Source organism: Salinispira sp., assembly GCF_059431795.1.
On the sequence record NZ_JBXWXS010000023.1, the window covers coordinates 1 to 41,044 of the forward strand.

Sequence of the window (41,044 nt, forward strand, 5' to 3'; positions counted from 1 at the left end):
CAGCCGTAGAAATTGTGGTTTCGGTCAGAGATGACCGGAATGGTGGAGTAATTCAGGTTTGTGCTTTATCACTCAACCTGGAAAACAAGGAAAGTCACTTCCGAATACCGAGTTTTTGCCTCATTTAGAGTCTGTAATTTTTCCCGTGTAAATGCCTAATCTATTCATCTGAAAAGCGGTCTCCATATTCAAGCTGAAACCTATTCATTGCCGGTTTCCAAGCACGTAATGGCATAGTCCACTTTTTTGAAGCCTGCTGTATTGCTAAATATACGATCTTAAAAGCAGACTTGTCATTCGGAAATATCCTCCTATTCTTGATTGCCTTGCGGATTACACTGTTGAGAGATTCAATGGCATTGGTAGTGTAAATTATTTTTCGTATCTCATCCGGGTAGTCAAATATGGTTATGAGATGCTCCCAATGACGGTGCCACATTTTACTAATCGAGCCATAGTTTCCATCCCATTTTTCAGCAAAGTTAGCCAGTTCCCGCTCTGCCTCTTCCAGATTGATTGAAGAGTAGATGGCTTTCAAATCTGCTGCAGCTTCTTTGCGGTGCTTGTAGGACACATATTTGAGTGAGTTTCGAACCATGTGGACGATACAGAGCTGAACTTTTGTTCTGGGATATACGGTATTTATTGCATCCGGGAACCCGGTCAGACCATCAACACAGGCGATGAAAATGTCCTGAACTCCACGATTCTGAAGTTCTGTCAGCACCGATAGCCAGAACTTCGCACCTTCATTTTCAGAGATCCACAGCCCCAAAAGCTCTTTATTGCCCTCTGAGGTGATTCCTAAGGCCAAATAGATTGCTTTTTTGACTACTCGCTTATCCTGATGAACTTTAACGACAATACAATCCAGGTAAATAATGGGATACAGGCTTTCTAACGGGCGGTTCTGCCACTGCTCAACTTCCTCGATAACAGAATCTGTTACCTGGGAAATGAGTGAATGAGAAACATCAACTCCGTACATTTCTTTGAGCGTATCAGCAATATCTCTGGTGGTTTGGCCTTTGGCGTACAGCGTCAGAATCTTCTGATCAAAGCCCAGGAGTCTGCGCTGCCCTTTCTTAACGATGGAGGGTTCAAATTCTGAATCCCGGTCTCGTGGTGTTTCAATTTCCAGTTCTCCGGAATCTGTTTTAACAGTTTTTGAATTGTAGCCATTCCGGCTATTTTTCTTGTTATGCCCTTTACGTGAATGCTTTTCATACCCAAGATGGTCATCCATCTCGGCGTTCAGGGCCTTTTCAATTGTGAGCTTCATTAACCGGCCAAGGGGATCAGCCAAGTCAGCCTCGGATTTCATCCCTTTTGCCAGTTCGGCAGCTAATTCTTCTAAACGATCTTCATCAATCATGATACTGTTCATCCTAACTCCTATGCCCTCATTGGGCTATTAAGAATTAGGCAGTTACACAGTTTTATTTACAGACTCCTCATTTAACGAAAATACGAGGGTTTTGAGAGGTGCCCTTTCAATTATCAATAATAATTTAGCTTTCAACACGTCATCTTTTAAAGCCTTGATGTTGCCAGAACCAGAACCGGGACTACCTTCGTAAGGGCGACATTGAGAATCATATGTTATTTGATACTTGTCGTTGAAAGCAACATCTCTTTCATCTGATCCAGCTGTCATCGATATTACATAAAATTTGTTACCATCTTCATCAAAAAAACACACAAAGTAATTTCTTTGTTTGACATAAAAACTCCTTAATCTATTTCGGAAAGTTCTTTTAGGTATTCATCTTCTAAGAAATTTTTTATCTCCACATATTGCTACTCGAACCCGTGCGTTAGTTTTTTACATCTCTACATACTTGATCTAAAATAATGATGGTGCAATCCGGACAGAATTTTCATTTTCCGTATTACACCTGAATTGTCTTCAATTTCAGCACCCGGGATTTGATGTATTCCCTGGTGCATTCTTTGGAAGTTGTAGTAATCAATAAAATCAGAAATGATTTTTTTGATCTGCTGCCTCACATACTCCCGACTCGGATTTTCTGTTATCCCCCATTTAACTATTTTCCGGGATTTCAGCTTGAGAATGATCAGCAGGTAAAACCTCCTGCCAAACATAGTATCGATAGTCATGAAATCCATCGCTAATAATGAATCCCAATGCATCTTTAGAAACTTTTTCCAGGAACCGCTAGGACTGAATCATTCCTTGCTTCCGGAATGCGCTGATACTTTAATTCACTGTTGTGTGATGAATCTCGACATTAATCTTCTTCAGTTCATTGGTAATATTCTTACATCAATGGCTACATACCCGAGCAGCAATCCAGAGGATTGCGGCCAGGGATGGAAAGGAGACTATATCAGATTAAAATTTGAAATACTAAATCTCCTGTTGTTTCCAAAAGGCACACATGGTGATATATTTTGCATATGGATAAATCATTTCAGTGGAATGATAATAAGAATCAAAAGCTCATAGCTGATAGGGGCATATCATTCGAGGAAGCAGTATTTTCCATAATGAATGGCGGGGTAATCGATATAGTGAAGCACCCCAATAATGAAAAATATCCTAATCAGCAGATATTCGTCATAACACTGAACGACTATGTTTATCTTGTACCATTTGTGGAGTCTGAGGATGAAATCTTTCTGAAAACTATCATCCCCAGTCGAAAAGCGAAAAAACAATATTCAGGGGGTAAAGATGAGTCTTGATGATTATGAAATTGATATTCTCGAACAGTACGAATCCGGAAAACTGGAGTCGCTCGCCCCTTCTCCAGATACACTACAGAAATATGCTGAAATTGCCGGAACAACACTCAAGAAAAACAAGCGCGTAAACATCCGTCTTTCTGAGCATGATCTGATTGCTATCCAGAGAAAGGCTATTCAGGAGGGACTACCCTATCAAACACTGATAGCCAGTCTGATTCATAAATATACCACCGGGTTGCTCGTTGAGAAACAAAAAGCCGGCTGATTTTCTACTGGAGGACCGGCCCATTTAATTCTTGTGCAACATTGCTTTAAAGCGCCGACCCTTAATCCTGTGCTGTTCCAGCAACTCTATTCCTGCCCCGCTGTATGCGCGCTTAACCGCAACAAAGGTAATGTAATCCAGGCGGTCAATTTTACCGATTGCATTGCCGGGAATTTTGCCCCCCGCAGTGAGTGCGCCTAGGAGGTCACCGGCTGAAATTTTGTTTTTACGACCACCGTTAATTGAAAGGGTTACCATTTCGGGCATTGTTGCAGCAGCGCAATTAGAACTGTCCCATTCCCGGGCTTCTTCAAACGTAAAACTGCTGCCGAAGTATTCATTTAAACCGTCAATTCTGTGCCGCTGGCCCGGCTTGCCCAGGGTATATACAGAGCCTTCTTTTCCCGCACGACCGGTCCGCCCTGCCCGGTGGACGTAGGTTTCTACATCCAAGGGCATGTCGTAATTGATTACGGTTTCAAGATCGCTGATATCCAAGCCCCGGGCTGCGACGTCGGTTGCAATTAGCACCCTGCAGCTGCGGTTGGAGAAGCGGATAAGTACTTCGGTTCGATCCTTCTGCTCCAGATCGCCATGGAGGGCAAGACATTGCACACCAAGACGTCCTAATTCCGTACTGAGCCGGCGCACACCGTCTTTCATGTTGCAGAAAATAACGGTGGACTCGGGACTGTGCTCCCCGAGAATACCGGCGATGACCATTGCTTTGTCTGTCGGCTGTACGGGGTAGAAATACTGTGCGATAACACCCTCATCGTGATGGGTATCTATCTTAATTTCCTTTGGGCTGACAAGCATATCACTACAGAGTTCACGGATTTCATCGGAAAAAGTCGCAGAAAAACAGAGGCTCTGATGTATCGCCGGCAGATCCCGCATAATGCCCTCGATTTGATCGATGAATCCCATATCAAGCATTCGGTCCGCCTCGTCCAGAACAAATGTAGTAACGCTGTCCAGCTTGAGGCTTCCCTTTTCCAGATGTTTCAAAACCCGTCCAGGCGTTCCCACAATAATATGTGCCCGGTGTTTCAAGGACAGCTCCTGTTTGGACATGGGCAGCCCGCCTGTAATGCTCAGTACTTTTATATTATGTTTGAACTTTGCCAGCCGCCGCAGCTCATCAGCAACCTGATCAGATAATTCCCGTGTGGGACAGAGAATGAGAGATTGGACAATAAAATTTTCAGACTTGAGGTTTTCCAATAATCCAATGCCAAAAGCAGCCGTCTTACCGCTGCCCGTCTTCGCCTGGGCGAGAATATCGTGCTTTTTCAACACAAGCGGAATACACGTTTCCTGGATTGGCGTCATTGTTGAATATTTGAGTTTATCAAGGTTGGCGATCATCTCAGAAGAAAGGCTTATTGCCGAAAATGGTTTCATACGCGGAATATATAGTATCAGGAGCATTAATACTACTTTTCAGCAAAAGCCGCAGGCTAAACACTCCTGTGTTGTACCCCGTTTCCTTTGCCTTTTACAGGAATCCACTTCTTGTTTTTTATCTGACTCAGTAATCCGGGCAATATGATCTATCGGAATATCATGAGGAATCATTTTCAGTAGAAATCAGACCGGACCCGGTTTATTCCCAGGAAATAAAATTGCTTAGGTTCCTGCATCCTGATACCATACACAATGCCTTCGAACATCCAGCTCGTTCAGCTCCATGAATCTCACCTTCCAATTCTTTATAAATGGAAGTGCTCAGAAAAGACACCTGAATATTACACATGCAGACCGGTACAGAACATCATCCCCTCCTTTGAAGAATATAGCGAAAAAATCTTAGCCAGGATTTCCTCAGCCGATACCGTTGATATGGCTGTGATTGATGGCGATTCCATGGAGCTGTTAGGGCATATCTTCGGATTCGATATTAACCCCAGAAACAAGAGCATCGAAATTGGCTACTATTTTCCGGAGCAGTCACGAAGAAAAGGTTATGGAAGAGCCGCTCTTGCTCAATTATGCAATAACCTTTTCACCAATCATGACATCAATAAAATCTATGCAACAACCGGTGAGTTCAACAAACCTTCCATTGCGGTACTGGAGCACTGTAATTTTCACATGGATGGAAGAAACCGGGAACATTACTGGATAGACGATCAACGGTATGATCAGCTGATCTTTTCTCTTCTACGGGAAGAATGGGTACAAAAACGCGGAACGCTCCTTTCCGGCGGCAACATGAATTCACCAATGCTGAAACAAAACAGAATCTACAAATCAGCCACAGAATCTTCTTCTACAATCCATCGCTTACTACGGCATCTGGAACGGAAGGGAATAACATGGGTACCCCAATCATATGGTATTGAAGACGGCAGTCATATTCTCTCATATATAGAAGGAACAACTGCAGATGAGGAGCAGTGGTTGTGGAACGAGGAGCTGCTTCGTGAAATAGCTCAGCGGATGCGGGAGTATCACGACGCAACGGTTGATTTTAAAATTGTGCCTAAAGACATCTTCTTTCAGGTATTACAGGAGCCTCATGAGGTAATCTGCCATAACGACTTTGCCCCATACAACTGTATATTCAAGGACCAGCAGTTTATTGGGTTGATCGATTTCGATGTCTGTTCCCCCGGCTCACGGATCTGGGATTTGGCGTATACTGCATATCGCTTTATTCCTCTTTATCCAACAGAGATTGTTCACAACAATCCTGCATCTCCTTTTACACTGGAGGAGATGATCTGCCGCTTGTCCATTTTTATCAAAGCCTATGCTGGCATGAAGACAGAATTGTGTTATCCGCTGAAAGCCATTGTTAAAAAGACCGTTGAACGGCTGTCATCTTTGGCCACATGGACTGACAGCTTTGCGGAAGAATCCGGCAAAACGGAACTTCACGGGCATGCCGCAATGTACCGGGATCGCGCAGAATGGCTTCAAAAATATTTTATTGCCGGGATGGTCGAATGAACCAAAGACCACGCCACATCCACATAACCGGCGCATCAGGGTCAGGAACAACTACCCTCGGTAATGCCCTGGCACAAGTTCTACCGGCTAAACACGAGAAGTGGCTTGAGCTCATTACTTGCCCCATTCTGAGAATCGATGGAGACACCACTATTGAAGACCGCATGGAACGGGTCATCAATTCCATAAAACTGGGATGTATCAATGTTTAAGGGAAAAGATAATATCAGAGTAAAAACCATTTGCATCTTTGAGCATGAAAACAAACTGTTTCTCTCAAGAGCATGGGACCATGTCAAAGAAAACTATTATTACAGGCCCATAGGCGGAACAGTGGAGTTCGGAGAACGAACCGAAGAAACAATCCATCGTGAAATCTCCGAAGAGCTCAATACACAGATAAGGAACCTCAATCTGTATACGGTTGTTGAGAATATTTTCCGATGCGATGGAATAGACGGGCATGAAATCATGTTCATATATCGGGCTGAATTCGTGGATGATCTCGATTATGAGAACAAGACCTTCTCCATCACAGAATCAGATGGACAAATATTTGAAGCAAGCTGGGAGCCAATTCAAAATATTATTGAAGGGAAGATCCGACTGGTTCCAGAAGGCTTGATGGAAATAATAAAAACTAATGGGAAGTTATAACTGGAAATACAAACAGCTCGATGGTGTGACATATCACATCCTCCGGCAAACTGAGATCGCCCAGTACCTCGATGAATTCATACTCAAGGAATGGCAAGCAGATCATGACGAGCAATTGGACCCACCCCGGCTGGTCGATGCAGAAGCATATTTCCAGTTATCTTAGTGCATGGATATATCTAACCCCATACATTACAATTTATACATGACCATAGGTTAAGACCCTTCATGAAATACCTATGTTCAAGTAGAGGATGGATGAAAAGTGGTCGAACATGGTGAGGCTATCATTGAGGATCGGGAATATTACATCAGAATTGAATTGAATGGATCTTTTAATCTCGAAGGTGCCCGGCGTTATCTTACCCAATATCGGGAGCATGTGCAAAGGCGCGCAGAAAAACCCTTCGGTATCCTGGTAAACAGCAATCATTACACCGGACTTTCGCCGGATGCTGCCCATCTCTCAGACGAATTCAATGATTGGCTGAACTGTATAAATGGATTTGTCGGCAAAGCAATCGTTTCAAATAGTCAGGCAATCCTAAATGTGAGCTATTTCATGCAACCAGCCACCAGTGTGCAGAGAAAGCAGATATTCTCCGATGAGGCCGAAGCCGAGCGCTGGCTCATAGCCCTGGTGAAGGACGAGGAGGGCTGAAAGCAAGAGTTTCAGAAAAACTGTAGTTCTCTTGAAGCCAGTTCATAAATACTGTTCCAGCATCTAGCTAAATTGAATCATAGGCTGTGAATATATGGAATCCCGATTCTTCCGAGTCCTTTTTTCTGCAGAGCAAATTCACAACGATGTTCCCCACCCCCCCAACCTGGCTCTTCCCGGAATATGGAACATTTCCGCTTTCCCAGCTCCCGAAAAGCATAATTAAGGGAGCAGGTATTGAGGGCTTTCCAACTGACGTAAATATTTCGGTTTTAGGATGTGCTCTTCACCAGGAGATAAACAAAAAGATTATCTCCCGTTATGTCCCTGTAATGGGATTATGGAAATATATACCCTATTCTCCTTGCATACCTACAACCATAAGGAGAACATGTATGAAATATGCAGGACCCTTAGCTTTGTTTGCTTTAATCTGCTCCCTTCCAATAAATGCTCAGCAGGCACCGGAGGGCTGGAGCCAGTGGAAGGCCGAAATTCTTGCCAGCACCGAAACACTGGAATTGAGGGAAGTACTGGTTACCGATTACGACGAGAATCTGCAGGAGATCCGCAAACGCAGGGTATCACCGAAGATGGCATCACGTAACTTTGCGGGTGCAGGAAGTTCTCTCTCCGAAGAGATGAGCATAGAAACCCTTCCGGGTATGTATTTTACTATTCCCTGGGACTACACGAAAAGCCGTTCAATCGAACAGCCCGGGAGATCCGGTGCCGTCGGCATAGAAATGTTTGCTGATGGCCAGCGTCAGGTTCGGGGGGAGATCTGGTATGGTCGGCGTAGCGGCGAGCTCATTGAAAGCAGCCTGAGCTTCGACGGCAATGATCTTCCCCGTATCCAGGTGAACTATGCTGACAATCAGATAGATTCGATAATCATCCGCACAGTCCCGGCGCCGGGCCTGTTTTCAGCGGATTTCCGGGATGTGTTGTTTATATATTGAGCACCGTAGCAGGAAATGGTTCCTGATCGGATGCTGTGGGTATTTGAATAGTAAAACGTACACCACCAAGGGGTGAGTCCTGGAGACTGAGTTTCCCCCGATGGGAATGGATAATGGACTGGGCGGAGTTTAAGCCCAGTCCGGTGCCTGGAGCACTGCGGGAACTTTCGCCCCGGTAAAAATGTTCGAACACCCGTTCCTTTTCGGCATCGGGGATTCCGGGCCCCGAATCATCAAAGTCGATAATAACATAACCGGCTTCCTCCCGGGCGGATACGCTGACCCGGCTGCCCCGGGGGCAATAGCGAATTGAGTTCTCAAACAGGTTCTCAAATGCCCGATGGAGCATTCTGCGGTCGCCATGAATATGTGTATTCGCCGGAATTTCAACCTGGAAATCAAACTCCACCCCCCGAACCGGGCTCTCCTCGGCGAAGGTTTCCGCCACGGCCCGCAGAAAATCCTCTGCATCGATACGCTCAAAATTCCTTTGCCAGTCCAAGGTCTCTATTTTGGCAAAGTCGATCAGCTCCTGAATGCGCTGCTCCAGAAGAAACGATTTATCCCTGATGACATCCAGGTATCGTTGCTGTTCTTCCACAGAATCGTAGACCTGGTCCCTGATCACCTCGACATAACCGAGAATTGAAGTCAGAGGACTTTTCAGATCATGGGAAATCGCAAGGAGGAAGCGGTGGCGGTACTCTTCGGAATCATTGAGCATGCTTCGCATGCGCTCATAGGCTTCGAAAACCGGAGCGATTGCCGGATCCCGGGGCACCTCGAGTATCAGATCGAGGCTGCCCCCGGCGATGGCGCTGGCCGCCACTTCCAGTCCACTCAACTGGCGCTTGAGCCCCCTCAGAAATATCCAGCTGCCCACCGCGGGGATCAGGAGGAAAAATAAGAGCGATACGAACAAAAGTCGGATACCCGTTCCAGTCTGAAATCCAAATATACGGGAAGGGATAATGGTGTAATAGGCGACGCCCTCGCTGCCCTGGAAGCGAAACCGGACGATATTGATATTCCCTCCATCCGGGGAAGTGACCAATCCATCCTCAGAATCGGCATCATCCAGAGCAATCGTTCCCTCGTACAACTCATCCCGCTGGTAGACCTGCCTTCCGTCGTCGAGGATCACCGTATAGATCCGCCCATTCGGCGACGGATCGGTCTCCTCGGCAAGAATACTCTCAAGTTCCAGGCGAACCAGATGGGGCAGCGGTTCGAGGTTATCAAGCTCTCCGAAACGCAGTGGGAGGATAAACAGGTACGCGCTGAGGATGAAGGCGAAGGGAAAAAGTATGGTGATTATTTGTATGGCCAGAAGACGGTTATACAGATTCACGCCAGCCCCCCGCGGGTGAACATGTACCCGAACCCATAGACGGTGGTCAAATATATGGGATTGGCAGGATCCTCCTCAACTTTCTGACGGAGCCGCTGAATATGGACGCTGACGGTGGTCAAGTCGCCGTATTTATTGCCCCACACCGCTTCGTAGAGCTCATTCTGACTGATGGGTTTTCCCTCGCTCTCACACAGTACGGCAAGGATGCTCACTTCCTTGGGACTGAGGCCGACCCTCTCCCCATCTTTCTTGAGAATTTGGTCATCCGGAGCGAAGCGGTACGGTCCGAATTCGATAATCCTGCCTCCACTCTCATTCTGCCGCCGCTCCCGCCGTAGATGCGCCCTCACACGGGCAGCGAGTACCTTAGGCGAAAAAGGCTTCTCAACGAAATCATCGGCGCCGTACCCGAAGCCGAGGATCATATCGGCATCATCGATCCGGGCTGATACGATGATCACCGGAATATCCCATTTTCTCCGGAACGCCTGCAGGAATTCATAACCGTCCATTCCGGGCAAATTCAGGTCCAGCAGAAGCAGCTGGAAATCCTCATGTGAATCCAGAAGAACGGAAGCTTCCTCTGCGCTGGAGACGTGGTGAATATCGATGCCTTCCCGCTTTAAATACAGCTGAATCAGTTCCGCGATTTCCACATCATCTTCGATGATCAGCACTTTCGCCTGCATTGCCTTCCTCCGGAGTCAATCCGCCCCCCTCGCCTTTCTGCCGACCGAATCATGGCCGGCATTAGATTCACCTACCAGGCGATGGCGGATTCCAGGGAAAATGCCGCCACGCCGCTGCGGGGGAAGCGCCGACGAATTTCATTAAGAGCTTTCCGCACTTCGACAGCACCGTCCTGGTCAGTATAAATCACAAAGAGGGCATTTTCCTCAGGCCAGACGGCATCCCCCTGCCGCTGGCCCTTGATTCCCCGTCCCTGAACCGGCGACGTAGAAGTATAATACACCGTATCGCCTGCCTCGTGCAGCCGCTTTCTCAGTTCAGCCTCTATGGTAGCGTCGCAAATAATCTCAATTCGGTTCATCACCAGTCTCCTCTTGTTCAACGATTTGCCCTGCACCGGGGTGCTCATCTTCCAATCCGGGTTCATTTCCTGCCGGTATCGTAGCTGACTTCACGACAACATCGCGGATCGCTGTGGCTTTCTCTTCCCGGGAGAAAATCAGATGGTACAAAACCGGTACCATGATCAGGGTGGTGACCGTATTAACCGTCAGGCCGCCGACCACCGTAACTCCCAGGGGCTGCATCAAGGCCGCTCCGTCACCGGTGAAAAAGGCCAGTGGAACCATGGCCAGGACCGTAGTCAGGGTGGTCATAAGGATTGGTCTCAAACGGGAGGTACCGCCCTCGAGGCAGGCTTCGGTGAGAGCGCTCCCCCGCTTCCGCATCAAGTTGATGTAATCCACCAGGACGATGCCGTTGTTGACGACGATGCCCACCAACATGATTACCCCGATGAGGGAGATCATGCTGAACTCGATGCCCATATACAAGTATATGCCGATGACTCCCAGAGACAGCATGGGCATGGCAAGGATAACAATGAACGGCGCTCGCAGGGACTCGAACTGAGCCACCATGACACCGAAAACCAAGAGGGCCGCCAGGCCGAGTATCATCAGAAGGCCGGCTCCGGTCTCAGCGATTTCATCAATAGCGCCACCGATCTCGATCCTTATGTCCGGGGATAGCACCGCTTCAGCGGCAATCAGCTCACGCACTTCCCGGTCGACGAAATTCGCACTGGCCCCTTCGGTAAAACTCCCGCCGATAGTCACACTGCGCCGGGTATCACGGTGGTTGATTGCAACAGGGCTGTCGTTCTCGATCAGGGTTGCGAAACTGGAGATAGGAATTCGCTGGCCCTGGGCGTTGGGAACAATGATTTTCTCAAAGTCTTCCAGGGTCAGGGTGTCTTCCGGCCGGAGACGCACCAGGACATCGTAGTCATCTCCTTCCTCATTATACGTCGTGGCGGTGACACCAGAAAGTTGGGCCCGCAACTCGTTGGCAATACTGCTGCTGTTCAGACCGAGATCAAAGGCTTTCTGGCGATCGATGGCAATCTCAAGCTGAGGAAGGCCTCGAACCAAATCAATACCGATATCCCGCAATTCAGAGGTCTCTTCCTCAAGCAGGGCCTGGACTTCCAGAGCCGATTCGAAAAGTTCTTCCAGATCTCCGTCGCTGGATAAGATGATTGTCAGGTCGCTCCCTCCGGCCATGGCGGCGGCGCCTCCCACACCCTGGGTCTCCTGAACCGAAAACTCGATACCGGGAATCCGGCTGGCGATTTCTTCAAGCTGCCTCAGCATTACCCCGGCATCGACGGTGCGATCAGCGAGATCCGGCAGACTGAGAACCATCAAGCCATCTCGCGCACTGGGGGAACCAGCGGTCTGGATGATATTCTCATAGCCATCCATTTCCTGTTCAACGAAGTACTCAATTTGCTCAAGGGATTCTTTGGTTTTTGCCAGGGTGGTGCCAACTGGCAACTCAATATCCACCTGGATGCTTTCGCTTGCCTGGCTCGGCAGCAGATTGATTCCCAGCTTGGACACCTGGGCGAAGCTGAAAACCAGGAGAAGCAGGGAAATACCTATGGTCAGCCAGCGGTATTTCAGGGCGGCTTTCAGTACCCCATGGTATCCCCGGGCAATGGCCTCCAGGCCGTTCTCTATGCTGCGGTCTATCCATCGAAACAACGGATTCCTGATATCCTCGTTGCGATGCACTTCCACGTGCAGATAATGCCCCGAAAGTACCGGCACCAGGAAAATTGCCACAAGCAGTGAGGATATCAGCGACAGGATTACCGTAAACGCCAGATCGTTGAGGATGGCGCCGAAGCTGCCGATCTCGTCTCCGAAAATCAGGATGGGAAGGAATACGGCGATGGTGGTGAGAATCGAAGCGGTGATGGGCGCAACCATCTCCTGGGTCCCGAAACGGGCTGCAGCCTCAAGAGGCGCACCATTCTGCCGATGGCGGAAGATATTTTCCAGGATAACGATGGACGCATCGACAATCATGCCGACCCCAAGGGTCAAGCCGGTGAGCGCAATAATATTGAAGGTTTTACCCGCCAGACTCATTCCCAGGATGGTGATGATGATTGAGACTGGAATGGAGACAGCTACGATAAGCGTGCTTTTTATCTGTCGAAGGAAGATTAGCAGAATAAGTACGCTGCACAGCACCCCGATCACCGCGGCGTTTAACACCTGGCTGAGGGACTGCACGATAATCCCTGAGGAATCCGAGAGGATGGATATTTCAATTCCCTCGGGCAGCTGGAGTCGAAGCTCTTCAACGGCCTGGGTGAGATTCCGGGCGACTTCCACGGTATTGGAACCGCTTTGCTTGTAGGCCAGCAGGTTGATTCCCGTTTCGCCGTTCACCAGCACCCGGGAGGTTTCATCCTCCAGGGCATATCGCACATCGGCGATATCCCGCAGGAATACCGATCGGGTTTCCTGACCCACCGGGATCACGGTAATCTGGGTGTTCCGGATATCATCGAGGCTGTCATAAGAACCGCTAGTGGTAATCAGCAGGTCCCGTTCACCTGAGGTGAAGGAGCCGGCCCCGAGACTTCGATTTTGGGATCCCAGCACCGAAGCGACGACCCCGGCGCTGAGGCCGTAAGCCGATAGCCGCTCCTGATATAAAGCAACTTCGATGATGGTCGCCCGGTTGCCGGTGATGTCAACCTGGGCAACCGAGGGGACCTGCTCGAGCCTGGGCTTTAGCAGGTCCTCCGCAAGGTCGGTTAGCTCATCCAGATTCCGCTCGCCCTGAATCACCACCTGCATTACCGGGCTCGAATTCGGGTCAAACTGCTGGACCACGGGCTTTCGTGCATCCCCCGGCAGTGCGTTGGCGATCTCATCGAGCTTCCGGCGCACTTCGTCGGCATGGGCATCGGCATCCGTTCCCCAGCTGAACTCCATGACAATCTGACTGAATCCCTCCGAGGATGTGGAGGTCAGCAGCTTCAGTCCGGAAATATTCAGCAGGGAGTCCTCCAGTACATTGGTCACCGCCGACTCAACCTCCTCGGGACCCGCCGCAGGATAGACGGTGGTCACCGCCACAAACGGTGGCGAAAGGTCCGGCAGCAGGTCGATGGGGATGTCCCCAATGGTGAAAAGCCCCACCAGCACCAGCAGGACGAACACTGTCACAACGGTCATCGGACGGGAGAGAATAGTCTTGATCATGAATCTCCCCTTTCGATGAGATCGGCAAGGTTGCCGGCAACAGCAGGTCCTTGTTCCCGGGAGACGATGCGTGCCCTGCTGCCATCGCTGAGCAAAGTCTGGCCTGCGCTAACCACCAGATCTCCGGCCTCCAACCCGCTGATGATTTCAACCAGGCCGTCAACCTGCAACCCCGGCTCCACGGGTACCAGTTTCGTAATCTCACCCTCTATCAAGTACACGGCATATCCGCCTCCTCGCTGAAGAAGGGCTTGAGAGGGAATCCGGATTGCATTTTCAAGGGTATCGGTGACAATGGTGAGATTGGTCAGCATACCGGATTTTAATACCCCGGCGCTTTCATTCAAGGTGATGGTGATTTCCATGGTCCGGGATCGAACGTCGATTACCGGGGAGAGCTCGGCTACCCGGCCGGTGACTACCCGGTCCGGGGCAGATGCGACTTCAACGTAGACCCGCTGGCCGGCTGCCACCTTCCACACATCCCGCTCGGCAACCTGGGCCACGATTTCCAGGCTGCTGAGCTGAGATATTTGGAACACCGGCACCGACTGGGTTACCATAGACCCGATCTCGCTGACGATGCGGGTTACCGTTCCGGATATCGGTGCACGGATCGGGCTTGCAACGAAGGTCGATCCGGGCCGGGATGAGTCAACGCTGCCCAGGATCTGATCCCTCCGAACGAACTGACCCACCCGGACATCAAGGGAAACCAGTTCGCCGGCGGTATCCGGTAGAACATCTACTGTTGACGAGGCCCGAACATCGCCGTTCAATCGCAGGTACTCCTGCAGATTCCCTACTGTCGCGCTGACCACTTCCACCGGATTGGCAGCTTGATCAATACCGGGAGAATCCGCCGGGCCAGCGTCATTCGCACCGAAGCGGGGAGCCAGGAAGAAAAACGCCGCGCCGAGGCCGGCGATAATGATAACCGTTACAATGGCCTTTGAATGCTTCATAATCCACCTCTATTCTGCGACGTCGAAGTCGCGATTCAGTAAGTATTCGAGATCAAACAAGTAACTGAGATACCGGTACTTCTCGTTCAGAAGATTGAGCTGGGCCTGGCGCAACTCGTCCTCGGCCACATCGACGTCCAGCTGGCTCCGTGAGCCGGCGTTGTACGCATCTTCAACCAGGGACCGGTTTCGTTCATTGGTTCGCAGGGTCAGCTCCAGAGTGCCAATGCTTCGAAGTGAAGCGGATAAGGATTCAAGCAGATTAGCTATTTCAACTTCGCCTGTATCCCGGATCGCATCCTCCTGGAGCTGGAGAGAGCGGATAGCGTTTTCTTGCGCCGCCTGATTTACCCTGGCGGCAGATCCGGGCAGATAATTACCCAGGGGAACGCTGATGGTCAGCGAAAGGCTGCCGCCATCAACCCATCGGTCGGCCCATTCCTCGCTGAACAGATTCGACCAGTTGTCGCCGTTGTAGGGATCCACCAAAGAAGGGGATAACGAGCCGGACAGCACCAGGCTGGGCAGGAAATCGCCATGGCGTGCAGCATCCTTCTGAATTCGAGCAAGTTCGATGGCGCTTCGCTGCAATCGGACATCGAAGCGTTCATCCACGAAGATCATTTCTTCATTCACGCCCATTTCCGGGACGGTAATGTCGCCAAGAAGCTCCAAATCTATCGACTGATCGATGCCGAGACTCTGTTTAAATAGGGATAATGCATAATCGTAGGCCCGTTGGGCTTCACTGATATTGGGGCCCATGTTCTCATAGGCTACCTGTGCATTGAGCACAGCGATCTCCGGTACGAAGCCGTTCTCAAAGTCAGCCAGGGTCTGAAGATACCTGGCCTCCATGGTGTCCCGGGATTCGCTGAGGATCTGGATCTGCGCTTCCTGGAGGATCAGGGCGTAGAAATTTTTTTTCAAATCCCGTTCCAGGCGTTTGGCAGCCTCTTCATAGGAAATCAGGCTGGCGGCATAATCAGCCCTCAAAGCTTCGATTCCGTCGAACATGGCTAATGAAATCGGAAGTGATCCCGAAAGGCTGAGATTCAGTATATTCGGATCGACAGAATATTCCTGACTAATCACCCGATCGTACACCCCCGCACCCGGTGCAAGCTCAGATGTGGGATCGGGGAACAACAGCGTTCCTTCCTCAGTGCGATTATTGCGAATCAGCGTTGCATCGAGGCGGATATCGGGGTAAAACACATTAAACGCGCTGTCCAGCGCGGACTTTTTCGTCTGCACGTCCAGTTCCGCAATCTGTATGCTTAAGTTCTCTTCAAGACCCCGTCCAATTACTTCTTCGAGGGTCAGTCGCATTTCCTGCCCGCTGACGCCGCTGAGGGGCATCAGGGCGAATATCAGCAACGAAACGATCTTCCATCTCATGCATTCCTCCTGGTAACGCCCGTAATATACCGTCGGCTCCGGGTGTTACGAATAACGGAGGAATAACACCGGCATTAACAACTTGTTTATATTTAACCGCATTCAATGGCTCAGACTCCTCATTCAGGAGATTTTCCTTTTCAGTGAGCTAGCGCTAAGTTCACGGATTGCTAATCACGTCCATTGAGCGAGTCAAAGTCGCCCTCATCAACGATTATCAAATTCAAATCACGAGGTTCCGGTACAGCTTATAGGATCTGCATTTGTATTGGTCGCACATACATCCTGTAAAATTATGACGCGTTGAAGATATCAACGAAAAAAATCAGCCTGATCGGGCACGCAGCCAGGGAAGTTTGGTCAATTTGGGTTGATGATTCTTACAGGCAGAAAGGAATCGGGTCACTACTGCTGAATCAGGCCGAGAAGGAGGCTATTCGAAAAAGTGCATTATATTCACATGTCTATACTCATGATTTCCAAGCACCAGAATTTTACCTACGTCATGGATATGCGCGTCATAGTGCAATTCAGGATCTACCTCCCGGAGCTCAGAAAATTTTATTGATTAAATCTTTACAAGCCATCATTCATGAGTAAATATAGCCTATGAAACACAACGTCAGCTTCCGGTCATATCACCAACGAGATAATGAGTTCCTCTTCAATTTGCTGAAACTCAGTATGGCAGAACAAATTATCGAAAATTATGGCGAATGGGATGATGGTATTGAATTGACTTACCTGGAAGAGTCTATTACAAATTACCCATACGAAATTATTTTATTGGACAGTAAAGAAGTTGGATGTCTATCAATTCAGGAATCGACACACCAATATTTTATCAACGAAATCCAATTGCTACCCGAGTATCAATCACAAGGCATAGGAACCGAAATAGTAAAACGCCTTATTCGAAAAGCAGAGGTATACAACAAATCTATTCGTCTCGAAGTGTTCCATACAAATACCGCGGCAATAAAATTATACGAGCGACTTGGATTTATCAAAATCGACGAAAACGAAAAGCACACTGTAATGAAACATTCATAAGACTGAACAGCAGCATTCCCAACAATAATCTCCCTCTCGTCCCCTCCCTAAAAGCACAATTGGTAGCATAAATCTGATACCTAATAAGCTGGTCGGTCACGTAGCAATCTGCCCGCCTATGCATCCGGAGTAGCCGAGTATGGGCAGGCACAAACTTCCTTGTAAATTAAAGAAACCGGACAGCCATCATAAATGCTGGCGAGCTATGGTATCACCTGATAAATGCCGCGCAGAAATATCCATCAGAGAAAATTCAACCTTGTAAAAAATGAATTATACTTGAGTAAGGGGTGGCGATATTATGTCAAATGAGTACAAAAAGACATTGCTGCTCGTTGAAGATGACCCAATCGTCGCAATCTCAGAAAAAAAATCCCTGAGTAAATATGGATACCATATCATCACAGCGGGTACCGGGGAGAAAGCAGTCAAGCTGGTAGATTCAAATCCGGAAATATCCTTGATTCTGATGGATATCGATCTGGGAGCAGGCATTGACGGTACCGAGTCGGCCGCCAGTATCCTCAAACGCCATCAAATCCCGATCGTTTTCTTATCAAGTCATAGTGAACGTGAAATCGTTGAGAAAACGGAACGGATTACCTCCTATGGTTATGTGGTGAAGAACTCTTCCATAACGGTACTGGATGCTTCAATTAAGATGGCCTTTAAGTTATTTAATGCATCTATGAAGGAGCAGGAGAAGGAAGCTGCTCTACGAAAAAATGAAGAAATGATGCGTAACTCTGAATCTTTGGCTCATATTTGTTCATATTCAACTGATCTAATTGAGACTGATATCGATAAAAGCGCATGGGTTTGTTCGCCGAACTTTTACAATGTGTTTGGAATAGATGAATCATATCCGCACACGATTGCCGGGTGGTCAGCGTTCCTGCACCCGGATTTTCGTGAATCCACATATGCGTATCATGAGCAGGTGGTGCGAGAAAGATCAACTTTCGACCTTGAGTACAAGATTATCCGTATCAACGACGGTGCGGAACGCTGGGTACACGGCACCGGCAAACTTGAATTCGATGAAAGTGGAACCCCGATTCGGATGCACGGCGCAATACAGGACATCACCGAGCGGAAAGAAGTAGAAGAAACCCTCATACGGACAAAGCGCTTACTTTCTGAATCTGAGCAAGTCGGCCAAGTAGGCGGCTGGGAACTGAATATAGATACCGGAGAACAGAACTGGACCGAGGAGACGTATCGAATTCATGAAGTCGATCTCGATTTTGATCTCTCCTTGGAAAAATCAATGAGCTTCTATACAGAGGAATCCAAGCCTTCAATTGAAAATGCAATTCGGGGTGCAATTGAATTAGAAAAACCATTCGATGTGGAGCTGGAATTAATCACCGCAAAAAACAATCGACGCCACGTTCATGCCATAGGAAAACCTGATCTGGAAAAACGCAGGGTTTTCGGTTTCTTTCAGGATATTACATATCGAAAATCGGTTGAAGAGGAAATCAAACGGCAGTTATCAGAAAAAGAGACCCTTCTCAAAGAAGTTCATCACCGAATCAAGAATAATATAGCTTCGATTGAAGCATTGCTGTTGATGCAAGCGGATGAGATTACAAACCCTGAAGCGATAAATTCGCTGAAGCTCGCCATTTCACGAGTTCAAGGAGTCCGCGTCCTCTATGAAAAATTACTTGTGGATCAGCAATATGAAGTTGTTTCGATCAGGAGCTACATTAATGAATTGCTCAACTCCCTCCTTTCCGTGTATCCCGAGCATAGCTCCTTATCCATTGAAAAAAATATTGCAGAGGTAAGTCTAAATTCAAATAAAGCGGTACTGATCGGAATCATCATCAATGAACTGGTCACAAATATCCTCAAACATGCATTCCACGGTGAAACGGGCAAACATATACGAATCGATTTTACTACCGGATCTGATCATACCGTCCTGATCATACAAGATGACGGTATCGGCTTTTCCGAGGAATCGCCTTCAAAAGACTCTTCCGGTTTCGGCCTGACTATAGTTAAATTGCTCGCTGAACAACTTTCCGGTAAACTCAGTATCAAGAAGAACCGCGGAACTACATTCACAATCGTCTTTAATACACTGATCACAGCTGCAAGCCAACCATAACCACGAGATTCCCCCTATCCAGGGGTAACACTCTCTGATAACTGAGAAACCTGAAATACAATAGTTGGGTAACTCGTGGAAAAATGGTCAATGGCGAATGAACACGTCTTTTCCGATGAGGATTTTGTGCTATCCCCGGAAGTCTCAGTCCGCATACGGCCGGTCAAAACGACGGGAGAATGCGCCGTGGGCCCTGAGCCTGCCGATCCAGTAGATATTTAGAATTCCAAGGGGAAGAACCATCCGCATGATCAATATGGTGAGCCGCCCTAATTTGCGGGGCCTTGCCAGACGCTTGATTGTATTCGGGTCCGGCTTCCCGCCTGTTGCAATACTCTTCCCGATTTCATGAAGAGAAGAAAAAAGTTTGGCATTCATTTTCGCTGGCATCAGTCTGATCCCCTCGCTGCCGGCCTTTTTCACTATCCCCAGCTGTTGAGCCCCGAGACGGCCAGTTACTTTTATCAGGTAGCGTTCGCAAAGCTCCAGATGGATGGAATCGGGAAAACCACAGTGAATAATCCATAAAAGCTTCTTCCCCTTCAAAGCATCCCTGCCCAAATCTTCCAGCCACTCCTTGAGAATGCCTGGAACGAAATCGGCATAGAGGGGAAACGCGATACAAAGGATGTCGCTCTCTATTAACGCAGAGGAAAGTCCTTCGAACCTTCGCTCTTTCCGCAAATCGCGGATTTCCAGCTCCGGTGCTTCACCGCTGAGGGAACTTTCGTTTGCAATTCCTATGGCAAGCTGTTCCAGAAGCACCCGGGAGTTACTCGACGTTCCCCGGGGACTGGCGTTTATCAGTACATGCTTCATTCCACACCCCCGGTCTGTTCCGCTGGCAAAAATTCGACAAAATCCACTCTCGAGTAGAAGTTTTTCACAAGCCGGTCAAAATATGATCGGGCAATTTCCCGGTCCTCCGCATCGGTGTCCGACTCCTCAAGTAAAATAGCCGCCAGGGCGGGGTAGCAATCATAGCGTTTTCGATGGTGTACTTCTCCCCCTATGAGGGAAAAATACGGATGAATGAGGGGAATCATTCGCTCGATGAAGCGTTTAAGCCCCGATGAAATTCCGCCCATTGTCAGTGCAGCGATAAAAACAACCCTCTCACTATGCAGGATTGACCGATAGAGCTCATCGATCCCATCATCGATGCTGCACATCCCGGGGGTAGCCCACCAGCAATTCCAGCATCCAGTGCAGTATTTCAAATCGAGTTTTTCAAGATCGAAAACAGTATAATCTGAATCCCCCTGATCATTTGCACGCAGCTGTTCCTTTGCTTCGCAGATTCTCGGATTATTCTCCGGATTATTGCAGATAAGGGTTATCATCAGCTTTCTCCCGATACAACGAGTATTTCCTTCTATATACGTAAACAATCAGCATAGTGCATTTTGTTACTGGAAAGCATCCAACGCTGACGAATGTGGTTATTTTCCTGCAGATCGGCCGCTACAGAGAAATCCCCATAAGCTCGAGCAGCCCCGGAGCAGCCATGGCAGAAAACCAGTACGCCAAAACCCGGCTGTCCTCCGGGCAGCCCCTGAGCACCCAATTTCGTGCAGATGCCAGCAGAGCCCCTGAGAGATAGGCGGCAGTCAGTCCAGCTCTCTCCTCATCCCATTCTACTCCGGCGTTTTTTCTCAAGGGCCGGTGAAGCTGATATGACATAGCTTCAGTGGCGATCCGTACTGTTTCTAGAACCGAAGCACCCCGGGGATCGGTAAATAGTGGTCGGTATAATGAAAGATTATCTTCGATGTGAGCGAAGAAGTAATAGCTGAGGGGACGCTTATTCAGGAGAAGGCTGTCTGGATCGAGACCGCACTCCAATAGAGAGCTCTCCATAGGTGCGAAAGCTTCCTTAAGTACTTCCCCAATACATTCGCCGGGTGACCGGAAATGGGCATAAAATGCGCTTCGGCTCACATCAGCCTTTTGACATATTTCAGCCACAGAAAGTCCGTCGAAGCCCCTGGCACTAAACATGTTTTTCACCGCCTGAAGAATATCACGGCGAATGCGTTTTGATCGGGGATCCATACGGTCAGTATACATCTAGACTACAGCTGTACGCAAAAATTATTGAAAAGTTAACTATATTTTTACATATCCGTGTAAAGGAGGGCTTATGAAGCTCAAAAGCTGGCAGGGCGTACCTGCAATTGGTGAGAAAAGTTATTATCGGGACCGGATAGAATGGCGTAATCTCGAACGCCGGCTGCCCGAACCATTTCGCTTCAGCGGCAACAGCGAACCACAAGAGTGCTTCAAGAAGTATCGGGGTTGGGAGGTACACCTGGATATCTGGGAAAATTTATCCTCAGAAAAGACGCTGATCCTGTGTCATGGCGGCGGGGGAAACGGTCGCCTGGTGAGCTTTCTCGCCCCCGCAATGCTGGATGTGGGATACCGGGTCATCTGTCCCGATCTCCCCGGCTACGGCCTAACCGTTCGGCAGCGCAGAAAAAAGATCAGCTATAATCTCTGGGCGGACATTATTGCAGACATTGCCCGGGAGGAATTCCGGAACGGATCAGGCAGGCTGCAATTTATGGGTCTAAGCCTTGGCGGTCTGCTGGCTTATGGCGCTGCAATGCGCTGCGGTTCGGAAATCGCCGGGGGAATCATTGCCACAACCTTGTTAGATACCCGCCGACCGGATTTATTTGCCAGAGCAGCCAGGCTTCCTGCACTGGGATATATTAGCTATGCCATGCGTGGGCTGCTGGGACTTCTTGCAGGCCGGCTACGCCTGCCCATGCGACTTATTGCTCCCATGGAAAAAATAACCAATGATCCCCTGCTCAGCGGACTCATTGCCTCGGACCCGATCTCGGGGGATACCCGGACTCAGTTGTGTTTCCTGCTTAGTCTGATTAGTTATGACATTGCAGTGGAGCCGGAGAATGCAGAGATCCCCCTGTTAGTGGCTCATCCCGGACTTGACCCCTGGACCGGCCCCGAGCTCTCCCGGCCGTTTTTCGAACGCTATGGTGGCCCCAGGCATTGGGTGGATCTGCCGGGATGCGGGCATTTTCCCATTGAAGAGCCGGGGTTTAGCTCTTTGGTCGACGCAATTCGGGATTTTTCAGCACAATAGCATAATGGAAAAACTTCTTTCCCACAGAGCCCCGTCATCACCCTGGTCGTGTACTTCAAAAACGCAGACTCCTGCTCACGGAAGCTCAGTACTGTATTGATTGGTATCAATTTACATCCCATTGTTGCGGTCCCCAGAAAAAACGAGGATATTTTTATTGACAATTAAATTATAATAGTATATTGATAACTATATATATAAAATATATTATATTTAGGAGCTAATATGAAAAAGCCAATCCTTTGGGGCCTTGCGGGAATAAGCGCAGGAGTCCTTCTCACCGTACTTATTGTAGCACTTGCAACCCCTTCGGTTATGTTGAAAGAAGCCCAATCCCGTTTCAATTCTTTCGAAGAAGCCACCACCGCTTTTGAAGCTGCAGTATCGGAGCAGGGATGGAAGCTGCCAACAATCCATGACCTCCAGGGGACTATGGAGAAATACAATTATGATGTGGATGCTGTAAAGGTATACGAGCTTTGCCATCCTGATCACGCTTCAAAAATCCTTGCACTGGACGATGAGCGAATTGTGTCCTCAATGATGCCCTGTCGCGTATCTATTTATAAAAAGTCTGACGGAAAAGTATATGTATCCTGGATGAACACAGGACTCATGGGGGGCCTCTTCGGTGGCGTAATTGCCGAGGTAATGAATGAGGCATCTTCTGACAGTCTAGAAATGATACAGAGCATTCTCTAAACCTAGTTCCTGTGGCTTCTTATACACGGCCACAGGCTCCTTTTTTCCAGTCTTTCCGACGAGTTAAATATCAACATCATACTGATAATAACCCAGAGTAAGGATAACACTGCCCTGGGTCCATCACTGCCAAATATTGAGCTGCAACACATCCAGCACACCCAACAGCACGCACACGCAGAGTGGGCGTGCTTGGAGCAACAGCATTATTCTGAACCGGTTCTATTCCCCAAGAGCCTTCAACTGGTCTTTTTTTCGATCATCCCCAAACCTGGCATAAGACACTTGATAAAACAATTTTATTACTTTACATTTTGCTAATTATCGAAACGTATTCCGTGTGTATTTGCTTGTCGCTGCGGGATACTGATTTTCCAGGAGAGGTGCATGCAGATATTCACCACCATTGCAGACCTGATCAGCTACCGCCTGCTGGGGCTCCAGAGCGAAACCCGGCTGGGAGAAGCTGTGCATTTCTTTATTGAAGATGTAACAAAAATATATGTTTTACTGACCATCATGATTTACATCATCTCCTTTTTGAGAGCAGGACTTGATACCGACCGAATCCGTAAATTTCTTTCCGGGAAGCATCGTCTGGCGGGATACGCTCTTGCATCCGGATTCGGTGCAATTACTCCATTCTGCTCCTGCTCCAGTATACCGCTGTTCCTCGGCTTTACATCCGCCCGTATCCCGCTGGGAATAACCATGGCCTTCCTGATCACATCGCCGATGATCAATGAAGTGGCTATTCTCCTTCTGGGGTCGCTGTTCGGCATCAAGTTCCTTCTGATTTATGTTATCACCGGTCTGAGCGCAGGTATCCTCGGAGGAATATTTATCGATCTCATCGGTGCTGAGAAATACCTCATGCCCATAGGACACAAGGCTGTTTCCATGGGGGAAACGGGGCGTGAAATTCCTACAGAGAGTATAGAACACCGGCGGCTCACGATGGGCGAACGTCACCGTTTCGCCATACATGAGTTCAAGACCATATTTTTGCGGGTGTGGCTTTGGGTGATCCTTGGAGTCGGTATCGGCTCGTTTCTCCATGGATTTATTCCCGAAGGCTATATAGAGAATATGCTGTCAGGGAAAGAATGGTGGACGGTTCCCGCTGCGGTGGTGGTGGGAATTCCCCTGTATTCTAATGCCAGCGGAATTATTCCCGTGGCTCAGACCCTTCTTGCCAAGGGCTTACCAATGGGTACAACCCTGGCATTCATGATGAGCGTTGTCGCCGCCAGTATCCCCGAGTTCACCATGCTGCGGCAAGTCATGAAACCCCGCTTATTGCTCATATTCTTTTTGATGTTACTCACATTTTTCACCCTAGCCGGATGGCTGTTCAATATATTTATGTGAAGATATCCGGAGCAGAAAGCTCTGGAACCAATAACAAGGAGTTTGCTATGAAAATTGAAATTCTCGGAGGCGGATGCACCCGTTGTGATCAACTGTACGCCAGCACTGTGAAGGCGGTGGAGTCCAATCAGATCGAAGCCGAAGTGGTAAAGGATACCGAATACGATTCTATTATTAAATACGGAATTACCTCCACTCCGGCTCTGGTGGTTGACGGACAGCTTAAAAGCAGCGGCAAGGTATTAAAAAGCGATGAGGTTCTGGCAATTCTCAAGCAATAGATCGGTCCCATCCTGAGCTGAAAACCGCGAATTTCTCATAGCCCATCCTCACCGGCCATGGATTCATTCGGTCAATAGAGGCAATTTCAAAAATCGCTGATTTTTGAAATTGCCAAGACCATTAGTCAGTTGAGCGGGATGCTTCCAGCATCACCGCCCGATATGCGGGCTTAGGCTGCAGATTTTCGTCGAAGAGCAACGGCCAGTTTTTCCTCCCGGAAACCGGGTAATTATCCAGCCAGGTTTTTGCATCTGAAACTCCCCACAGGCTCACAGATGTAACCTTGGAAGAATTTTTCCGAAGCACCTGGAAAACCTCAGCGTAGCGTCTTGCCTGAAGGTCCAGGAGCTCAACCGGAGGCTGAGTATAGCGACTTTCAATGTCTTCATGACGATATATGGAAAAATCCATTTCGGTTACCTGAACATCAAGGCCCAGATCGGCAAAGCGTTTGATGGCAGTATCCAGATTCTGCGCCACATCATCCATATAAATATTCCAATGGCCCTGAATGCCGATACCATTAACAGGTATGCCGCGCTCGAGCAGTTGCTCTAACAAGCGGTGTATTTTGTCCTGCTTCACCGGATCGAGCACCGAGTAATCATTATAAAAAAGTTTGGAATCGGGCATGATCTCCCTGGCCAGAAGGAAAACTTCAGCAACATAATCTTCCCCGAGAATGTCCAGATACGGACTGGGGCGAAGGAATTCGGTATGATCATCGGAAATCACCTCATTTGCCACATCCCAGACATCAATTACATCACCGTAGCGTTGAGCCATTACGGTCATGTGATCCCGAATACGCTCCAATAGAAGATCTCTGCCGGCACGTTCTCCATACGAAGAAAAGAACCACCCGGGAGTCTGTCGGTGCCAGACCAGGCAATGTCCCCGCATACTCATTCCGTGAGTCCGGGCATAATCGGCAATTTCATCGGCGGCGTAGAAATGCCAGGTACCGTAGCGGGGATGGATAATCGAAGGTTTCATCTCATTCTCTGCAGTGAGACTGGAAAACTCGTCAGAAAGCATATGCTTCGCGGAACTGATAGTGGCGGAATTCACCGCCGCGCCCAGGGGAAAAAAATCTCCATAGGCTCCGGCCAAACCATGCTCCCAGGAGGGCGCCTCCGGATCCGTATCGGCGGTTCGGAGGCCGTCTCCGGCCCGCCCCGCCGGGGTTCCGACGCAGGAGAGGCTCAGCAGGAGGGTAAGGAGTAGAAATGCCATCCCCGCCAGAGTTCCGACCCAAATTCTCATCGCCTGTCCTCATACAAAACTTCCGTACCGTGATATTCCAAATAATCGAAATCTCCGGCCAGCCTTTGACCGGAAACGTCGAAACTACCCACACCCACATATGTTCCGGTAAACCCCATGGGCTGAACGTAGTCATCGCTGAAAATCCCGGCATCAATTTCAGGACCTATGGGTGTCCAGGGGCCGCCCTCCTGGCGATACCGGAACCCCATGGACCGACCCCGGGTATCCACGCCGAGCCAGATGGCTCCAGGTTGAAGCTCTATTTCATCTTCACCCAGGGGCATATTGATGCGGTTTAAATCAAAATTGATAATGCCCAGCCGCCTTGCACCTTCGTGATTACTGACACGGAGAATACTCTGACAGGTTTCATCATAGCGGACAATCAACCCCGCCATCTGCTGAAAGCTGGACGGCTGGAACTCCATGCAGGTTTCGGCGGACCAGTAAAAATGCTGAACCCGTCGTACCAAAATGCTTTGATCAAATCGGCTCATCATTGATTCCCTTCCCCGCAGACGAAGCCAACCGGAACGGGAGGACAGATCGAAGTCTTCCTCCGCAGGTTTGCGAAGGGTGTTCAGCTTCACATTCCATGCGGGTCCATCAAAATCTTCCCGCCAGTGTTCATCCCGTTGAACCGTGCCGGGCTTCACCCCTTCCCGTGAGGGAAAGGCTGTTCTCACGGGCGCACCGGTTTCCTCCACATAAGGCCAATGATCATCCTTCCATATTACCCGTTGAAGAGCCGTCTCCCTGCCCAGAGGGCATTGTCCGCCGTCGTCCACCGGCCGTCCACACAGATGGGCCAACACCCACACATCTTTGGTCCAGGGCACCATGCTTCCGTGCCCCGCCTTCTGCAGCCCGGGGTGCAGAGCGGGCTTGAGCTCGGCAAAGCTGCCACTGGCTTCCCGTTTTCGGAATTCTTTAATATCCGCAACGGAGGTCAACAGATGCTGTCTGGGGTGCAATTCATAGGGGCCTTCCAGATTCTTACTCCGGGCAATTGTGACGGCATGGCTGTAAGAAGTCCCTCCCTCTGCGGTGACCAGATAGTAGAATTCTCCCCGTTTATACAGATGGGGGGCTTCGGTAAGCTTCAAGGAACTCCCCCGGAATATGTTGCGTATGGGACCCACCATCTTTTTTTCTAACGGGCTGTATTCCTGCAGGACTATGCCGGCAAAACTGTTTATCCCCGGACGGTAATCCCACAATACATTTACCAGGTACTTGCGACCGTCATCATCATGAAACATGGACGGATCGAATCCCGACGAGTTTAAATACACGGGGTCGCTCCAGGGGCCTTTGATATTTTCAGCGGTGACCAGATAATTATGAACATCTTTAAAGCCCTCAGTCCCCCCAGTACTGGTGGAAGCCCCTGCCCAGTCCTTCACATCGGTAAAAATGAGATGAAACTTCTCTCCGTCATGACTCAAGGCCGGAGCCCAGATTCCGCCGGATTTGGGATTTCCCCGCATCATCAATTGGCTTTCCCGGGTCAGGGCATAACCGATAAGCTTCCATTCCTGGAGGTTTGTACTGTGGTGGATAGGAACTCCCGGATAGTACTCAAAACTGCTGTTGGCAATATAAAAATCATCTCCAACCCGGCAGATAGATGGATCGGGATGGAATCCTGTAAGGACTGGGTTTTGGATAGATAGTTCGATGTTCTGGTTCATTTTTATGTACTTCCTTGTATCTATGGTGTATTCGATATTCGGGCTCCCGCCGAAACGGAATCCCCGCCGAACCTTAAGGCCGACGGGAGAGAGGGCGCTCACATGCCTTACCCCTTGATCGCTCCCACGGTCAAGCCTTTGATAATTGATCGGCTGAAGATGATAACTACAATGATGATGGGAATAATGGATATAGTTACCCCCAGGTATATGGCTCCGAAATTCGACTCGTACAAACCCCGAATATTCGATACCACCACAGGCATGGGAAATTTTTTCGCCGAGTTCAGCAGCACCAGAGGGGTGAGCAGATCGTTCCACTTTTGAATAAATGTAAAGATCGACATTGTAGCTATTGAGGGCATGGCCAGGGGAAATATAATCCGTCGGAAGATATACCACTCTCCTCCCCCATCGATAATTGCCGCCTCTATAAGCGAATCAGAAATTGACGATTCAATGTAAGCTCTGATAAAAAACACCATGGCAGCATGGGCGGCCGTGGGGAGGATCAGCGGAAGGTAACTGTCAATCATGCCCACCTTGCTGAGAAGATCGTAGTACCCGATTAGCCCCAACTGCTGGGGAACCATCATGGTGCCTAGAATAATCCAGAACAGCAATTCCTTGCCCTTAAAGTGGAACTTCGCGAACCCGTATGCGGTCATGGTGGAGAAGATTGCCGCAAGGACCACAGAGGGAACGGTAATAATCAGGCTGGCAATAAAACCCTGCCAAATATTCACCTTGTCCTGAATTATCTGATAATTCTCCAGCAACGCCGTCCCCGGGGTAAACCAAACCCGCTGGGAGATTTCCACATTGGTGTGGGTGGAGTTGATAATCATCATATAAAACGGAACAATGGAGAGAACCGCCATAAACACCAGGAATGCATAGAGGATGATCTTTTCCAGCCGTGATTGTCTATAGATCATAAGGAACCACCTCCGGAACGTTTTTTGCCGGACATAAGGCGGAAGGTAAAAATAGAGAAAAAGAGAATCATAAAGAAGAGCGTATAGGCCACTGAGGCGGCATAGCCCACATTGAAGTTCTTAAACGCCTGATTATAGAGATACAGCACCATGGTGGTGAGGGCATTGTCCGGCCCGCCCCGACCATCGGTAAGTACTCTGGGAATGTCGAAAATCTGCAGGCCGCCGATCAACGATGTAATCAGCACATAGAGCATAATAGGCCGAAGCAGGGGGAAGGTAATTCGGAAGAACACCTGCAATCGTGATGCCCCATCGATGTACGCAGCTTCGTATAGTTCTTCGGAAATAGAACTCAAACCTGCCATGAAGATAATCATGGTATATCCAAACCACTGCCACCACTGAATAAACGATACCGTGGCCTGGGTGACTGTCTTTTTTTGCAGCCAGTAGATAGGTTCCTCAACCACCCCCATGCTCAAAAGAATGTGATTCAGGGTTCCGTTCTGCCAGTCCAGCAAGACGGCGAAGAGCACGCCGATGGAGGCAGCAGTCACAAGGTTGGGAAGAAAATATAGGGTGCGAAAGACGTCTTTGCCTTTCACCTTCCATTCATAGAGGATAACCGCCAACAGGAGAGCAAAGATCAGCTGGGGTATGAAGTTCATTAGCCAAATAAACCAGGTATTGAATATGGACCGGAAAAAGATCGGGTTTGTAAACAGACGCTGGTAGTTGGCCAGACCCACATATTCATTTTCAAATAAATTAATAGGCGAGGTAAAGCTTAAGCTCAGGGTGTACAGCAGCGGATAAAGCTGAAATGTCAGCATGATCAGGAAAAACGGCAGGATAAACAGGTACCCCTTGTTATTCCGATTGGAAAAAAAGCGTTTTCTGCTGCGTCCGGGAGGGGTACTTTTCGAAATATTCATAGAAATCTCCGCATAAATACCCTCCCGAAACCGGAGCTCCGGGAGGGAAGATCACCGTCCCCGGCCTGAAGCCGGGGTACGGAATTCATGAGGCTCTAATCTTCAATAACCACTTCAACATTGGGAAGAATATCCGCCATCGCCGCGATAAACCCATCGAAGGCTTCTTCCCGGGTTTTCTCGCCGTTGGCGTACAGTTCAACCTGGTCACCCCAGGCATTTTGGATCTGGAAATCCCAGGGACCGACTCGACTAACGTCGATTTTCTGTACTTCGTTATAGAAATATTCATAGTGGTTCTGACCGCCAAGGAAAGGTTCGGCAAAGTCACCCTTTATTTCTTCCGCCACTGTGAGATTTCCCACAAAGTCACCGGTTTCTTCTGCCCAGGCTTTTGCAAATTCCGGATCGGAACCCACAAATTTAACAAACTGCCAGGCCAGGTCTTTATTCTCGCTGAAGCGGCTCACACCAATCCAGGTTCCGCCCCAATTATACGGTGCCGGCGGTACGGCAAGCCCCCAGTCTCCGGAAAATTCGGCTTCCCCTGCATTGGCTTCCGGTTCTGCGTTGGGTTTCAACACATAGTGGAGCCCCCAGGTGGGAAGAATATAGGAGAATACCGACGCATCGGCCATACCGGAGAACCAGGCGGGGGTCCAAGTTCCGATACCGCCTTCTATATTGTTCTCACGCATTTCCTTTGCAAGATCCATATATTCTACCAGTGAAGGGGGAATGGTCAGGACATCATTCTGGACATAGGGTTCACTTCGTTGATTAAAAATAAACTCAGACATGTCGGAGAAGCCGGCAACCAGATATTTCTCCCCGTCATATTCGTCCCGGATCATTTCACCAAGCTCGTAGTATTTGTTGATATCACTGGTGTATTCGGAAACAACTTCGGGATCATCGGTTCCAAGGACTTGTTCGGCAATACTACGGCGATAAAACATGGCTCCGGGGGTTGCCTGCCAGGATAGGGCGGTAATATCCCCATTGTCGTCCCTGCTCAAATCCACAACGTAGGGCACCAGATCATCCACCAGTTCCTCGGCATTGTAAGGGGCATCGGAAATGGGCTCCCAAAAGCCGGCTTCCACAAACTGACGAAAGTAGGCTGCTTCACCGGTGAACACATCGGGTACCGAGTCCCTGGAACGCATGGTGGTAATCATCTTGTTGAGATACACTTCATCATCATTTGGAATTACCACGAACTCAACTTCGATACCGGGATATTCGTCGTTGAAGAGATCAATCATTCCGCCCACTTCATCGGTAAACGACCATACGGTGATCTTTCCGGTCATCTCCGCAGGATCGGCGGAAACGCTCTGCTCCTGTTCGCCCTCCGCAGCCAGAGGCATTACAGAAAATACCAGCAAAAAAACCGTCAAAATACCGAGCACTTTTGTCTTAAGCGACATAAGCTCCTCCTTGGTTTTGTCCTTTTTTTGTATCTTTTTAAGATACAATTAAGGGATCGTAGCACGGGTATTTCGGTTCGTAAAGGAATTATTTCCCATATATCCCGGGAAATTGTGCGGTCGAAGAGGGGAATCGTAAATTTGTATTGATATTTGTATCTTTTGTTGGAATAATGCGCTCATGAAACCCAAAAGCGGCCCCATCTACTTACAAATTGCCGAGCGTATGCTTTCGTTTTTCGGACAGGAAAGATATGTCAAAGGCGACAAGCTGCCTACTGAGTATCAGCTGATGGAGATGTTCAATGTAAGCCGAACCACAATCCGAAAGGCTCTGGATATACTGGAGGCCCGGGAACTCATCTCCCGAACCCCAGGCAGAGGGACGTTCTACAAAGGGAAAGCTCTGTACGAAAGCCAGGATTCGGAGAGCAAGACCCTGGGTCTGGTGAATTATTTTTTTATGGATTATATCTACACAGAGATTATCAGGGGAATCGAAGATGAAGCCGAACGCGCAGGCTATTCACTGATGATCGCCAATAGCAACCGTAACGAAGAGCGGCAACTGGAGTCCATTCAACGTCTCATCGATCAGGGGGTGGCGGGGTTGATCATAGAACCCAGAAGGAATTTACAGCTTGATGACAAGGACCCCCTTGCGGAGGAGATAATCAAGAATGCATCCATCCCCATTGTCACCACCCACTGGGGAATTAAGGCGAAAAGTCTTAGCACCGTAACCCTAGATGACGTGTATGCCGGAAGAATTGCCGGAGAGTATTTAATCTCCCGAGGACATCGGGATCTGGCATACATTTTCAAAGAGGATATCCAGTCGGGCTACGACCGGCTGCAGGGATTTCGCCAGGCCATTGAAAACGAAGGACTCTGCCTGGGGCCCGATCGGCTCTACCCGTTTAATGATGATGATGAGGCAAAGAACAATTTACAGGGTTACCTGCTCACTTTAAAAGCCCTGGCAGATCCGTCAAACCGACCCAGCGCAATTTTCTATTTTAATGATAATCTGGCCGTCCAGGGCTACCGGGCAATTGCCGAGCTGGGGCTGCGGATTCCGGAAGATATTTCAGTGCTGGGTTTTGACGATCACAGTACGGCATCGATCGTCACACCTGCCCTCACCACCTTTGAGCATCCCAAGTATGACCTGGGACGCTGGGTAGCAAAAATTCTTATCGACGAAATCGAATATAAAGCTACGGCTTTGCCCATTAAACTGATCTTCGAGCCCAAGCTCATTGAGCGGGGCTCGGTGAGTGATCGTTCTATCGGGAAAACATAATCTGGTTTATAAGATTTTCGATAAGCTCCTGCTTACCGCTGATCTGAGGAATTTCCCGGTTTTCTGCGGCCAAGTTTCTCAGATCTTCCAGAGTCAACTCCCCCATCTCAAACCGCGCTCCATCTCCGGCATTGAAATTTTCATAGCGGGCATCACGGTAGCGCTTCACAAGTCCACGGTCCATAATGGTCTGGGCGATTTCCAGGGCAAGGGCAAAGCTGTCCATTCCTCCAATGTGGGCATGAAAGAGGTCTTCCAGATCGGTGGAATTTCTTCGGATATGGGCGTCAAAATTCAGCCCGCCTGTATGCAGACCGCCGTTCCCAAGCACCACCAGCATGGCTGAGACCGCATCATAGACGTCGGTGGGAAACTGGTCTGTGTCCCAGCCGTTCTGGGGATCACCCCGGTTTGCGTCAATTGATCCCAGGAGACCGGCGTCCGACGCCACTTGAAGATCATGGGCAAAAGACTTCCCCGCAAGCGTTGCATGATTGCCTTCGATATTCAGCTTATAATCTCCATCCAGGCCATAGGTTTTCAGAAAACCGATCACCGCAGCGGCATCAGTGTCATATTGATGTTTTGACGGTTCCATGGGCTTGGGCTCGATAAGGAATGTTCCCGTGAAACCAATCTTTCGGCCGTAATCCCTGGCAATTTCCAGGAAGCGAGCCATATGCTCCAGTTCCCGCTTCATGTCGGTGTTGAACAATTGGGTATACCCTTCCCTGCCGCCCCAGAACACGTAGTTTTCCCCGCCGAGTTTCACATTCAGGTCCAGCATCGCCTTAATTTGAGCAGCTCCTCTGGATAGTACGCGGAAATCTGGGTTGGTGGCGGCTCCGTTCATGTATCGGGGATGGGAGAACAGGTTCGCAGTATTCCACAGCAGCTTAATACCTGTGGCCTTCTGGCGCTGAAGCAGCATATCTCCCACCGCAGCCACATTCGATTCATACTCGTTCACCGAATCTGCATCCGGAGCCGCATCCACATCATGGAAGCAGTAGTATGGCGCCCCCAGCTTACTAATAAACTCAAAAGCTGCATCTGCTTTTTCTTCCGCAGCCCCCAGGGGATCGGAATTGCGGTTCCATTCCCGGTGAATGGTGCCTGCTCCGAACGGATCGGCACCCGTTGCCGTCATGCTGTGCCAATAGGCAACGGCAAAGCGCAGATGCTCCTTCATACTCTTGCCCGCAACGGTTTTGTTCTCGTCATAAAACTTGAATGAGAGGGGATTATCCGACGCGGGCCCCTCGTAATTGATCTTCCCGATTCCGGGAAAATACTCTTTGTCTCCGGTGTATACAGTACTCATACCTGCTCCTTGATTTCGGACTCAATCCGGACGGGATATTAATCCCCGGTTCCGGAATCCATAATGCTTATCGATATCGTGTTTCTAAGAGTTCCAGATATGCCAGATATTCGGCATATCCCTGCTGGTAATTCTCCCGGGCTTCTCCGGGCTCGATACGGCGGTCTTCCCGGTTTTTCAAATGGGGTGCAATTACATTTTCCATGAAGACATTGCTCCCATCGTTCAACAATTCCCGGTACCAAAGGGCCTGCAGAGCTGCGCCCATGGCTGCACTGTCTGGGTGAACCGGCAAAGTCACCGGTAGTTCCAAAATATCCGCAGCGATCTGCCGCCATGTCCGGGATCGGGATCCGCCGCCGGTAATTGTGATACTTTCGGCCTTCATTCCGAATTTTTCCAGAGAATCCAGTCCGATTTTCAATCCGTAGATGGCCGCTTCCATGGAAGCCCGGATAATGTGGGGAGCATCACTGTTATCGAGAGTCATGCCTTGAATGCTTCCCCGGGCTCGGGGAAGATTGGGGATCCGCTCCCCGGTAAAATAGGGCATGACGATCAAACCATCTGAAGCTGCAGGTACCTGATCAACCATCGAATCCAGTTCTTTCAGCCCCACCGACAAGAGTCCCCGGAACCGTTCGGTGGCTACCGTACAGTTCATGGTGCAGAGGAGGGGCAGCCATCCGCCTGTGGAAGAACAAAACCCGGCAATAGTACCTCCGGGATCTACTACCGGCTTGGATGAATAGCCGAAGAGAGTTCCGGATGTTCCCAGACTCATGGTCAAAGAACCGTCGGAAATGGTGCCGGTTCCAATTGCCGCCATCATATTGTCTCCGCCGCCGCCGGCCACCGGGATTCCTTCAGGTATACCGAATTCTTCCGATGCCCGCCGGGTGACCCAGCCCGCACCGGTCTCCGGGCCCTTTGGTTCAGGGAGCATATCCAGCAATCTCTCATCCACCAGGCGGCAAATTTCTTTGTTCCAACTCCGACTGCGTACATCAAACAGTCCGGTTCCCGATGCATCCCCGTATTCCATGCGATATTCGCCGGTGAGAAGGAAATTGATGTAATCATGGGGAAGAAGAATATGCCCCAACCGGGCAAAGGCTTGGGGATGATTCCGCTTCAACCACAAAATTTTCCCTGCCGTATAGCCCGGAAGAATGGGATTACCCACTTCTTCAATGAGCCGGCGGCTGCCCCCGAACGCCGAGGTTAGCTCATTGCACTGATCCACTGTGCTGGTATCATTCCAGAGCTTCGCCGGATACACCGCCTCCCCCGCCTCATCCAGGGCCACCAGTCCATGCTGCTGGCCGCTTACCGCCACTGCCACAGCGCTTTGCCGGATCTCCGGATCCACCGAACCCAGAGCTGTTTTCACCGCTTCCAGCCACCAGCGTGGATGCTGTTCGCTGGTACCGTCCGCTTTGCTGATCAGCTGATGGGGGGCCGAAGCCAGTGCCGCCACTTTTTGGGCTCTATAATCATAAAGCATCACTTTGGAACTCTGGGTTCCCACATCGATGCCCAATACGGTCTGCATATCCCCTCCTTCTCCAGGGTTGATACTTGGATTATCCGGCGGTTCCCCGGGGAAAACAATAGACAGGAGTGATAAAACATACATAATATTGACATATGCATATCAAAGACGCTGTATTCGTGTATCATCTGCAGGAACCCGAGGATATTGACTGGCACGGCCGCTACCATTTTCACGGACCTGACGAGTATGAAATTCACTACTTCCTCGGAGGAGAAGGCAGCTTCCTCAACGGCTCCCGAAAATATACCCTGGAACCCGGCACCCTTTTTATTTCACCCCCCGGGGTAAAACACCGCATAGAAACCAGCAATGTAAGTCATCCAATTACCTACTATGCCGTTCTCATGCAATTAGGAGCTGAGGATGAAGAAATTCAGGAACTCTTCGCTGACGAGATCCAATGGAACAGGAAACACGCCATTGGGGATCGGTATCGCTTTTTTTTCGAAGAGCTTCGGGAAAAAACCCTTTCTCCAAACTCCTACATTAGACGATCTGCCATACATCATTTGGTATCATTTATTTATGTACTGGCTTCCCGGGAGAAACAGATGAACCTGGGAAATGCGGAGAACGCCCATGTGGAGAAGGCATTGAGATTTCTGCAGCATCGGGTGTTTACCAGGACCCGCTTATGTGACCTGGCCCGCCACCTTAACCTCTCGAAGGAATATATCATTCGACTTTTCCGGCACAAACTGGGAACAACACCCATGAAATATCTAATGAAGCTCCGAATTGAGGCGGCAACAAGTATGCTTATTTCCAGCGACCGCCTCATTTATTCTATTGCCGACCGGCTCCAGTTCAACTCCGAATTCCACTTCTCCCGCAGCTTCAAGGAGCATACCGGTTACTCACCACGGCAGTATCGTCACCGGTACCGGCAGATTATCGGGGAAAGCCCGGAACATGAGTCAATCATTTACCTCAATGAACGGCCCACTCCGAACGATTCCAAGGGCTGAAAACTCACCGAGCATAATCTCCATATTGTGTGGTAGATTGCAGAAAAGCTGTAAATCTGTATGCCTGCTATTGATTGGAGCCGGGCAGCCTTCTTGTATCAAAACAATTGATGCTTTCCCGGGTTCGCAGCCGGTCCACGGCCGTTTAAACTGTGCCTGATACTGCCATATCCTTTGGCGAATGTGGTAATATGGGAAATATCAATCCCCGGAGCATCCGGTGTTTCCACCGCATTCTCCAGATGTACATTTCTATCCGTATTTCCCTTTATCCCCAGAAACGCATAAACCCCAAGACCATATGCGGAGTGTTCCCGCACCGTTTCAACAACTTTGTATGAAGCAAAACCATCGGTTCTGGCCGTACGCCAACGGTCCTGGCTTGGAGGGTCATAGGGCAATTCGGACTGATAAAAAACAGTTTGCCCCCTTTCTCCATACCAGAGGGTTTGATACTCCTGAAAATGCTCGTTAAACAGTCCGTATGCGCTCACGTCATCCCCATAGACTACCAGGCCGTTTCTGCAGGTATTTACTTCCCACTCTGCCCCCTCTCCATGATCTGCCCGCCAGAGCCACAGATGGTCAAGTAGTACATTGTTGCTGTACACGGCCATACAGACATCGGCTTTTCCCGGTCTGTCGCCGCCGATCCGGCAGAATAGATCATGTACGGAACATGGGTTGGCGGAATGGTCCTGAGAGTTTTTTTCCCGTCCGATCTGCATCAGTACGGGCGATTCCCTGGGACCGGCATCTAAAATCAGGCCGGAAATAATGATCCCCTCTTCATCCCCGACCTCCAGAGCAGCTGTTCCCGTCATGGGAACCATGCGTGGCAGGTTCTGGTTCCCGCTTTACCTTCGATAATTGAATTTGCAAGGAATCCCCCGCTGCCCCCCCCTGATCGAATACAATATCCCCATGGAGATGAATTCTTCGAAGCGGCGCAGCCTGCGAAACGGCCCAGATGAGGGGCTCTGATGTTTTCCCGGGATAAATGGAAAAGTTCTCCGCAGCAGGCCAAAACATGAGCGTAACATTCCTATCCTCAGTGGCGGCGGTGGACTGAATCCTGCCCTGAATTTGAACATCTCCCGGAACACGCCCGAGCCCCAGGGCCTGCACATAGTAATCCACCGTAATATCCAGATAATACCTTCCCGGCTTGAATAATAGTGCAATGCGCTCCCTGCTGAATTCCCCTTTCTCCTGCTGCCGGTGAATTGCATCTTTAATCTTCTGAATTTCCTGTTGATCCATACTGTCATCAAAAATCAGTACTCTCGAACCGAAAAGCTCGGTTTGATAGGCGGAATATAGGCTCTGAATCTGTTCTTTCATGGCAGGATACACTCCGTTTTATATACATTTGTCATTTCAGCCGAATACGGCTCTTTCCTATCATGTTTCCTTCTTTTCAAATAGGGCCAAATAGTATCATCATTTTTCATTTCAGCGCAGCCGGGGATTATCAAAAAAACCAGTACGTACAAGATAACAAGGTGAGCCGGTAAAACGTCCCAGGGAATCAATGACAAGCATCATGGTAGTTGACCATAGATAAAATTATCTCCATAGTTACCAAAGAAACTGAAATGGAGATACAATGATTAAGAATATTAAAGAGTTGCTGAAACTCACATGGCCATTGCTTGCAGCAATGGTTGCCGGACGTTTATTCGGAATTATTGATGTGGCAATGGTGGGTTCTCTGGGCACAGAAGGAATTGCGGGTTTGAGCCTGGGACTGACCTACTATAATCTTTTCTATTACATCGTTGTATTCGCCTTTCTTCAGAGCAACCTCATCCATTTTGCCAAATATTCCACCCCCGACAAAGGCGTACTTCTGAGAAATTACATAATTCACGAGGTCATTCTCGGGGCTCTTCTCGCATTGCTGGCGGTAATTTTACTGGGACCGACGCTCTGGGGCTTACAGTTTCTCACCGATTCGGGAGAAACCCTGTACCATTCACGACGCTACCTTTTTATACGCAGCATGGGTGTTATGCCCATGTTTCTCATGGCCATGTACAGCAAACTGCTCATTGCAATAGAGCGAAACCAATTTCTCCCGGTGTTCACCATTATCGGGCTGAGTTTCAATGTACTGTTTAACTGGATATTTATTTACGGGAATCTGGGGATGCCCGCTCTGGGGGTACTCGGCGCCGGGCTCGCTTCCGTTCTTGCCATGTCCATACACTCGGCAATGCTCATGTGGTATTTTTACCGAATCACGGGTCATTTTGAACAGAGAACTGGGCGGTTCGTGTTTTCACCGGCAATCCTCCGGGAGCGATTCACCTTGAGCTTCACAATTATGCAAAGCAGGCTTTTCGAACAGGGCTCATGGACAGCTTTTGTCAGTATTATCTCCACCATCAGCCCTCTGGCGCTGAGTATTCATGAAATCTCAATGCGGGTGAAAGATTTTATCCTCATGATTTCCGGCCCGGTCCGGGATGTAACCATGTCACAAGTCAGTAAAAAGATTGAATCCCAACAGGAATCCGATGCCAAACAATCATGTATTACCGGAGCAGTCTTCCTTACCGTCACAATGGGCACATTAGGCATGGTAATGGTATTCTTACCGGAACCTTTTATCAGACTTTTCTCTGATAATCCGGAAGTAATTGAGAAAGGAAAACTTCTATTCCTGATAATGGGAATCTATCAGATTGCCGATGCGGTGTTTATTAGTTTTCAAGGGGGATTACTGGGAATGGAGGACGTAAAATTTGTCCGCAACATAAATATCCTCAGCGGATGGGTGTTAATGCTACCCTTGGTTCTTCTCATGACCAATGTTCTTACCTGGGGTGTGTACGGTGCCTGGGCGGGATTCGCCACAACAATCTTTATTCGGGCCTTCATATTCGCCGCCCGCTTCCTGGGTAAGGAGTGGATCCCCAATTCGCCCCGGGCAGCAGGGGTTTGAATCTCTCCTGTAGCAAAGGGATGCAATCGAGGACTTTTCCGGGATTTCGCGGGGCAAAATTTCCCAATCTGCATTAGACTGAGGGGGGAAGAAACATGGAGAGAAGAGGTATGTCAGGAACCCTCAATATTGGTGATGACTGGAAACAGCCATTACCGTCTCCCCGGATAATTTCGGATATATCTTGCCGGGAAACAAGCAATGAAAGAATCGCTGTATAAAAACATTCTGAACAATCTCCATGACGGGGTCTATTATGTAAATAAACATAGACAAATCACCTACTGGAACAAGGCAGCAAACAGAATCAGCGGCTTTAGCGAACATGAAGTGCTGGGCCACTGTTGCTCCGATAATATTCTCCGCCACATTGACGAGCGAGGCAGCGAATTATGCATTCACGGATGTCCTCTGGCAGCAACCATGGCAGACGGCAAAATTCGGGAAGCAGACGTATACCTTCATCACAAATCGGGCCACAGGCTACCGGTCTCCGTCCGGGTATCACCTATATACGATGAAAAAAGCGAAATAATCGGCGGGGTGGAAATATTTTCCGACAATTCAAGCCGAAAACATATCATCGAGGAAATTCAGGAGCTGAAAAAAGAAGTCTTTCTAGATCCACTTACACATATCGGTAACCGGAAATATGCAAATTTCGTCATCGACAAATCCATAATGGAACTGAGAGAGTTTCAGGTTCCCTTCGGGTTCATGTTTTTGGATATCGATAACTTTAAATTGGTAAATGACGAACGGGGTCATAGAATCGGTGATGATGTTTTAAAGATGGTCGCGGACAGTGCGGGAAATGCTCTCCGACCTCTGGACAGCATCTGCCGCTGGGGCGGAGAGGAATTTATTGTGATCATTCCAAACATTGACCGGAGCGTACTGGCCGAAGCCGCCGAACGAATTCGCGTACTGGTTGAACACAGCTGGATCGATTACAACAAAGAACGTGTAGCTGTTACCCTTTCTATCGGCGCGACCATGGCTACCCTGGATGATGACCGATCGAGCCTAATTACACGGGCCGATGAACTGATGTATGCCAGCAAAACCTCGGGAAAAAACCGGATATCATTTGGATAACTGTATCATCCATCGCTGAGTTTTTGAAACCTGGAAAATTCTTTGTTCACCTCCTGCTGTTAAATTTATCTCGTAGCTGTCATTGGCATAGGCTCAGCAAGTACATGGACGGCTTCAATTCTTTTGGAGGCGGGATACCTACGCTACCGTAAAAACTTGTTTTCCCGGCACGCATTTTCTATACTTTTATGTATGAAACTACGTTCAAAATTCACCCTTCTTCTGCTACCTATCTTCCTAATACTTTCGGGAGGCGTCACCCTGTTTACTGTTCGCTCATGGAACCAGGAAATAAAGAGCAACCTGAGTGAAACCATCAGCTCAACTTCACAAACTATACAGAAGATGGTGATATCCCGTAGCCGATTAGCCCTTCAGTTTGCCTCGATATTCGCCGACCTGGATTCAGTTAAAACCGCCTATAGCATGGAGAATGAAGTTGCTGCACGTAATTTGCTGGAGGACACGGTGGGTGATCTTACCCAAACTGTTCAGGACAACAGCGGGGTAGCCTCTTTTCGCATACATTTCCATAAAGAACCTGCTCGCAGTTTTTACCGCTCATGGACCGATACATGGGATGACGATCGGTAGTGTAAACGATCGGTAGTGTAAGATTCTGTCTGTAAAAGTGATTCTTCTGAGAAGGGGGATTGAAAAAAGTTAGCCAATCGGTCTTCATGAGTTCGACGAAAAACCATAGGAGACCTCATGACTAACGAAGCATACTAT

Annotated in this window: 40 protein-coding genes; 19 read left to right on the forward strand and 21 right to left on the reverse strand. The window is 49.0% G+C overall.

The features are described 5' to 3' along the window. Positions 1-160: 160 nt before the first annotated feature. The gene (locus AC52PS_RS08060; RefSeq protein ID WP_495562579.1) at positions 161-1,372 is read right to left on the reverse strand and encodes an IS256 family transposase; all 1,212 of its coding nucleotides are present in this window, start codon (positions 1,370-1,372) and stop codon (positions 161-163) included. Between the two features lie 57 nt (positions 1,373-1,429). Then, positions 1,430-1,657: a hypothetical protein gene (locus AC52PS_RS08065; RefSeq protein WP_495562540.1), complete on the reverse strand. Its 228-nt coding sequence runs from the start codon at positions 1,655-1,657 to the stop codon at positions 1,430-1,432. 764 nt (positions 1,658-2,421) lie between these two features. Here AC52PS_RS08065 and AC52PS_RS08070 point away from each other — a divergent pair. Both AC52PS_RS08070 and AC52PS_RS08075 read left to right on the forward strand, forming a co-directional pair. After that, on the forward strand, positions 2,422-2,709 hold the full coding sequence (locus AC52PS_RS08070) for a BrnT family toxin (RefSeq protein ID WP_495562541.1): 288 nt from the start codon (positions 2,422-2,424) through the stop codon (positions 2,707-2,709). Next, positions 2,699-2,977 (forward strand): antitoxin, encoded by a 279-nt coding sequence (locus tag AC52PS_RS08075; protein WP_495562542.1) that lies wholly within the window; start codon positions 2,699-2,701, stop codon positions 2,975-2,977. Before AC52PS_RS08070 ends, AC52PS_RS08075 begins: the two co-directional genes overlap by 11 nt. A gap of 24 nt (positions 2,978-3,001) precedes the next feature. Here the strand turns inward: AC52PS_RS08075 and dbpA are convergent, their stop codons facing one another. Next, entirely contained in the window at positions 3,002-4,384 is a 1,383-nt protein-coding gene (gene dbpA / locus AC52PS_RS08080) for an ATP-dependent RNA helicase DbpA (RefSeq protein ID WP_495562543.1), read from the reverse strand. 255 nt (positions 4,385-4,639) lie between these two features. Between dbpA and AC52PS_RS08085 the strand changes: the two genes are divergently transcribed. From AC52PS_RS08085 to AC52PS_RS08105, 5 genes are all read left to right on the forward strand, one after another. After that, positions 4,640-5,935 (forward strand): GNAT family N-acetyltransferase, encoded by a 1,296-nt coding sequence (locus AC52PS_RS08085; RefSeq protein WP_495562544.1) that lies wholly within the window; start codon positions 4,640-4,642, stop codon positions 5,933-5,935. Beyond that, on the forward strand, positions 5,932-6,147 hold the full coding sequence (locus AC52PS_RS08090; RefSeq protein WP_495562545.1) for a hypothetical protein: 216 nt from the start codon (positions 5,932-5,934) through the stop codon (positions 6,145-6,147). The genes AC52PS_RS08085 and AC52PS_RS08090 overlap by 4 nt, the downstream gene beginning before the upstream one ends. Further along, entirely contained in the window at positions 6,140-6,592 is a 453-nt protein-coding gene (locus AC52PS_RS08095; protein ID WP_495562546.1) for an NUDIX hydrolase, read from the forward strand. The genes AC52PS_RS08090 and AC52PS_RS08095 overlap by 8 nt, the downstream gene beginning before the upstream one ends. 265 nt (positions 6,593-6,857) lie before the next feature. Beyond that, positions 6,858-7,253, forward strand: a complete 396-nt coding sequence (locus tag AC52PS_RS08100; protein ID WP_495562547.1) for a SpoIIAA family protein — start codon at positions 6,858-6,860, stop codon at positions 7,251-7,253. 395 nt (positions 7,254-7,648) lie between these two features. Next, complete coding sequence (locus tag AC52PS_RS08105) at positions 7,649-8,215, forward strand: hypothetical protein (protein WP_495562548.1); 567 nt, start codon at positions 7,649-7,651, stop codon at positions 8,213-8,215. Here AC52PS_RS08105 and AC52PS_RS08110 read toward each other — a convergent pair. The 6 genes from AC52PS_RS08110 to AC52PS_RS08135 all read right to left on the reverse strand — a co-directional run bounded on the left by AC52PS_RS08110 (position 8,205) and on the right by AC52PS_RS08135 (position 16,191). After that, positions 8,205-9,566, reverse strand: coding sequence for a sensor histidine kinase (locus AC52PS_RS08110; protein ID WP_495562549.1), 1,362 nt, complete (start codon positions 9,564-9,566; stop codon positions 8,205-8,207). The two genes, AC52PS_RS08105 and AC52PS_RS08110, sit on opposite strands and share 11 nt — an antisense overlap. After that, positions 9,563-10,258, reverse strand: a complete 696-nt coding sequence (locus tag AC52PS_RS08115) for a response regulator transcription factor (RefSeq protein ID WP_495562550.1) — start codon at positions 10,256-10,258, stop codon at positions 9,563-9,565. Before AC52PS_RS08115 ends, AC52PS_RS08110 begins: the two co-directional genes overlap by 4 nt. Positions 10,259-10,329: 71 nt before the next feature. After that, positions 10,330-10,620 (reverse strand): PG0541 family transporter-associated protein, encoded by a 291-nt coding sequence (locus tag AC52PS_RS08120; protein WP_495562551.1) that lies wholly within the window; start codon positions 10,618-10,620, stop codon positions 10,330-10,332. Then, positions 10,607-13,825 (reverse strand): efflux RND transporter permease subunit, encoded by a 3,219-nt coding sequence (locus AC52PS_RS08125; protein ID WP_495562552.1) that lies wholly within the window; start codon positions 13,823-13,825, stop codon positions 10,607-10,609. Before AC52PS_RS08125 ends, AC52PS_RS08120 begins: the two co-directional genes overlap by 14 nt. After that, the gene (locus AC52PS_RS08130) at positions 13,822-14,790 is read right to left on the reverse strand and encodes an efflux RND transporter periplasmic adaptor subunit (protein ID WP_495562553.1); all 969 of its coding nucleotides are present in this window, start codon (positions 14,788-14,790) and stop codon (positions 13,822-13,824) included. The genes AC52PS_RS08125 and AC52PS_RS08130 overlap by 4 nt, the downstream gene beginning before the upstream one ends. A 9-nt stretch (positions 14,791-14,799) precedes the next feature. Then, the gene (locus tag AC52PS_RS08135; protein WP_495562554.1) at positions 14,800-16,191 is read right to left on the reverse strand and encodes a TolC family protein; all 1,392 of its coding nucleotides are present in this window, start codon (positions 16,189-16,191) and stop codon (positions 14,800-14,802) included. A 303-nt stretch (positions 16,192-16,494) separates the two neighbouring features. Between AC52PS_RS08135 and AC52PS_RS08140 the strand changes: the two genes are divergently transcribed. The 3 genes from AC52PS_RS08140 to AC52PS_RS08150 all read left to right on the forward strand — a co-directional run bounded on the left by AC52PS_RS08140 (position 16,495) and on the right by AC52PS_RS08150 (position 19,366). Next, entirely contained in the window at positions 16,495-16,791 is a 297-nt protein-coding gene (locus AC52PS_RS08140) for a GNAT family N-acetyltransferase (protein ID WP_495562555.1), read from the forward strand. A gap of 84 nt (positions 16,792-16,875) precedes the next feature. Then, positions 16,876-17,244 carry a GNAT family N-acetyltransferase gene (locus tag AC52PS_RS08145; RefSeq protein ID WP_495562556.1) on the forward strand — a complete coding sequence of 123 codons (369 nt, stop codon included), beginning with the start codon at positions 16,876-16,878 and terminating at the stop codon, positions 17,242-17,244. A gap of 301 nt (positions 17,245-17,545) precedes the next feature. Next, complete coding sequence (locus AC52PS_RS08150; protein WP_495562557.1) at positions 17,546-19,366, forward strand: PAS domain-containing protein; 1,821 nt, start codon at positions 17,546-17,548, stop codon at positions 19,364-19,366. Between the two features lie 144 nt (positions 19,367-19,510). Here AC52PS_RS08150 and AC52PS_RS08155 read toward each other — a convergent pair whose 3' ends face one another. The 3 genes from AC52PS_RS08155 to AC52PS_RS08165 form a co-directional block, all read right to left on the reverse strand. After that, positions 19,511-20,185, reverse strand: coding sequence for an NAD(P)H-dependent oxidoreductase (locus AC52PS_RS08155; protein WP_495562558.1), 675 nt, complete (start codon positions 20,183-20,185; stop codon positions 19,511-19,513). Beyond that, entirely contained in the window at positions 20,182-20,709 is a 528-nt protein-coding gene (locus tag AC52PS_RS08160; RefSeq protein WP_495562559.1) for an NAD(P)H-dependent oxidoreductase, read from the reverse strand. Before AC52PS_RS08160 ends, AC52PS_RS08155 begins: the two co-directional genes overlap by 4 nt. Before the next feature lie 121 nt (positions 20,710-20,830). After that, positions 20,831-21,421 carry a TetR/AcrR family transcriptional regulator gene (locus AC52PS_RS08165; protein ID WP_495562560.1) on the reverse strand — a complete coding sequence of 197 codons (591 nt, stop codon included), beginning with the start codon at positions 21,419-21,421 and terminating at the stop codon, positions 20,831-20,833. Between the two features lie 88 nt (positions 21,422-21,509). Between AC52PS_RS08165 and AC52PS_RS08170 the strand changes: the two genes are divergently transcribed. The 4 genes from AC52PS_RS08170 to AC52PS_RS08185 all read left to right on the forward strand — a co-directional run bounded on the left by AC52PS_RS08170 (position 21,510) and on the right by AC52PS_RS08185 (position 24,835). Next, on the forward strand, positions 21,510-22,481 hold the full coding sequence (locus AC52PS_RS08170; RefSeq protein WP_495562561.1) for an alpha/beta hydrolase: 972 nt from the start codon (positions 21,510-21,512) through the stop codon (positions 22,479-22,481). 225 nt (positions 22,482-22,706) lie between these two features. Continuing rightward, positions 22,707-23,183: a DUF302 domain-containing protein gene (locus AC52PS_RS08175; protein ID WP_495562562.1), complete on the forward strand. Its 477-nt coding sequence runs from the start codon at positions 22,707-22,709 to the stop codon at positions 23,181-23,183. Between the two features lie 387 nt (positions 23,184-23,570). Continuing rightward, positions 23,571-24,554: a permease gene (locus tag AC52PS_RS08180; RefSeq protein WP_495562563.1), complete on the forward strand. Its 984-nt coding sequence runs from the start codon at positions 23,571-23,573 to the stop codon at positions 24,552-24,554. Between the two features lie 47 nt (positions 24,555-24,601). Further along, positions 24,602-24,835: a thioredoxin family protein gene (locus AC52PS_RS08185; protein WP_495562564.1), complete on the forward strand. Its 234-nt coding sequence runs from the start codon at positions 24,602-24,604 to the stop codon at positions 24,833-24,835. A 121-nt stretch (positions 24,836-24,956) separates the two neighbouring features. Here the strand turns inward: AC52PS_RS08185 and AC52PS_RS08190 are convergent, their stop codons facing one another. The 5 genes from AC52PS_RS08190 to AC52PS_RS08210 form a co-directional block, all read right to left on the reverse strand. Then, a complete protein-coding gene (locus AC52PS_RS08190; RefSeq protein WP_495562565.1) occupies positions 24,957-26,102 on the reverse strand; it encodes an endo-1,4-beta-xylanase in 1,146 nt (381 codons plus the stop codon). Further along, positions 26,099-27,799 carry a glycoside hydrolase family 43 protein gene (locus AC52PS_RS08195; protein WP_495562566.1) on the reverse strand — a complete coding sequence of 567 codons (1,701 nt, stop codon included), beginning with the start codon at positions 27,797-27,799 and terminating at the stop codon, positions 26,099-26,101. The genes AC52PS_RS08190 and AC52PS_RS08195 overlap by 4 nt, the downstream gene beginning before the upstream one ends. A gap of 107 nt (positions 27,800-27,906) precedes the next feature. Then, entirely contained in the window at positions 27,907-28,737 is an 831-nt protein-coding gene (locus tag AC52PS_RS08200; RefSeq protein ID WP_495562567.1) for a carbohydrate ABC transporter permease, read from the reverse strand. Next, a complete protein-coding gene (locus tag AC52PS_RS08205) occupies positions 28,734-29,675 on the reverse strand; it encodes a carbohydrate ABC transporter permease (RefSeq protein WP_495562568.1) in 942 nt (313 codons plus the stop codon). Before AC52PS_RS08205 ends, AC52PS_RS08200 begins: the two co-directional genes overlap by 4 nt. A gap of 95 nt (positions 29,676-29,770) precedes the next feature. Then, on the reverse strand, positions 29,771-31,108 hold the full coding sequence (locus AC52PS_RS08210; protein ID WP_495562569.1) for an ABC transporter substrate-binding protein: 1,338 nt from the start codon (positions 31,106-31,108) through the stop codon (positions 29,771-29,773). Between the two features lie 181 nt (positions 31,109-31,289). Here AC52PS_RS08210 and AC52PS_RS08215 point away from each other — a divergent pair, with 181 nt between their 5' ends. Continuing rightward, complete coding sequence (locus AC52PS_RS08215) at positions 31,290-32,414, forward strand: GntR family transcriptional regulator (RefSeq protein WP_495562570.1); 1,125 nt, start codon at positions 31,290-31,292, stop codon at positions 32,412-32,414. Here the strand turns inward: AC52PS_RS08215 and xylA are convergent. Then, on the reverse strand, positions 32,398-33,738 hold the full coding sequence (xylA, locus tag AC52PS_RS08220) for a xylose isomerase (RefSeq protein ID WP_495562571.1): 1,341 nt from the start codon (positions 33,736-33,738) through the stop codon (positions 32,398-32,400). The genes AC52PS_RS08215 and xylA overlap by 17 nt on opposite strands. Before the next feature lie 67 nt (positions 33,739-33,805). Then, positions 33,806-35,293: a xylulokinase gene (xylB, locus tag AC52PS_RS08225; protein WP_495562572.1), complete on the reverse strand. Its 1,488-nt coding sequence runs from the start codon at positions 35,291-35,293 to the stop codon at positions 33,806-33,808. Between the two features lie 95 nt (positions 35,294-35,388). Here xylB and AC52PS_RS08230 point away from each other — a divergent pair, with 95 nt between their 5' ends. Further along, positions 35,389-36,264 carry a helix-turn-helix transcriptional regulator gene (locus AC52PS_RS08230; RefSeq protein ID WP_495562573.1) on the forward strand — a complete coding sequence of 292 codons (876 nt, stop codon included), beginning with the start codon at positions 35,389-35,391 and terminating at the stop codon, positions 36,262-36,264. Positions 36,265-36,362: 98 nt separating this feature from the next. Here AC52PS_RS08230 and AC52PS_RS08235 read toward each other — a convergent pair whose 3' ends face one another. Together AC52PS_RS08235 and AC52PS_RS08240 are read right to left on the reverse strand one after the other, a co-directional pair. Beyond that, positions 36,363-37,088 carry a pectate lyase-like domain-containing protein gene (locus AC52PS_RS08235; RefSeq protein WP_495562574.1) on the reverse strand — a complete coding sequence of 242 codons (726 nt, stop codon included), beginning with the start codon at positions 37,086-37,088 and terminating at the stop codon, positions 36,363-36,365. Then, positions 37,054-37,608 (reverse strand): hypothetical protein, encoded by a 555-nt coding sequence (locus AC52PS_RS08240; protein ID WP_495562575.1) that lies wholly within the window; start codon positions 37,606-37,608, stop codon positions 37,054-37,056. The genes AC52PS_RS08235 and AC52PS_RS08240 overlap by 35 nt, the downstream gene beginning before the upstream one ends. Before the next feature lie 265 nt (positions 37,609-37,873). Here AC52PS_RS08240 and AC52PS_RS08245 point away from each other — a divergent pair, with 265 nt between their 5' ends. The 3 genes from AC52PS_RS08245 to AC52PS_RS08255 all read left to right on the forward strand — a co-directional run bounded on the left by AC52PS_RS08245 (position 37,874) and on the right by AC52PS_RS08255 (position 40,906). After that, the gene (locus tag AC52PS_RS08245) at positions 37,874-39,214 is read left to right on the forward strand and encodes an MATE family efflux transporter (protein ID WP_495562576.1); all 1,341 of its coding nucleotides are present in this window, start codon (positions 37,874-37,876) and stop codon (positions 39,212-39,214) included. Between the two features lie 201 nt (positions 39,215-39,415). Further along, complete coding sequence (locus tag AC52PS_RS08250) at positions 39,416-40,312, forward strand: sensor domain-containing diguanylate cyclase (protein ID WP_495562577.1); 897 nt, start codon at positions 39,416-39,418, stop codon at positions 40,310-40,312. Between the two features lie 192 nt (positions 40,313-40,504). Beyond that, on the forward strand, positions 40,505-40,906 hold the full coding sequence (locus AC52PS_RS08255) for a hypothetical protein (protein WP_495562578.1): 402 nt from the start codon (positions 40,505-40,507) through the stop codon (positions 40,904-40,906). Positions 40,907-41,044 lie beyond the last annotated feature (138 nt).

Excerpts from the sequence above, each read along its gene's own strand:
- AC52PS_RS08065 (WP_495562540.1), bottom strand. The coding sequence starts at position 1,657 with ATGACAGCTGGATCAGATGAAAGAGATGTTGCTTTCAACGACAAGTAT.
- AC52PS_RS08070 (WP_495562541.1), top strand. The coding sequence starts at position 2,422 with ATGGATAAATCATTTCAGTGGAATGATAATAAGAATCAAAAGCTCATA.
- AC52PS_RS08075 (WP_495562542.1), top strand. The coding sequence starts at position 2,699 with ATGAGTCTTGATGATTATGAAATTGATATTCTCGAACAGTACGAATCC.
- dbpA (WP_495562543.1), bottom strand. The coding sequence starts at position 4,384 with ATGAAACCATTTTCGGCAATAAGCCTTTCTTCTGAGATGATCGCCAAC.
- AC52PS_RS08085 (WP_495562544.1), top strand. The coding sequence starts at position 4,640 with ATGCCTTCGAACATCCAGCTCGTTCAGCTCCATGAATCTCACCTTCCA.
- AC52PS_RS08090 (WP_495562545.1), top strand. The coding sequence starts at position 5,932 with ATGAACCAAAGACCACGCCACATCCACATAACCGGCGCATCAGGGTCA.
- AC52PS_RS08095 (WP_495562546.1), top strand. The coding sequence starts at position 6,140 with ATGTTTAAGGGAAAAGATAATATCAGAGTAAAAACCATTTGCATCTTT.
- AC52PS_RS08105 (WP_495562548.1), top strand. The coding sequence starts at position 7,649 with ATGAAATATGCAGGACCCTTAGCTTTGTTTGCTTTAATCTGCTCCCTT.
- AC52PS_RS08115 (WP_495562550.1), bottom strand. The coding sequence starts at position 10,258 with ATGCAGGCGAAAGTGCTGATCATCGAAGATGATGTGGAAATCGCGGAA.
- AC52PS_RS08120 (WP_495562551.1), bottom strand. The coding sequence starts at position 10,620 with ATGAACCGAATTGAGATTATTTGCGACGCTACCATAGAGGCTGAACTG.
- AC52PS_RS08125 (WP_495562552.1), bottom strand. The coding sequence starts at position 13,825 with ATGATCAAGACTATTCTCTCCCGTCCGATGACCGTTGTGACAGTGTTC.
- AC52PS_RS08130 (WP_495562553.1), bottom strand. The coding sequence starts at position 14,790 with ATGAAGCATTCAAAGGCCATTGTAACGGTTATCATTATCGCCGGCCTC.
- AC52PS_RS08135 (WP_495562554.1), bottom strand. The coding sequence starts at position 16,191 with ATGAGATGGAAGATCGTTTCGTTGCTGATATTCGCCCTGATGCCCCTC.
- AC52PS_RS08145 (WP_495562556.1), top strand. The coding sequence starts at position 16,876 with ATGGCAGAACAAATTATCGAAAATTATGGCGAATGGGATGATGGTATT.
- AC52PS_RS08150 (WP_495562557.1), top strand. The coding sequence starts at position 17,546 with ATGTCAAATGAGTACAAAAAGACATTGCTGCTCGTTGAAGATGACCCA.
- AC52PS_RS08155 (WP_495562558.1), bottom strand. The coding sequence starts at position 20,185 with ATGAAGCATGTACTGATAAACGCCAGTCCCCGGGGAACGTCGAGTAAC.
- AC52PS_RS08160 (WP_495562559.1), bottom strand. The coding sequence starts at position 20,709 with ATGATAACCCTTATCTGCAATAATCCGGAGAATAATCCGAGAATCTGC.
- AC52PS_RS08165 (WP_495562560.1), bottom strand. The coding sequence starts at position 21,421 with ATGGATCCCCGATCAAAACGCATTCGCCGTGATATTCTTCAGGCGGTG.
- AC52PS_RS08170 (WP_495562561.1), top strand. The coding sequence starts at position 21,510 with ATGAAGCTCAAAAGCTGGCAGGGCGTACCTGCAATTGGTGAGAAAAGT.
- AC52PS_RS08175 (WP_495562562.1), top strand. The coding sequence starts at position 22,707 with ATGAAAAAGCCAATCCTTTGGGGCCTTGCGGGAATAAGCGCAGGAGTC.
- AC52PS_RS08180 (WP_495562563.1), top strand. The coding sequence starts at position 23,571 with ATGCAGATATTCACCACCATTGCAGACCTGATCAGCTACCGCCTGCTG.
- AC52PS_RS08185 (WP_495562564.1), top strand. The coding sequence starts at position 24,602 with ATGAAAATTGAAATTCTCGGAGGCGGATGCACCCGTTGTGATCAACTG.
- AC52PS_RS08190 (WP_495562565.1), bottom strand. The coding sequence starts at position 26,102 with ATGAGAATTTGGGTCGGAACTCTGGCGGGGATGGCATTTCTACTCCTT.
- AC52PS_RS08195 (WP_495562566.1), bottom strand. The coding sequence starts at position 27,799 with ATGAACCAGAACATCGAACTATCTATCCAAAACCCAGTCCTTACAGGA.
- AC52PS_RS08200 (WP_495562567.1), bottom strand. The coding sequence starts at position 28,737 with ATGATCTATAGACAATCACGGCTGGAAAAGATCATCCTCTATGCATTC.
- AC52PS_RS08205 (WP_495562568.1), bottom strand. The coding sequence starts at position 29,675 with ATGAATATTTCGAAAAGTACCCCTCCCGGACGCAGCAGAAAACGCTTT.
- AC52PS_RS08210 (WP_495562569.1), bottom strand. The coding sequence starts at position 31,108 with ATGTCGCTTAAGACAAAAGTGCTCGGTATTTTGACGGTTTTTTTGCTG.
- AC52PS_RS08215 (WP_495562570.1), top strand. The coding sequence starts at position 31,290 with ATGAAACCCAAAAGCGGCCCCATCTACTTACAAATTGCCGAGCGTATG.
- xylA (WP_495562571.1), bottom strand. The coding sequence starts at position 33,738 with ATGAGTACTGTATACACCGGAGACAAAGAGTATTTTCCCGGAATCGGG.
- xylB (WP_495562572.1), bottom strand. The coding sequence starts at position 35,293 with ATGCAGACCGTATTGGGCATCGATGTGGGAACCCAGAGTTCCAAAGTG.
- AC52PS_RS08230 (WP_495562573.1), top strand. The coding sequence starts at position 35,389 with ATGCATATCAAAGACGCTGTATTCGTGTATCATCTGCAGGAACCCGAG.
- AC52PS_RS08235 (WP_495562574.1), bottom strand. The coding sequence starts at position 37,088 with ATGACGGGAACAGCTGCTCTGGAGGTCGGGGATGAAGAGGGGATCATT.
- AC52PS_RS08240 (WP_495562575.1), bottom strand. The coding sequence starts at position 37,608 with ATGAAAGAACAGATTCAGAGCCTATATTCCGCCTATCAAACCGAGCTT.
- AC52PS_RS08245 (WP_495562576.1), top strand. The coding sequence starts at position 37,874 with ATGATTAAGAATATTAAAGAGTTGCTGAAACTCACATGGCCATTGCTT.
- AC52PS_RS08250 (WP_495562577.1), top strand. The coding sequence starts at position 39,416 with ATGAAAGAATCGCTGTATAAAAACATTCTGAACAATCTCCATGACGGG.
- AC52PS_RS08255 (WP_495562578.1), top strand. The coding sequence starts at position 40,505 with ATGAAACTACGTTCAAAATTCACCCTTCTTCTGCTACCTATCTTCCTA.